Origin of the sequence: Paracoccus sp. (in: a-proteobacteria), assembly GCF_046289755.1 — a bacterium.
In the GTDB taxonomy this organism is placed as follows: Bacteria; Pseudomonadota; Alphaproteobacteria; order Rhodobacterales; family Rhodobacteraceae; genus Paracoccus.
On the sequence record NZ_JBKBVD010000022.1, the window covers coordinates 1 to 54,516 of the forward strand.

Sequence of the window (54,516 nt, forward strand, 5' to 3'; positions counted from 1 at the left end):
TGGGTCTCCTGACGGTAGAAAACCTGAACCTGGGGATCCCGACTTATGACCCATCGCAATACTACAACGCGGTCCGCAATGCGCCGCATACCAGCAAGCAGGGCGAAAGCCTCGACCGCGTCCTGCGCGCCATCGGCCGGGACAACTGATCCCGGCCTGAACGGCGGGGGGTACCATGTCTGACCCCCGCATTCGCTCTGTTCCCGCCCAGCCACGCCCCGGTGATGAGATCGGTGACGTGCTGCAGAATATCCGCCGCCTGATCGCCGAGGATGACGCGCTGTCCGCCGCCCGCGACAGATTGCAGAGCGTGCGCAGCCAGATCCAGCATGAGGACGCCGCCGATTTCCTGGCCCGCCGCTATGGCGGCAATGCAGCGCTGGCGCGTCAGCTTGCGGCGGTCGAAACGCCCGCCAAACCCGGCCCGGCTGCGAGGGACGCGGATGGGGTGGCGCCCGAGATCTGGCCGTTTGGCGGATCGGCCAATGCGCCCGAAGCGCTGCGCCCCGAACCTCAGGGCGAACCTCAGGGCCCGGCCATGCCGCGCAACGATCTGGCCCGACGTCTCGGCAGTCTCTTTGATGAGATGGACGAGGTGGACGGTGGCGATCTGCCGCTGCCCCGTCTGCGGATGACCGAGGCGCAGGCCACGGCCCCGATGCCCCGCTCCGACCACCGCCCCGACCACCGGCCCGAATTCGTGCCTTCGCCGCCGGACAGGGCCGCAGGCGTGCAGGCGCGCACGGCAGAGATCTGGCAGGGGCCGCCCGCGCCGGAACCGCGCCCCGAGCCGTCCGCGCCTCCCGAGGCCGCTGACGACGAAGAGGCCATTCTGGACCTTCTGCGCGAGATGGTCCGCGAACAGATGTCCGAGGCGCTGGTGACCATGCTGCCCGACCGGCTGCGTGGCGACATCCTGCCGGGGCTTCACGAGGATCTGCTGGCCGAGGTCAATACCAGCCTCGCACGGCTGATCGAGACCTCATTGCCCGAACGGCTTGATCCCGAAATCGCCGCGTTGCGGCTGGCGCTTCGTGCCGATCTTGACGCGGGATTGCCCGGCGCAATCCAGCGTGAATTCGAAGCCACGGTGCCTGTGCGGCTGCGCGCCGAGCTGACACGTCTGGCCCAGGCCATGCGCGACGAATTGCTGGCGGATCTGCGCCATACGCTGACCCCGGAACTGACAGCTGCCATCGGTCCGCAACTGCGCGGCGAGGTTCAGGGACTGGAATCTGCGCTGCAGGCTCAGGTTCTTGGCACCCTTCCCGCGGCAGTGCAGTCCGAACTGGACAGCAGCTTTCGTGACCGCCTGAATATCGAACTGCAAAGCGGCTTGCGCGACACGGTTCTGGGCGAGTTGCGCGAGACGGTTCAGACCGAGATCGAAACCGATCTGCCCGACCGGATCCGCGCGGAACTGCCCGCCGGTCTGTCCCGACTGCTGCAGGGCGATCTGCAGGGGCTGCTGCACGAGGCCATCCAGGGTGAGGTGCAGGGCCAGTTGCAGACGGCAATGGATGGCGGCATGCAGGATCAGCTTCGCGCCCGGATCCGTGAGGAAATGCACGGCGAACTGGCAGATGTGATCCGCGATCAGCTGCGCGGCACCCTGCGCGATGCGGTCGAGGAGGGGATTCAGGCCGAACTGCGCGACATGATCCGCGCCGAGTTGCTGGGCGAGTTGGGCGAGCGGTTTTCGCGCAACCTTCGGCTGGTCATCCGCCGCGAGGTGGCAACGGCAGTCGACGCTCAGGTCGACCGGCTGTGACCTCCGGGGGGCGGTCTGCCGCACCCCGGTCGCAGACCCGGACGGACGCCCGATAGGGGCGTCCGACGCCGCGCCGGTTCAGGCGGGACCCAGCGCTCTTCTATTGGCGCGACCGGGCGGGGCGGATGAACACGCCCGATTGCCTTCTCCTGCCGAGAAACGCCCGGTGTCATCGGGCGTTTCGTCCCCCGAACAGCGGGACTCAGCCGCCCGCGGGCAGAGTGGAACCGCCAGCCGGGGCCAGTCAGACAAGGTCCGCATCCGGCGCACGGCCGGGCCGGACAGCAGAACCCTATCCCGCCCCGCGCAGAAAGCGGCGCAGCACCTGCTCCAGCTTGGCCGCGCCCAGGGGGGCCATGGCCTTGGTGTGGTCGTGGCTGATCGCCTCGTCCGACAGCCCCGCGCCCATATTGGTGATGACCGAAACCGCAGCACAGCGCATCCCCAGGAAGCGGCCCAGAATGATCTCGGGCACGGTGGACATGCCCACCGCATCGGCGCCCAGAATGCGGGCTGCGCGGATCTCGGCCGGGGTCTCGAAACTGGGGCCCGAGAACCAGCAATAGACGCCTTCGGGCAGATCGACCCCTTCGGCCTGCGCCGCCGCCGCCAGCCCGGCGCGGATGCCCGCGTCATGGGCGTCGGTCAGCGGCACAAAGCGGGCATCGGTCGGCTCGCCGATCAGCGGGTTGGTGCCCGCGAATGCGATGTGATCGTTCAGCAGCATCAGCCCGCCCGGCGGAATATCGGCGCGCAGCGAGCCCGCCGCATTGGTCAGGATCAGACGGTCGCAGCCAAGGGCCGCCAGCACCTCCAGCGGCAGCCGCATCACATCGGCGCGCCCCTGTTCATAGTAATGCGACCGCCCGCCAAAGACCGCGACGCGGCGCCCCTCCAGCTGGCCGATGACCAGCTGCGGCACATGGCCCGACACGCCCGCATGCGGAAAGCCCGGCAGATCGGAATAGGGGATGGCCACGCCATCCACCTTGCCCGACAGATGGCCAAGGCCCGATCCCAGGATCAGACCATATTCGGGGGGTGCCTCGCCCGCGCGTGCGCGGATGAGGTCGGCCAGTTCAGCGCTCTTTGACATAGGGTTCTCCGCCCGCGCGCGGCGGGATGGCGCGGCCCGCGACACCTGCCAGAATAACGACGGTCAGGATATAGGGCAGCGCGTTCATGATGGCCGAGGGCAGGGCGGCCAGCCAGTTCGGCAGCGACCCGCCCGGCGGCACGGGATAGACATAGGCCATCAGGTCCACGAACAGCGGCATGTTCGGATACAGCGTCACGACCGCCTGCAGCAGCGCGAACAGGAAGGTCGCAAACAGCGCCTGCCACGGATGCCAGCGCGCAAAGATCAGCGCCGCCAGCGCGATAAAGCCGCGCCCCGCCGTCATGTCCCTGGAAAAGCCCGCCGACAGGGCGGTGGCCAGATAGGCGCCCGCCACCCCGGTCAGCAGACCGCAGATGATCACCGCCGAATAGCGCAGCCGCACGACCGAGATGCCCGCCGTATCGACCGAGGCCGGGTTCTCGCCCACCGCGCGCAGCCGCAGGCCAAAGCGGGTGCGGAACAGCACCCACCATGTGACCGGCACCGCCAGCAGCGCGATATAGACCAGGATCGAATGACCCGACAGAAGCTGCGAATACAGCGGCCCGATCAGCGGCACCTCGCGCAGTTCAGCGGCAAAGGGCAGGGTGATCGACTGGAACCGCCCGCTGCCGGTCAGCGGCGGCGTGCGCCCGCCCAGCCCGAAGATATACTGGCCCACCAGCACGGTCAGCCCGGCGGCCAGAAAGTTGATCGCCACGCCGGAAATCAGCTGATTGCCCCGGAAGGTGATCGAGGCCAGCCCGTGGATCAGCGACAGCGCCATCGCCCCCGCGATCCCCGCCATCAGCCCGATCCACGCGCTGCCGGTGGCAAAGGCGATCGCGCCCGAGGTGAAGGCGGCCATCAGCATCTTGCCCTCAAGCCCGATGTCGAAGATGCCCGCGCGTTCCGAATAAAGCCCGGCCAGACAGGCCAGCAGCAGCGGCGGCATCAGCCGCAGGGCGCTGTTGATGCCCTGCATGGCGGCGCGCTGATCGACGATCACCCAGATCAGGCAGATCGCAATGACGATGATGGCGGTCAGACTGTCGCGCAGCTTCATTTGGCGGCCCCTCTCATGCGGCGGGTCGACAGAAACAGCCGCTCAAGCGGCATCCGCACCATATTGTCCAGCGCGCCCGTGAACAGGATCACCAGCGCCTGAATGACCACGATCAGCTCGCGCGGGATCGAGGTCCACAGCGCCAGCTCGCCTCCGCCCTGATAGAGAAACCCGAACAGCAGCGCGGCCAGAAAGATGCCGAAGGGATGGTTGCGCCCCATCAGCGCCACGGCGATGCCGATAAAGCCCGCGCCCTCGACCGCGTTCAGGACCAGCCGTTCGGCCTCGCCCATGACATTGTTGATGGCCATCATCCCGGCCAGCCCGCCCGAGATCAGCATGGTGATCACGGTGATGCGGACCGGGTTGATCCCGGCATAGACGGCGCCGCGTTCCGACCGGCCAAAGGCGCGGATCTGATAGCCCAGCCGGGTGCGCCAGATCAGCGCCCAGATCAGGACACAGGCGGCCACCGCGACCAGAAAGGTGACATTGACCGGCGCATTGCGGCCCCAGACCACGCCGAACCCCGCCGCGATTTCGGACAGCGAGGGCAGGTTGGTGGGCGCAGGAAACCGCGCCGTGGCCGGGTCCATGCTGCCCACCGGGCGCAGCACATGGACCAGAACATGGTTCAGCACCACGGCGGCCAGAAAGTTGAACATGATCGTGGTGATGACGATATGGCTGCCGCGTTTGGCCTGCAAAATCGCCGGGATGAACGCCCATGCGGCACCAAAGACCGCGGCCCCCAGCATGGCGGCGGGCAAGGCCAGCCCCCAATGCGGCAGCGGCAGATAGAGCAGCACCAGCGCGACGCCCAGACCGCCCATCGCGGCCTGCCCCTCGCCGCCGATATTGAACAGGCTGGCGTGATAGGCGACCATCACCGCCAGCCCGGTAAAGATGAAATTGGTCGCGTAATACAGCGTGAAGCCCCAGCCATAGCTGGAGCCAAGCGCCCCCTCGACCATGACCGTCAGCGCCTCCCACGGGCTTTCCCCGATGGCGAGGATGACCAGCGCGGAAATCCCCATCGCCAGCAGCAGCGAGATCAGCGGCGTCAGGATCACATCCGCCCATTTCGGCATCTTTTCCATCAGGCCGATCCTTCCGGCAGTTCCTCGACATGCGCGGATCCCGGCGGGATGCCTGCATCTGCGGGCGTGTGTTCGGTGTCGGTGATGCCCGCCATCAGCAGGCCCAGCTCTCCGGTGGTGGTCTGGGCGGGCAGACGTTCGCCCATGATGCGGCCGTCGAACATCACCGCGACGCGGTCGGACAGCGCCAGAATCTCGTCCAGTTCAACGCTGACCAGCAGGATCGCCTTGCCCGCGTCGCGCAGCTCGATGATGCGCTTGTGGATGAACTCGATGGCGCCGATGTCGACGCCGCGCGTCGGCTGGCCGATCAGCAGCAGGTCGGGATTGCGCTCGATCTCGCGCGCGACGACGATTTTCTGCTGATTGCCGCCCGAGAAATTCCGCGCCGCCAGATCACAGTCGCGGGGGCGCACGTCGAAACGTTCCATCTTGGCCTGCGCGTCGCGGCGGATGGCGTGGTTGTCCATCAGCCAGCCCTTGTTGAATTCGGGCGCGTCCTGCCAGCCGAAGGCCACGTTTTCCCAGGCGGTGAAATCCATGATCAGCCCCTCGACCTGCCGGTCTTCGGGGATGTGGCCGACGCCGTCGCGGCGCCGCTGCCCCGCATCGCAGCCGCGCCCGGTCAGGGGCAGGGGGGCGCCGTTCATCCGCACCTCGCCCGAGATCCGCGCGCCCTTTTCGGGATAGCCGCCCAGAATTTCCAGCAACTGCGTCTGACCGTTGCCGCTGACCCCGGCGATGCCCAGAATCTCGCCCGCGCGGATGTCCAGGCTGATGCCGCGCAGGCGGTCGACGCCGTCGTCATCGCGCATGGTCAGGTCGCGCACCTCAAGCACCGGGGCCTGGGGCCGCGCCGGGGTCTTGTCGACATTCAGCAGCACCTTGCGACCGACCATCAGCTCGGCCAGGTGCTCGGGGCTGGTCTCGCTGGTTTTGACCGAGGCCACCATCTCGCCGCGCCGCATGACCGACACATTGTCGGTGATCTCCATGATTTCGCGCAGCTTGTGGGTGATCAGGATGATCGTCTTGCCCTCGTCGCGCAGCCCTTCCAGAATGCGGAACAGGTGATCGGCCTCGGCGGGGGTCAGCACGCCGGTCGGTTCGTCCAGGATCAGGATGTCGGCCTGCCGGTACAGCGCCTTGAGGATCTCGACCCGCTGCTGGTGGCCGACCGACAGGTCCTCGATCCGCTCGTCGGGATCGACATTCAGCTGATATTCGGCGGCCAGCTGCTTCAGCACGCCGCGCGCCTTGGCCAGCGAGGGGCGCAGAAGCGGCCCGTCCTCGACGCCCAGAATGATATTTTCCAGCACGGTGAAATTCTGCACCAGCTTGAAATGCTGGAACACCATGCCGATGCCCGCGCGGATCGCGGTCTGGCTGTCGGCGATGGTGATGGGCTGTCCGCCCACCAGAATCTGCCCGGCATCCGGCTTGTAAAAGCCATAGAGGATCGACATCAGCGTCGATTTCCCGGCGCCGTTTTCACCGATAATGCCGTGGATCGTGCCCTTGGGCACGCGCAGATTGATGTCGCGGTTCGCCTGAACCGCGCCGAACGCCTTCGAGATGCCGCGCAACTCGATGGCAGCGGGGGCGGCCTCGGCCGGCCGCCCCCCTGTCACACCGCCTGTCGCCGTCATTACGAGGCCGGGCAGGTGCTGTCGGTCATGTAGTTGTGGACCGCAACCTCGCCCGAGGCGATGGCGGCGCGCGCCTCGTCCACGGCGGCCTGCATCTCGGCATCGACCAGATCGGCGTTGTTTTCGTCGATGGCCACATCCACGCCCTCGGCGGCCAGATCCATGACCCGCAGCCCCGGCTCAAGATCGGCGCCCGCCGTGAAGGCGTCGAACACGGCATTGTCGACGCGCTTGATCATCGAGGTCAGCACCTGCCCCGGATGCAGCGCATTCTGGTTGCTGTCGACGCCGACCGACAGCACGCCCTCATCCGCCGCCGCCTGAAGGATGCCGATGCCGGTGCCGCCCGCCGCCGCAAAGATCACGTCCGCGCCTTGCGAGATCTGCGCCCGCGCCAGTTCGCCGCCGCGCACCGGGTCGTTCCAGGCATCCGCCGTGGTGCCGGTAAAGTTGATCAGCACGCTGCCCTCGGGCTGGACCGATTTGAACCCCTGGGCAAAGCCGCAATGGAATTTGTGGATCAGCGGAATGTCCATGCCGCCGATAAAGCCCACCGTCCCCGAATCCGAGGCCATCGCGGCCATCACACCGGCCAGATAGCTGCCCTCTTCCTCGGTAAAGACGATGGACTGGACGTTGGGCTGTTCGACCGCCATGTCGATGATGGCGAATTTCGTGTCCGGATAGTCGGGCGCCACCTGCGTCAGCACATCGCCAAAGGCAAAGCCGATCATGACGATCGGGTTCGATCCGCTTTCGGCCAGACGGCGCAGGGCCTGCTCGCGCTGCGCCTCGGACTGCATCTCCAGTTCGCGATAGGTGCCGCCGGTCTCTTCGACCCAGCGCTGCGCGCCCATATAGCCCGCTTCGTTGAAGGATTTGTCGAACTTGCCGCCCAGATCATAGATCAGCGCCGGGTCGGCCAGCGCCGCGCCCGCACCCATTGCCGTCAGGGCAACACCCGCCAGAAGCGTTTTTTTCAGGGACATGAAAGACCTCATCCTGTTATGTGCGGGCGATTCAGTCCGGCCCGCTGATGGTTGCGATTAGGGCGCATCGCCTTGGGGTGGTCAACTGCCTTCTTGGCGCCCGCCAAGGTCCAGCCGCATGACGATCGCGTCAATGCCCGCCCCGTAATACCCGCGCCGCCGCCCGGCCTCCAGCCAGCCCAGCCCGGCATACAGCGCACGTGCCGCAACGTTTTCCGCCGCGACCTCCAGAAACGCGGCCTCTGCCCCTGCCGCGCGGGCCGTGGCTGCGAATTCGGCGGTCAGCGCCCGGCCGGTGCCGTTTCTGCGGGCATCGGGGTCGACCGCCAGCGTCAGCAGCTCGGCCTCGCCCGCCAGCGCGCGGCCCAGCAGAAAGCCCGCCGGGCGCCGCAGCAGAAACGTGCCGCGCGCGCCGGTCAGGGCGGCGAATTCCGGGGCGCTCCAGGGGCGGGGGCGGGTAAAGCAGCGGGCATGCAGATGCGCCAGTGCCGCCGGATCAGGCAATTCGCTCATGGCTGGATCACGGCTGCAGGATCACGGGCGCCGGATCGCGGGCAGGCGCCGCATCGGCGGGGCGCAGATACAGCGGCGCCGGGCGCAGTGGCGGCGGGCCGGGGGCCTCCATGCGCAGGGCAGCAAGGCGCGCCACCGCCTCGGCCAGCGGGACCGCCGACATGGTCGGCGCGGGGCCGGGCGGCAGCGCGCCGGCTGCGGCTTGCCGTGGCCGGCTCCCCCCTTCCGGTCCGTCCGCCGGCCCCTGCTCCGGCCCATCCTCCGGCCCGAAATCCTGCCAGATCAGCTGCCCCCCGCGCCCCTCCAGCGCCACGCGGCACGGGCGCGGCAGGCCATATGCCGCAGCCTCGGTCGCGCTGATCCCCACCGCAGGCACCCCCAGCGCCAGCGCCAGCCCGCGCGCCGCCGCGACCGCGACCCGGATGCCGGTGAAATTGCCCGGCCCCACGCCGACACCGATCACGTCCAGATCGCTGAAACGCAGTCCCGCCCCGGCCAGCAGATCCGTCAGCATCGGCATCAGCCGCTCGGCCTGCCCCTTTGCCATCGGCTCATGGCACTGCGCCAGAACCCGGTCGCCGCGCAGCAAAGCGGCCGCGCAATGCGCGGCCGATGTGTCGAACCCTAACGTGACCCGCTCAGGCAACGGGCCGCACCTCGACCACCTCGGGGATATAGTGGCGCAGCAGGTTCTCGATCCCCATCTTCAGCGTCAGGGTCGAGGACGGGCAGCCCGCGCAGGCGCCCTGCATATGCAGATAGACGATGCCGCGATCAAAGCCGTGAAAGGTGATGTCGCCGCCATCCTGCGCCACCGCCGGGCGCACCCGCGTGTCCAGCAGTTCCTTGATCTGCACCACGATCTCGGCATCCGGCCCGTCATGGGCGGCATGCCCGCCCGCCTCGTCGCCCGACCCGTCCAGCGCCGGGGCGCCCGACTGGAAATGCTCCATGATGGCGCCCAGAACCGAGGGTTTCAGATGGTCCCACAGCGCCGCATCCGTCTTGGTGACGGTCACGAAATCGCGGCCCAGAAAGACGCCCGCCACGCCCGGAACCGCAAAGATGCGCCGCGCCAGGGCCGAGGTCGCGGCCGCCTCAAGGGTCGGGAAATCGGCGGTGCCGCTGCCCAGCACGGTCTCGCCGGGCAGGAATTTCAGCGTCGCGGGGTTGGGCGTGGTCTCGGTCTGGATGAACATGGGGGCGCTCCTTTGATGCCGATATGGCGATCAGGGGGGCAGGGGTCAAGTTCTGCCCGGCAGATGGCGCCGCGCAGGCGCGCATCAGGTGCCCGCATCAGGTAATCGCCTCAAGCCGTTCCTTGGACAGATCGCCGGGAACGATGGTGACCGGACAGGGCAGCGCGCCCGCATCGCGCAGCAGCCGGTTCAGCACCGGGTTCTGCGCGCCGCTGTCGCTGCTCAGCCCCAGCACGACGATGCCGATCTGGCCGTCTTCCTCGATCAGGGCCAGCAACTGCTCGGCCGGGTCGCCCTCGCGGATGATCAGCTCGGGCTCGACCTTGGGGCGCGAGCGCATCCATTTGGCAAAGACCTCGAAATGCGCCTCGATCCGCTCGCGGGCCTCGGCGCGCATGACCTCGGCCACGCCGAAACCGTGCTGGATGTCCTCGGTCGGGATCACCGACACGATGACCACGCCGCCCCCGGTATTGGCGGCGCGCATGGCGGCAAAGCGCATGGCGTTCAGGCATTCTCGGCTGTCGTCCAGCAGGACCAGGGATTTGCGCATGATGACCAGTCGCATGTTGATTATTTCAGCACTGTACCCGCCAGCAGCGGGTTCAGCGCGCACAGAGTGGCCGATGTGCCATGCACGCGCAAGTGATTGCATGGATTGTGGGCAGAGCAGTTTCCATTGGTGCGCCGATATGCTAGCGGCGGAAGGAAGCAGGCAGACAACGGACGGTTCCGTGACGATCCACCACGACTGGGACAAAACCGATTCCGCGCGACTCGCGGCCCTGACCTCGCCCCGCATGGCGTGGTTTCTGGGCGAGGCGGCCGCCCCCGGCGTCAATCCCATGCCCCGGTCCAAGCGCATCTTCGACATCTGCTTTGCGCTGCTGTTGCTGGTGCCGCTGTCGGTGGTGATGCTGATCGTGGCGCTGCTGCTGCTGGTCGCGCAAGGCCGTCCGGTCTTTTACGCGGCGCACCGGATGCGGGGCCCGAACGAGCCCTTCACCCATTTCAAGTTCCGCACCATGATCAGTCAGCAGCAGGATTCGGGTGTGACCGGCGGGCACAAGAAATGGCGCATCACGCCGCTGGGACGCTTCATGCGCCGTTCCCGCATTGACGAGCTGCCGCAGCTGTTCAACATCCTGCGCGGCGACATGAGCTTTGTCGGACCGCGCCCGACAATCCGTCAGTATGTCGAGCGTTATCCCACGGTGTACAGTCAGGTCCTGAAAAGCAGGCCCGGCGTCACCGGTCTTGCGACGCTGATTTACCATCGCCACGAGGACAGCATTCTCGCCGGCTGCAAAAGCGCCGAAGAGACCGAGCAGGCCTATGCGCGCCGTTGCCTGCCCACCAAGCTGAAGATCGACCTGATCTATCAGCGCAATCGCAGCTTCTGGCTTGACCTCTGGATCATGTGGCGGACCGTCGTGATCGTGGTGGGACGCGACCGCAGACTGGCCCGCAAGAAAAAGAGCAGATCCGACATGGGCGGATCGCCCTGCTCAGACTGATCGCCCTGCCCGGACTGAGAGTCCATCAGGATCGCATGCACCGGCAGTCGTCTTCCCCATGAAGCAGCCCTTTGATCCGATTGCAGAGATGAACAACAAGAAGCACTGCTATCTGGTCACCGGTGGGGCAGGGTTTATCGGCAGCAAGCTGGTCACCAGCCTGATGGCCGGGGGCGCACGGGTGATCGTGCTCGACGATCTGTCCTCGGGACGCCGCGACGCCCTGCCTGACGGGGCAGAGCTTGTTCCGGGCGATATTCGCGACCCGGATCTTGTCTCCGGTCTGATGGCACGGTGCGACGGGGTGTTTCACCTTGCCGCCTGCGTCTCGGTGACCGAATGTATCGACAGATGGGCCAATGCAAGTTCGATCAATCTGGCGGGCACCATCGCGGTCTTTCTGGCCGCGCAGACCAACGGCAATATCCCGGTCGTCTATGCGTCCTCGGCGGCGGTCTATGGCGGCGGGCAACCGCTGCCGGTCAGTGAACGATCTCTGCCCCGGCCGGTTTCGCCCTATGGTGCCGACAAGCTGGCATCCGAACATCACGCCGCGGCGATGTGGCAGGTCAAAGGTCTGCCGTCATTCGGACTGCGCTTTTTCAACGTCTTCGGTGACGGGCAGCAGGCCGATTCGCCCTATGCCGGTGTGATCTCGCGATTCATGGCCGACCGGCTGGCCGATGCGCCGTTCACGATCTTCGGGGACGGGCTGCAAAGCCGCGACTTCGTTCATGTCGATGACATTGTCCGGTCGCTGATGGTGTCGATGACCCGCCTGACCATGCAGCCGGGCTGCGAGGTGGTGAATGTCTGCACCGGCCATCAGACCAGCCTCAACGAACTGGCCGATCTGATTGATCAGGTGGCGCAGCGCCAGCCGGTCGCCCGGCGGTTTGCGGCACCAAGGGGCGGCGACATCCGGCATTCGCGCGGCTGCACTGCGCTGGCGCGGGAAACACTGGGCTTTTCCGCCCGGATCGGGCTGCGCGACGGCCTGCACCGGCTCTGGGCCAGTCTGGCGCAGCGCTAGGATCGCACCGGCCCGCCATCGGGGCTGTCAGATGAACGGATCATCCGGGTATCCCACGCCCCTCAGATACAGACCATGCGGCGGGCAGACCGGCCCGCAGGCCGCCCGGTCGCGCGCCGCCAGCGCCTGCGCCACCCGGTCAGGCGCCCATGATCCCGCGCCCACCCGCTCCAGCGTGCCGACAATGGATCGCACCTGATTGTGCAGAAACGACCGCGCCCGCAGGTGAAAGCGGTATTCGCGGCCATGGGGGGTGGCGGCCTCCTCGATCGTGATCTCGTCCAGCGTCTTCAGCGGGCTTTTCGCCTGACAGATCGACGACCGGAAGGTGGTGAAGTCATGCGCCCCGGTCAGATGCACAGCCCCCGCCCGCATCGCATCCAGGTCCAGCGGATTGCGGACCTGCCAGACCAGCCCCCGGTCATGGGTCATCGGCGCCCGCCTGCTGACCAGCCGGAACAGATAGCGCCGCTCGGTCGCGGAAAAGCGGGCGTGGAAGTCATCGGCCACCCGCGCGGCGGCCAGAATGGCGACCGGGGCGGGTTTCAGATGCCAGTTCAGCGCCTCGGCCAGCCGGAACGGGTCCCAGTCGCGGGTCAGATCGGCATGGGCCACCTGTCCGGTCGCATGCACGCCCGCATCCGTGCGCCCGGCCGCCGCGATCCGGGCGCCTGCCGCAAAACCCCCGTCCAGCCGCGCCAGCGCCGCCTCGATCGCGCCCTGAACCGAGGGCTGGTCGGCCTGCGCCTGCCAGCCTGCAAAGGGCGCACCGTCATATTCAACCCGCAGCGCGTATCGCGGCATCAGTCTGGCGTCTTTGTCGGGGTCTTCTGGCCAGACGGTTTCTGGCCGGGAAAGGACTGCGCCAGCAACTGCTCCAGCGTCTGCGCCTCCTGGCTTTGCAGGGCGGGGCGGTCCTCGGCCGTGACCGAGGTGGCCGCGCCGGTCAGCCCCTCGCGGGCCAGCCGTTCGCGCAGCACCGACATCTCGATGTCCAGCGCCTCGCGGTCGCCCTCCATCAGCTTGTCGGCGCGGGCCAGAAAGTCACGCTCCAGCTCGTCCAGAAAGGCCAGATATTCGGCGCGGACGGCCTGATCCTGCGTGCGCGCATACAGATCGGCAAAGCGCACCGTCGCATCGCGCGCGCCCATCAGATAGACGCCCAGATAGCGCCGGGCCGAGGACAGCCCGCCCGGATTTTCCCGCAGCCGGTCGAACAGGTGTTGCACGGCGGCGGCGAACATGGCCACGCGCGCCTCAAGCCTGCGGTCACCGGCGCGGGCGATGGCCTCGGACATCTGCGCCAGATGGCCCTCGGCCTCGTCGATCATGCGGGCGGCGCGGTCCTGCTGAAAGCTGTCGACCCCCTCGGGCGTCTTGTCGCGCATCGGGTCGGGGCCAAAGGCCAGCACATGCAGCGCCAGCCCGGCAGCCCCGATCAGCGCCGCATCCAGCCCCAGACCGGGCCCCGCCACCGCAAGCCCCAGCCCCGCGCCCGCCATCACGCCGCCGAACAGCTTGCGCGGGATCGCCGGGCGGCGGGCCACGCGCCGCGCCTCATAGACCGCCTGCGCGACCAGCCCCTCGCGCGTCATCCACATGCCGCTGGCGATCAGGCCAAAGGCGGCCAGGTCGGTGACCATGCCCGCCGCCCCCTGAAAGAAGGCGCCCAGCACGATGGGAAAGGCCGCGACCGTGACCCATTTGGGCCGCCCCTCATGGGGGTGGCGCGGCACGGGGGGCGGCGCGGGCGGCTGTCCACCGGGTTGCTTGCCGGGCAGATTGTTGCGCAACAGGTTTTCGGGCGAAAAGCGGCCGCCAAAGCGTTGTGACATGCCCCGCCCCTCAGCCCACGAAACCGGCATAGAGCGTCAGCAGCACCAACAGGTAGAAACTGAGCCTCTGGCGGGCGGTCGTGGACATGGGCAGGCTCCTTTTCGCGGGCATCGTGCCCCGTGACGCCTATATCGGGCATCGGCGCGCGGATTTCAAACCGCAGAGATGATGCAGTGATGATGCAGAGATGATGCAGTGATGATGCAGGCGCTATCCGGCGGGCGCAAACAGCCGGTCCAGTGCCGCATCCAGCGGCGCGGGGTCATGCAGATGCAGCCGCACCGGCAGCGCCATCACCTTGCGGCGAAAGGCGCGGGGCAGGCGGGCGGCGTCCTTTTCGGTGGTGACCAGTTGGGCGCCCAGCAGCCGCGATTCGGTTTCCAGCCGGGTCAGCAGGGCGGGGGTAAAGGGCTGGTGATCCTCCAGCGCCTCGGCCCGGACCAGATCGGCGCCAAGCGCGCGCAGGGTGGCAAAGAACTTCTCGGGATGCCCGATCCCTGCAAAGGCCAGCGCCCGGTGGCCGCGCCAGTCGAACCCCATCTGCAAGGGGCGCAGCTCGGCCCGCAGATGCGGCGGCCCATCCGGCGGCCCATCCGGTGGCGACGCGGATGGCGTGGCAAAGCCCGCCTGCGCCCCGTCCGGCCCGATCGAGAGCAGCAGATCCGCCCGCGCCAGCCCCTCGGCCACCGGCTCGCGCAGCGGGCCTGCGGGCAGGCACAGCCCGTTGCCAAAGCCCTTGGCCGCGTCGACCACGACCAGCGACAGGTCATGCGCCAGCGCCGGGTCCTGAAACCCGTCATCCAGCACGATCGCCTGCGCGCCTGCCGCCACCGCCGCCCGCGCCCCCGCCAGCCGGTCGCGCGCGACCCAGACCGGCCCGAAGGCCGCCATCAGCAACGGCTCATCCCCGGTCAGGGCGGCGTCATGGGCGCGCTCGTCCACGCGCAGCGGGCCGGTGGCGGTGCCCCCGTATCCGCGCGAGACGACATGCACGGCCACCCCTCGCGCCGCCAGCGCCATCTGCAGATGGATCACGGTCGGCGTCTTGCCGGTGCCGCCCGCGTTCAGGTTGCCGACGCAGATCACCGGCACGCCGACCCGCGCCCGCGCGCCCGCCGCCAGCCGCCGCGCCGTGGCACGGGCATAAAGCGCACCCAGAGGCGCCAGCAGACGCGCGCGCAAGGTCGGCGGGCGGATGAACCAGAAGGCGGGGGCTTTTCTCATGCGGGGCTGCCCGCGACGGCCTGCGACAGCGCCTCGAACACGCGGTCGGCGATGCGGATGGCGACATCGGCGCCGCCGGTGCTGACCGACCAGGCGTTGCGGGCGAGCGTGGCGATCATTTCGGAGGAGGTCAGTTCGATCATGACCTGCGCCAGCGCCTCGTCGCCGCTGACCGCCCGCGCCGCGTCCGCACGGTCAAGCTGCTGCCATTCGGTCGCGTGCCGCCCGGTCTGCGGCCCGTGCACGATGGCCGAGCCAAGGGCCGCAGGCTCGAACGGGTGGCGCGCGGCGGCGTCGTCGCCCGACAGCGTGCCGCCCATGAAGCTGACCGGCGCCAGCCGGTACCACAGGCCCATCTCGGTCAGCCCGTCGGTCAGCAGCACCTGAATATCGGGGGCCGGGTCCTCATCCGCCGCGCGGCGCGCGACGCTGAGACCCATCGCCTCGATCCTTTCGGCCAGGGCATCGGCGCGATGCGCCTCGCGCGGGGCAAGGATCAGCAGCGCGCGGTGCGACCGGCGCAGCACCGCCTCATGCGCGGCCAGAACGGCCTGTTCCTCGGCCGGGGGCAGGGCTGCGGCAAACCATGTGTGGCGCCCCTCCATCAGACCGGCCATGGCGGTCCGTTCGGCCTCGGCGCAGTTCAGCGGCTCGCGGATCTGGGTGACGGGGCCGGTCAGGTCCAGCCGCTCGCGCGCAACGCCCATGCGCAGGGCGGCGGTTTCGCTGGCATTGTCGGCCACCAGCACGGCGGCCATGGATTGCAGCAACTGCCGCCGCAGCAGCGATTGCAGCCCCCAGCCGCGGTTGCCCGCCCCCTGCGTGCCCTCCAGCCGCGCCTCGGCCAGCACCACGGGCAGGCCGCGCTCCTCGGCGGCGGCGATCAGCGCCACCGGCAGGGACGAGCCGATCAGCAGCAGCGCGCGGGGCCGGGCGCTGTCCAGCAACTGACGCATCAGCACCGGGTCGTCGCCGGGATCGGGGCCGGGATCGGTGCGGGGATCGGTCCGGGGATCGGTGGTGCCGGGACCGGTGCCGCGATCATCCCCCCTGCCCGGTGCGGCCGCCAGCCGGATCACCCGCAGATCGGGGCGCAGCGTCATCAGCCGCCGCAGCACCTGCTGTTCGGCATGCGGCGCATCGGGCGAGACATGCAGGACCAGCGCGGGGCCGGTGCCCGGCGGCACCCTGGGCAGGGCTGCGGCCAATGCTGCGGCCTGCGCGCCCCGGCTGCGCAGGTGCAGCCACAGCCCCAGTTGCCCCAGCCCCGCCGTGGCCATCAGCCGCCCAGTTCCTCGGTCGGGCTGACCTCGCGTTCCTCGTCGCGCAGCCGGTGCAGATGGGCGATGAAATAGCGGGTATGGGCGCTGTCGACGGTGCGCTGCGCCTCGGCCTTCCAGGCGGCAAAGGCGGTGGCATAGTCGGGGAAGATGCCGACCATATGGATGGCATTGGTGTCGCGGAACTGGGTGCCTTGGGGATCGGTCAGTTCTCCGCCAAAGACAAGATGCAGACGCTGGCTCATGGGGCCTCCTGAGGGTTGTCGGAAAGGGGCTTTCGGAACTGGGCCGACCCTAACGCGGCAGCGCAGCAAGATGAAGCGGATTTGAACGCGGCGCGCGTTCTTGACAGCCCGGCTGGCGGGGCGTAGGGGCCGGGCTGTCGAAAAGATTTCAGGCCGGTCAGGTTATTCCGGCCCCTGCCTCCCGCAGGATCCAGTCGTGCCCGTCACGAACCCACGGCGCCAACGTGAACGTATGGCGCTGTCTGGTCCGGGTCCTGCCGTGGTCATGTCAGCGCCCCTTGGGTGAAAAAGACATGAACAAGAAAACACTGATCATCGCGCAAATTCTGATGACCTTCCTGATGGCCCTGTCGATGTCGGGCATCATGTCCGCCATGGCGCTGGGGCTGACGCGCCACTGGCTGGCGGTCTGGCCGCAGCAATTCCTGATCGCCTGGCCGATCGCCTTTGCGCTGACACTGGTGGCCACGCGGATCGCCTTTCCGCTGGCAGCAAGGCTGGGCCGCCTGATCTGAGGCGCGCCCCGGCCCAGCCCCTCAGCCCAGCCTCACACCGGCCTCAGCCCTGATCGCCGGACAGTTCCATGATCACGGCCCATTCGGCCTCGGTCACGGGCTGGACCGACAGGCGGGTGTTGTTGACCAGCACCATCTCGCGCAGGCGCGGCTCGGCCTTGGCCTCGTCCAGACTGACGGCGCGGGGCAGCTTGCGCACGGCGCGCACATCGACGCAGTCCCAGCGGGGATCGTCGGTGGTGCTGTCGGGATGGGCCTCGGCGATCACCTCGCAGATGCCCACGGCCTCCTTGCCGATATTGCTGTGATAGAACAGGCCCAGATCGCCGACCTGCATCGCCCGCATCATGTTGCGGGCCTGATAGTTGCGCACCCCGTCCCACTGCTCGCCCGTCTCGCCACGGGCGACCAGATCGTCCCAGCCAAAGACATCGGGTTCGGATTTGAACAGCCAGTAGGCCATCAGCCGATCACCTTTTTCCATTCGGTGATCTCGACCCGCTCGAACAGGCCTGCGGTCTTGTAGGGATCGGCCTCGGCCCAGGCTTCGGCGGCGGCCAGATCGGCGGCCTCCAGCACGACCAGAGAGCCGCACATCCCGCCGTCCTCGATCAGCGGGCCGGCCATGGCGACGATGCCGCTGTCCCGGATATGGGCCAGATGGGCCTCGCGGGTGGCCATGCGGACGGGCAGGGCGCCGGGCTTGTCCCGGCAGATCACGGCAAACAGGGGCATCATTCCTCCTTCAAGGGGCGGGCCAGCAGATGGTCCATGGCCTTTTCCACCGAAATCGCGCCCTGGGCAAGCCGCGCGACCATGGCGCAGATCGGCAGGTCCAGCCCGTCACGATCCGCCATCAGCGCCAGCGCGCGCGCGGTCGCCGCACCCTCGACCGTGGTGGCGGTGTCGAACGCCTCGCCGCGCCCCAGCGCGCAGCCAAAGCGGAAGTTGCGCGACTGCCCCGAGGTGCAGGTCAGCGTCAGATCGCCCAGACCCGACAGGCCGGTCAGCGTCTCGGGGCGGGCGCCCAGATGGGTGGCCAGCCGCGTCATTTCGGCAAAGCCGCGCGTGATGATCGCGGCGCGCGCGCTGTCGCCCAGCCCCGCGCCGATCACCGCCCCCGCCGCGATCGCCATGACGTTTTTCAGCGCTCCGCCCAGTTCGGCGCCGGTCACATCGCTGGTGCGGTAGAGCCGCAGCACCGGCGTCGACAGCGCCTCTTGCAGCGCCTCGCCCGCCTGCGCGTCGGCGCAGGCCAGCGTCAGCGCGGTGGGCAGGCCCCGCGCAATATCGGCGGCAAAGGACGGCCCGGTCAGCACCGCCACCACCGCACCGGGGCAGCGCGCCGCGATCAGCGCCGAAGGCCCGGTCAGCGTCTCAAGATCAATCCCCTTGGCGGTGCTGACCAGCCGCTTGCCCGCCAGCGCCGGGCCATGCTGCGCCAGAAACCCGCCCATCGCCTGCGCGGGCAGGGCCAGCAGGATGGTGTTGGCGCGCAGGGCCGCGCCCGGATCATCGCTCACACGCACGGCGTCGGGCAGGCGCACGCCGGGCAGGCGCGGGTTCTCGCCGTGCCAGTCGATCCGTCGCCCCCAAAGGGTCACCGGCCCGTTGGCGGCCAGAGCCACCGCCAGCGCCGTGCCGAATGCGCCTGCACCCAGAACTGCGATCATGCCTTGGCCCCCTTCTTGCCGCTGCCCAGCATCGGCGCGGCCTTGCTGTCCAGCGGCCAGCGCGGGCGCGCGGCCAGATCCATCCCGTCGCGCTGGCCCGCGCGGTAAAGCTCGATCCCCGCCCATGCGATCATGGCGCCATTGTCGGTGCACAGCCGCAGCGGCGGCGCCAGAAACCGCGCGCCCGCCTGCGCCGCGACCCGTTCCAGCGCGGCCCGGATCTGGCCGTTGGCCGCCACGCCGCCCGCCACCGCCAGCACCGGCGCCGGGCTGAGGGCCAGCGCCCGGCGCGATTTCTCGGCCAGCACATCGGTCATGGCGCCCTGGAACGCGGCGCAGAGATCGCGCCGGTCGGCCTCAAGCAGCCCGCCCTGCGCGGCGATCAGCCCGTCGCGGGCGCGCAGGGCTGCGGTCTTCAGCCCCGAAAAGGACATGTCGCAGCCGGGCCGGTCCAGCAGCGGTCGGGGCAGGGGGAATCGCCCCGGATTGCCCTGCGCGGCGGCGGCCTCGACATGCGGGCCGCCGGGCTGGGGCAGGGCCAGCAGCTTGGCCAGCTTGTCAAAGGCCTCGCCCGGCGCGTCGTCGATGGTGCCGCCCAGCCGGGTAAAGGCGTCCGGCCCGCCGACCCGCAGGAACTGGCAATGCCCGCCCGAGACCAGCAGCATCAGATAGGGATAGTCCACCCCGTCGGTCAGGCGCGGCGTCAGCGCATGGCCCGCCAGATGGTTCACGCCCAGCAGCGGCAGGCCGGTGCCCGCCGCAATCCCCTTGGCGCACATCACGCCCGCCATCACGCCACCGATCAGCCCCGGCCCGGCGGTCACCGCAATCCCCGACAGCGCGCCCAGCCCGACGCCCGCCTGCGACAGCGCCTGCTCGATCACCAGATCCAGACGCTCGGCATGGGCGCGGGCGGCGATTTCCGGCACGACGCCGCCGAAATCGGCATGCAGATCGGTCTGGCTGCTGACCACGCTGGACAGAATGCGCCGGTCGCCCGTCACCACGGCGGCGGCAGTGTCGTCGCAACTGCTCTCGATGCCCAGAAAGATCAGATCCTGCATGCTCTTGCTCACATCCCGGGCGGCGGCTACCCCTGAGAGGGACTAGCACCGGCAGAGGAGCATGCCAATGCCAGCCGCGCCCCCACCTGTCCGGCCGCCGCCCCTGCTGCTGACCCGCCCCGAGCCCGATTCGCGGCGCTTTGCGGCGCTGCTGCCCGGCTGGCCGGTGGTGATCTCGCCCATTCTGCGGATCGTGCCGGTGGCCCATGATGCGGCGGCGCTGGCGCGGGCGCCGGGGCTGGTCTTTACCTCGGCCCATGCGGTGGCGGCAGCGGGGCCGGGGCAGGGGCGGCCCGCCATCTGCGTGGGCGGTCGCACGGCGCAGGTGGCGCAGGCGGCGGGGTTCCGGGTGACGGCGGGCAACGGCTTTGCCGACAGCCTGCTGCCGCTGATCGAGGCTGCCGACACGCCGCTGATCCATCCCCATGGCCGCCATCTGGCCCGCCGCCTGCCGGTGCCGGGCGTGGTCGTCTATGACCAGCAGGCGCTGCCGCTGTCTGCGCAGGCCCGCGCCCTGCTGGCGGGGTCAGAGCCGGTCATCCTGCCGGTATTCTCCCCGCGTTCGGCGCAGCTTCTGGCGCAGGCGGTGGCGCAGGCGCAGGCCCCGCTCTGGCTGGTGGCGATCAGCCCGGCGGCGCGGGCGGCATGGCCGGATCCCGCCCCGGCCAGACCGGCGCGGGTGATTGTCGCGCGCACGCCCGATGCTCAGGCGATGGGCGCGGCGGTCAGACAAATTGCCCGCGCGGAACAAAGCTGACCGCGCGCGGGTTGAGCAGGCGGCATCCGCCGACTAGGCTGTCGGCGACGCGCGCTGTCGCGGGCCTGCGGGCATGCCATCGAAACGGGGACTGACGTGACGACATCACAGGATAACGGGGCCGACCGGCCCGAGACCGGCACCACAGAGGCGCCCACAGCCACCGCGCGGCCCCAGCCCGCCGAGCCCGGCGTGATTGCCAGCACCGATATTGGTGCAGGCAAACCCGCGCAGGCCGGCCAGCCGGGCGAGATCGGGCCGATTGATTCGACCCTCGTGGGCGATCAGGCGGGCGGCCTGCCCGCGGCGGCACCCAAATCCGCCGCGCCCCAATCGACCACGCCCAAATCGACCACGCCCCCCTGGGACAGCCTGCCCCCAACACCATCCGACCCGAAATCCCCCGACCCGAAATCATCCGATTCGACCGCAGTCCCCAAGGCGGCACCCGTGCCCGCCCCGGTTCCGGCCCCGCGCCGGTCAGGCGGCTTCTGGCCGCTGGCCCTTGGCGGTGCGGTTGCCGCAGGGATCGGTGCCGCGGCGGCGATCTATGCGCTGCCGCAGCTGCCGCCCGAATGGCAGCCCGCAACCGCGCCGCAGGACAGCACACAGGCCGCCGCACCCGTCGATGAGGCCGCGATCCTTGCTGCCGCTGAAAATGCCGCCGAAGAGGCCACCCGCCGCTTCCTGGCCGAGGAACTGGCGGCCCTGCCCCAGACCGAAGCCTTCCAGCCGCCGCAGGACCTGCTCGACGGCATCGAACAGCAGGCCATGCGCATCGACGCGCTGGAAGAACAGCTGGCCGCGCAACCTGACGCGCCCGAGGCCCCCGACCTCGCGCCGCAGCTGGCCGAGTTGCAGCAGCGTCTGGACGCCCAGCAGACCGCGCTGGACGAGCTGTCCGCCCGCCCCGCCTTTGACCCCGAAGCCGCGCAGGCTCTGCAACAGCAGATCGAAACCGCCGCAGCCGAGGCCGAAGAACGCCTTGCCGCCGCACAGGCCGAGGCGCAGACCCTGCAGGATGCCGCCGCCGCCAGCACCCGCCGCGCCGAGGCGGTGGCCGCCATCGCCGCGCTGCAATCGGCGCTGGATCAGGGCGTGACCCCCGATGAGGCGCGCGAGGCGCTGGCCGCCGCCGGGCTGGACGCCCCCGAGGCGCTGGCCACCCCGGTCCCCAGCCTGACCGAGCTGCAGGCCGGGTTCCCCGAGGCCGCGCGTGCCGCGTTGCGCGCCGGGCTGCGCGCCGAAAGCGCGGGCGGGCAGGGCAATCTGGTGACGAATTTCCTGCGCGCCCAGACCGGCGCCCGCTCGGTCGCGCCGCGCGAGGGGGATGACCCCGACGCCGTCCTGTCGCGCGCCAATGCGCAGGTCGAGGGGGGCGCGATCGCCCCCGCGCTGGAGGAACTGGCGGCGCTGCCCGAGGCAGCCCGCACCGCCCCCGCCATGGCCGCATGGCTGGCGCGGGCCGATGCATATGCGAGCGCGCAGGCGGCCTTGTCCGACCTGTCCTCGGACCAGAACTGAGGGCCGCAAAATGTTGTTATCGCTTCTGAAAGTCCTGTTCTTCTTTGCCGTCGTGCTGGCGCTTGCGCTGGGCGCCACCTGGCTGTCGGAAACCGGCCAGATGCTGCGCATCGAATATGGCGGCGTCGAATATGCGCTGACCCCGGTCAAGGCCGTGGTGGCTTTGGGCGTGCTGGCGCTGCTGATCTGGCTGGTGATCAGGCTGCTGGGCCTGCTCTGGGCCTCGCTGCGCTTCCTTGCCGGCGATGAGACGGCGATCAACCGCTATTTCGCCCGCTCGCGCGAGCGCAAGGGCTATGCCGCCTTTGCCGATGGAATGCTGGCCGTCGCCTCGGGCGAGGGCAAGCTGGCGCAGGACAAGGCCGCCAAGGCCGCGCGCTATCTGAACCAGCCGCATCTGACCAATCTGCTGGCCGCGCAGGCCGCCGAGACGGCAGGCGACCGGCAGAAAGCCATCGCCGTCTATCGCGAACTGCTCGACGACGACCGCACCCGCTTTGTCGGCATCCGCGGCCTCATGCGCCAGAAACTGGCCGAGGGCGACACCCACAAGGCGCTGTTGCTGGCGCAAAAGGCCTATGCGCTGAAGCCCCGCCACAAAGAGGTTCAGGACACGCTGCTGGATCTGCAGACCCGCGAACACGACTGGAAAGGCGCCCGCCAGACGCTGAAGGACAAGCGCGTGCAGGGCGATCTGCCCAAGGATGTGGCCCTGCGCCGCGAGGCGGTGCTGGCCCTGCAAGAGGCCAGCGACGTTCTGGCCAAGGGCAACTCGATCAGCGCGCGCGAGGCGGCGATTTCGGCGGCCAAGGCCTCGCCCGACCTGATCCCGGCGGCGGTGCTGGCCGCGCGCAGCTATGTCGCGCAAAAGGATTTCCGCAACGCCTCGCGCATTCTGGAGAAAACCTGGTCGGTGCGCCCGCATCCCGACATCGCGGCGGCCTATGCCGAAATCGCGCCCGACGAATCCTCGGCCGCGCGTCTGCGCCGCTTTGACAACCTGATCCGCAAGAACCCCACGCATGAGGAAACGCGCCTGTTGCAGGCCGAACTGCTGCTGAGCGCCGAGGATTTCCCCGCCGCCCGCCGCGCGCTTGGCGATCTGGCCGAAACGCATCCGACCGTGCGCACCCTGTCGATCATGGCCGCGATCGAACGCGGCGAGGGCTCTGATGACAGCGTCGTGCGCGGCTGGCTGACCCGCGCCCTGACCGCCTCGCGCGGATCGCAATGGGTCTGCGACAAGTGCCACAATGTCATGCACGCATGGTCGCCGGTCTGCGACAGCTGCGGTGGCTTTGACACGCTGACCTGGCGCGAACCCGATGGCCCGCGCGGCACCGCCCCCACCTCGTCCACCGGGGCCGAGATGCTGCCGCTGCTGGTCGGCGCCCCGAAACAGGCCCCGAAACAAGCGGCGCAATCCGGGTCGGGCGATCAGGCCGTGCCCGATCTGGCCGATCCGGTCCAGCCGCATCCGCCCGGCCCTGCCGCGCCCCATTCACCCGACGCCGCGGCGCCAAAGCCGCGCCGTGACATTCCCAATGTCGCCCCCGGCTTTGTGCCGCGCGAATCGGATTATGATGACATGGAGCCCGCCCGCACCGTCACCACCCCCGAACCGCGCCGGACCCCGCAACCGGCCCCCGCCCCCCAGCCCGCAATGGCCCCCGCGCCCGTCCCGGCAGAGGTGCCCGACCTGACCGGCAAGGCCGAAGAGGCCCCCGCCGAGGCCAGCCCCGCCCTCGTCCTGCCCGCGGATGCCCCGGCAGAGGTGCAGGTGACCCCCCCGGTGGATCAGCCCGCCGCCTCGCACCCGTCTTCTGCGCGCCCATCGTCGGTGAGCCCGTCTCAGGACGAGCCGCGCATGGTGCGCCCCGATGTCGAGCCCCCGGAAGAGGCCGACTGGACCGAGGGAAAATCGCGCCCCTGACGGGTGTGACCGCAGGGCCGGGCAACGAACCGGCAGCCAAACCGTGCGGGCGGCGAAAAAATCCGCCCGCGCCCTCTTCCCCCCCGCGACCGGACCTGCTATCCGGCGCGGCATCACCCGGATGCGGCACCTGCCATGGCATGCGCGGCAAAAGGGGATAGGGTCGGCCCGTCCAACGGGTCAGGTACGCCGCTGTAGCTCAGCTGGTAGAGCACGTCATTCGTAATGATGGGGTCGGGGGTTCGAGTCCCTTCAGCGGCACCACCTCCCGGACCGGGACACCCAAAGCGCCCCGGACCGGAAAGCGCGCCGGACCGGACGGTCCCGCAGCGCCGGAAATCTCGGGCGCCTGAAATCACCGGCAATCTGTCAGTCGTCAGAGGATGACCCGACGGCGGCCCCGCCGCCGCCGCTGATCCCCCGCCGCTGATCCCCCACCGATGAACCTGGTCATCAGCTCCGTGGGACGGCCCGCGCCTGCGCGGCCAGTTCGCCCTCGGCGGCGCCATGGATGCCTGCCGCATTGGCCTCATCGGTGTCGATATGCATCTCGGTCACCACATCGGGCGACACACGGACCAGCGTGCCGGAAAAGACCAGCCCGCGCGCGCCCTCGCCCTGAACCTCGACATCGACCACATCGCCATCGGCCAGACCCATTGCCGCCGCATCCGTGGGGTTGGTGTGGATATGGCGCGCCGCCACGATCAGCCCGTCGCTTTCGATTGACCCATGCGGACCCGTCAGCCGCACTTTCGGCGTCCCGTCCAGCTGGCCGCTGTGGCGCAACGGCGCATCGAGGCCAAGCGCGAAACTGTCGGTGCGCGACACCTCGATCTGCACGCGCGCCCGCAGCGGCCCCAGAATCGCCACCCGCTCCAGCCGCCCCTTCGGCCCCTCCAGCGTGATGCGCTGGGTCGCGACCCAGTTGCCGGGCTGGCGCAGGGCCGCGCCCTCGGTCAGCCGGTCACCGGGGCCGAACAGCGCCGCGACCGCATCCGCCGTCAGATGCACATGCCGCCCCGACACGGCGACCGGGATCGGGCGCGCCACCACGGCGGGCGCCACGCGCCTGCGCTCCAGCAGCACGGCCACCTCGCGCGCGATCATCAGCTGTTCGGCGGTCTCCGTGACGATCACCGCCACGCGGCTGCCCTGCGCGTGGATCTGCGGCGCGGCCCGGTCCGACAGGTCGGGCGCGCGGTTCAGGTCGTCGTCCAGCATCAGCCCCATGAACTGCAGCCCGTCACAGATCCGCCGCCGCATCGAGGCCGAATTCTCGCCCACCCCGCCGGTGAACACCACCGCATCCAGCCCCGCCATCGCCGCCGCATAGGCGCCGATATATTTGCGCGCGCGATAGGCATAGAGGTTGATCGCCAGCTGCGCCTCGGCATCGCCCGCCGCCGCCCGGTCCTCGACATCGCGCATGTCGGAACTGCCGGTCAGCGCGCGCAGCCCGCTGTCGGCATACAGCGCGGCCTCGATGGCGGGAATCTCCAGCCCCAGCCGCCGCTGCAGAAAGCCAAAGGCGCCGGGGTCGATGTCGCCCGAGCGTGTGCCCATCACCAGCCCCTCCAGCGGCGTCATGCCCATGGAACTGTCCATGCTGGCGCCGAACTGCACCGCGCAGGCACTGGCGCCATTGCCCAGATGCACGCTGATGATGCGCAGATCGGTGACGGGCCGCCCCAGCGCCTCGGCCGCGCGATGCGCCACGTATTTATGCGAGGTGCCGTGAAACCCATAGCGCCGCAGCCCCGCCTGCCGCCATGCGGCGGGCACGGCATAGGTGGTGGCGCGGGCCGGGTTGGTCAGGTGAAAGCTGGTGTCGAACACGGCCACCTGCGGCAGATCCGGCCACAATTCGCGCGCCAGATGCATGGCCTGCAGCATCGCCGGATTGTGCAGCGGCGCCAGCGGCGTCTGCGCCTCGATGGCCGCGATCACGGCCGCGTCGATCAGCGCCGGGCCGGTGAATTCCGGGCCGCCATGGGCAAAGCGGTGGCCCACCGCCTCGATCCCGCCCAGCCCGGCATCCGCCAGCACCTGCGGCACGGCGGCGATCGCCGCGCCCAGATCCGTATGGGGCGCACGGCCCCGCACCCCGCCAAAGGCATAGTCGCAACCGCCCTCGCGGAAGCGGTCGAAACTGCCCTTGAAGATCTGGCGATCCCCGTCGAACAGCCCGAATTTCAGGCTGGAACTGCCCGCGTTGAAGACCAGAACCCTCATGCACCTACCTCATCCGGTTTGCGTTGACCCATGGCCGCGCCTCAGGGCGCGGTATAGCCGCCATCCACCAGATGATAGCTGCCGGTGATGAAGCTTGCGCGATCCGACAGCAGAAACAGCGTCAGCGCCGAGACCTCTTCGGGCGTGCCGATCCGCCCCATCGGGTGCAGCCCCGCCAGCCCGGCCAGAACCTCGTCCGACAGGTTCGCCGTCAGCAGCGGCGTGCTGATAAAGGCAGGCCCGACCGCATTCACCCGCACCCCTTGCGGTGCATATTCCATCGCTGCCGTTTTCGTCAGCCCCAGCAGCGCGTGCTTGGCGGCGACATAGGGCGCGGCATTCGCGAACCCGACCGAGCCCAGGATCGACGACATATTGACGATCGCGCCGCCGCCCGCGCGCAGCATCGCCGGGATCTGCCAGCGCATGCCGTAAAAGACACCGTTCAGATTGATGTCGATGACGCGGCGCCAGTCCTCGGGCGGATAGTCCCCGGTGGGCAGGCTGGGCCCGCCGATGCCCGCATTGTTGACCGCCAGATGCAGCCCGCCGCAATCGCGTTCCGCGAATTCCGCCAGCGCGCGCATCGCGCCCTCGTCGCTGACATCGGCGGCAAAGGCATGGGCCGTGCCCCCGGCGCCCGCGATCTCATCCACGACCGCCGCGCAGGCGGCCGCGTCCAGATCGCTGACGATCACGCAGGCGCCCGATGCCGCCAGTTCCAGCGCGATGACGCGCCCGATCCCCGAAGCGGCGCCGGTGACAAGCGCGGTCCTGCCGGAAAAGTCAAAGCGAATATCGGTCATGGTGATTCTCCTGTGATCGCCGGGGCGCAGTGCCCGGCCCTCTTGCAGGCTCTGTCGCATGGCCGCTGCGGGCCATCCTTGATCCACGTCAACGCCATCAGGATCATTGATCCTCAAAGCCTTGCGCGACAGAATGCCAACAGAAACGTGTCAGACAGCAAAGGGGGGCCGTCACTCCCGCGCGATCATGCCAGTCCCCCGGACCGGGCCGCGCCGGGGCGGGGCGTGTTGCGGGCGGGCTGTGGATTAGTTTGACTTCGCCCCCCAAGGCGATCAGTGACATTGATAAAGACAAAAGGGCACAGACCGCCATGAGTGCTGCCGATGCCACCTCCCCGGATCTGTCTGTCACCGTGACCGGCGACCGGCTGATCCTGTCGGGCGATCTGGTGGTCTGGGCGCTTGGCCGCCTGCCGCGCGCCCATGACGCCGCCCGGATCGACCTGTCCGCCGTCACCCGCATGGACACCGCAGGCGCGTGGGAGATGGCGCAGCGCCGCGCGGCGGGCGCCACGCTGACCGGCCTGTCGGACCATCACGACCGCCTCATCGCCACCGTGACCGGGGCGATGCCCAGCCCCGAACCCGCCCCGCAGACACCGCCCCGCTGGCGCCGCTGGCTGGAGGGCACCGGGCAGCAGGTCGCGGGCGTGCTGACCTATCTGGGCGAGCTGGCCGAATATCTGGGCCGCACCCTTGCGGCGCTGCTGCGCGGGCTGCGCCACCCGTCGCAATTCCCCGCCACCTCGCTGGTCCATCACTGTCAGGAAACCGGCCTGCGCGCCGTGCCCATCGTCGCGGTCATGTCCTTTCTGATCGGCGTCGTGCTGGCCTTTCAGGGCTCGGACCAGCTGCGCCAGTTCGGGGCCGAGGTGTTTGTCGTCGACCTCATCGCCATTTCCATCCTGCGCGAGCTGGGCATCCTGCTGACCGCGATCATCGTGGCGGGGCGCACGGCCTCGGCGCTGACGGCCTCGATCGGCTCGATGAAGATGCGGCAAGAGATCGACGCCATGCGCACGCTGGGGATGGACCCCGACATGGTGCTGATCCTGCCCCGCGTGCTGGCGCTGGTGCTGATGCTGCCGATTCTGGGGCTGGTCTCGGCGCTGACCGGGCTGTTTGGCGGCGCGGTCATGTCATGGGTCGAGCTGGGCATCTCGCCCGCCGTCTTCCTCGCGCGCCTGTCCGAGATCAGCGTCACCCACACCATCGTCGGCCTCAGCAAGGCGCCGGTCTTTGCGCTGATCATCGGCGTGATCGGCTGCCATGCCGGGATGCGCGTGGGCAATGACGCCGAATCCCTTGGCCGGATGACCTCATCCGCCGTGGTCAGCGCCATCTTCGCCGTCATCATCGCCGATGCGGCCTTTTCCATCTTCTTCGCGCAGGTGGGGCTATGAGCGGCGATCCCGTCATCCGCGTGCGCGGGTTGCGCACCCAGTTCGGCACCCATGTCGTGCATGACGACCTCGATCTGGACCTGCGGCGGGGCGAGATTCTGGGCGTCGTCGGCGGCTCGGGCACCGGCAAATCGGTGCTGTTGCGCGCCATTGTCGGGCTGGAGGCCGCGCAGGCGGGCACGATCGAGGTGCTGGGCCGCCAGATCGGCACCCTGTCGGGGGCTGAGCGCCGCGCGCTGGAACAGCGCTGGGGCGTGATGTTTCAGGACGGCGCGCTGTTTTCCTCCCTGACCGTGCGCGAGAATGTCGAGGTGCCGCTGAAGGCCGTGCCGGGTCTCAGCGACGATCAGCGGCGCGGTCTGGCCGAACTCAAGGTCTCGATGGCGGGGCTGCCGTGGAAGGCCAATGACAATTACCCCTCGGATCTGTCGGGGGGGATGCGCAAGCGCGCCGGTCTGGCCCGCGCTCTGGCGCTGGACCCGGAAATCGTGTTTCTGGACGAGCCCACCGCCGGGCTGGACCCGATCGGCGCCGCCGCCTTTGACGAGCTGATCGTGACGTTGCGCGATGCGCTGAACCTTTCGGTCTTTCTGGTCACCCATGATCTGGATACGCTGCACGCCTGCTGCGACCGGATCGCGGTGCTGGCCGAACAGCGCGTGCTGACCACCGGCACCATGGCCGACATGCTCGATGTCGATCACCCATGGGTGCACGAATATTTCCACGGCCCACGGGCGCGCGCTGCGACCGCTGGCATCACGACCACCCGCAACACGACCACCCGCACCACGGCCCCCGATACGATTGGCAAGGACTGACCGCATGGAAACCAAAGCCAATTACACGCTGATCGGCGCCTTCACCCTGGCCGGGTTTCTGGGCATTCTGGGTTTCGTGCTGTGGTTTGCGAAACTGGAACTGGACCGCCAGTTTGCCTATTACGACGTGTATTTCCCCGAAGTCTCGGGCCTCGGGCCCTCGTCCGAGGTGCGCTTTGCCGGTCTGCCGGTGGGCCGCGTCGTGACCATGCAGCTGGCACCCGGCAACCCGCTGCCCGTCCGCGTCCGGCTGGAAGTGACCGAGGATACGCCCGTGCGCAGCGACAGCACCGCCGCGCTGGAGATTCAGGGCGTGACCGGCGTGGCGCTGGTGGCGATCAGCGCCGGGACCGCGCGCGCGCCGCTGCTGCGCGATGCCGACAGCGCCGTGGTGCCGGTCATCCCCTCCAGCCGTTCCGCGCTCCAGACCCTCAGCGATGAGGGGCCGCAGATCATCAACCGCCTCAGTCTGGTGGCCGAACAACTGTCCGAAATCCTCGGGCCGGAAAACCAGTCCCGCGTGACCACGATTCTGGACAATGTCGAACGCTCCAGCGGCAATCTGGATCAGGCGCTGGACGATGTCGCCACCGCCACCGCCGCCGTGGCCGAGGCCGCGACCGGCATCGCCGCCTTCGGTGCGCAGATGGAGGGTCTCAGCCGCAGCGCGGGCGTGACGCTGGACCGTTTCGCCGATGCCGCCACGCAGGCCGAGGCGACGCTGGCCGCCGCCACCGCCACGCTGGACGGCGTCGACAGCTATGTCGCGGGCGATCTGACCACGCTGACACAACAGCTGGAACGCAGCGCCGCCGGGCTGACCACCCTGACCGAACGGGGCGAGGCCAGCCTCGACAATCTCGACACCGCCCTGTCCTCGGGCACCCGCGCCTTTGACGCCGCCGAAGGGGTGATCAGCCGCGATCTGGCCCCGGTCGCGGGCGATCTGCGCACCACGCTGGCCGCGGTCAACGAGGCGCTGTCCAGCCTGCCCGACGATCTGCCCCAGATCAGCGCCAGCCTGCGCGAGGCCGCTGATTCCGCCGCCGCCGCCTTCCGCTCGTTGCAGGTGGTGATGGACGATGCGCGCAGCCCCGTCGGCGCCTTCACGCGCGAGACGCTGCCGCAGGTCGCGCGCCTGTCACAGGACATGCGCGGGCTGGTCGAGAACATGAACCAGCTTGTCTCGACCCTGCGCCGCAACCCGGCGCAGCTTCTGTCCGGTCCCCGCAGCCCCGAATTCCGCCGATAATGAGGTTCCCCATGCGCCTGCACACCGCCCTCCTGATCCTCGGACTTGGCACCCTGCCGGGATGCGCCGCCCTGTCGGCCCTGCAAGGCGAGCCCGACCGCGACCTTTACGAGCTGCGCACCCCCCCGCAGGCCCCCACCGGCTGCGGCCGCGCCCGCATCGACCAGCTGGTCGTCGAACTGCCCAAGACGCGCGGCACGCTGGACCGCGACCGCATCATGATCCGCCCCTCGGTGCTGCAGACGCAATACCTGCCGGATGCGCAATGGGGCGACACCGTGCCCGCCATGCTGCAACGCCTGCTGGTGCAGAGTTTCGGCGCCACCGACAGCTTCGATCATGTCGGGCGCGCGCCTCTGGGCGTCTCGGGCGATTACGCCCTCATCAGCGAGATCGAGGATTTCAACGCCGAACTGACCCCCGAAACCCCGGACAGCCCCGGCGGCGTTCTGGTCCGCCTGTCGGTCGAGGCGCAGATGGTGCGCGAGATGGATGCCAGCGTCGTGTCGCGCGGGCGCTTTGCCGCCACCGTTCCGGCGGCCAGCACCCGCACTGCCGACCTGATCCCGGCCTTCGACGCCGCCACCCGCCAACTGGTCACGCAGATGACCAGCTGGGGCTTGCAGGCGTCAGGCGTCAACCCGGCGCAATGTCGCTAGGGTCGTGTCGCTGACGTAGGGCCGCCAAGGGCAGGGCAGGCCGGTCTCAGACCAGCCGCCCCTCGTCCATGGCCGCGCGGACAAAGCCCGCAAACAGCGGCGCCGGCGCAAAGGGCTTGGATTTCAGCTCGGGATGCGCCTGCACGCCGATGAACCACGGGTGGTCGGCATATTCCACCACCTCGGGCAGCTTGCCATCGGGCGACATGCCCGAAAAGTTCAGCCCCGCCGCCTCCAGCTTGTCGCGATAGGCGCCGTCGACCTCATAGCGGTGGCGGTGCCGGTCCTCGATCTCGGTGGCGCCGTCATAGACCTGCGAAATGCGCGAGCCCTCGGACAGCACCGCCGTATAGGCGCCCAGCCGCATCGTGCCGCCCTTGTCGTCACCGACCTTGCGCCGCACCATGTAATTGCCCTGCACCCATTCCTTGAGGTGATAGACGACCGGCGTGAACCGGCTTTCCCCGGCCTCGTGGTCGAACTCCTCGGACCCGGCATCGGGCATGCCCGCCAGATTGCGCGCCGCCTCGATCACCGCCATCTGCATGCCCAGACAGATCCCCAGATAGGGCACCTTCTTTTCACGGGCATAGCGCGCGGCGGTCACCATCCCCTCGGTCCCGCGCTCGCCAAAGCCGCCGGGCACGATGATGCCGTGATAGCCGTCCAGCAGATGCGCGCCGTCGCCCTGCAACTGCTCGCTGTCGACCCAGTCGGCCTTGACGCGCACCCGGTTGGCCATGCCGCCATGGGTCAGCGCCTCCGAGATCGACTTATACGCATCCTCAAGCTGGGTGTATTTGCCGACGATGGCGATGTTCACCTGACCCTCGGCATTCTCCAGCCGGTCGATCACATCCTCCCATTTCGACAGGTCGGGCCGGGGCGCGGGGCTGATCGCAAAGGCATCCAGCACAGCGCGGTCCAGACCCGCACGGTGATAGGCCAGGGGCGCCTCATAGATCGACTTCAGGTCATAGGCCGGGATCACCGCATCCGGGCGCACATTGCAGAACAGCGCGATCTTGGCGCGTTCCTTTTCCGGGATCGGATGTTCCGACCGGCAGACCAGCACATCCGGCGCCAGCCCGATCGACTGCAATTCCTTGACGCTGTGCTGCGTCGGCTTGGTCTTCAGCTCGCGCGAGGCGGCCAGATAGGGCAGCAAGGTCAGATGCATCAGAATGCACTCGCCGCGCGGACGCTCGTGGGTGAACTGGCGGATCGCCTCGAAGAAGGGCAGCCCTTCGATGTCGCCCACCGTGCCGCCGATCTCGCACAGCATGAAATCGACCTCATCATCGCCAATCGCAATGAAGTCCTTGATTTCATTGGTCACATGCGGAATGACCTGAATCGTCTTGCCCAGATATTCGCCCCGGCGTTCCTTTTCCAGCACATTGGAATAGATCCGCCCCGAGGACACGCTGTCGGTCCGCCGCGCACTGACGCCGGTGAACCGCTCGTAATGGCCCAGATCCAGATCGGTCTCGGCGCCGTCATCGGTGACGAACACCTCGCCATGCTCGAACGGGCTCATCGTGCCGGGATCGACGTTCAGATAGGGGTCCAGCTTGCGCAGCCGCACGGTGAAACCCCGCGCCTGCAGCAACGCGCCCAACGCCGCCGAGGCCAGCCCCTTGCCAAGGGACGAGACCACGCCGCCGGTGATAAAGATGTAACGCGCCATGAGGCCCCCGTGATCTGCATTTCGGTGTCTTTGCGGGCCCTGAAAACGACCGGCATCACGGGATTTGGACAATAGCCGATTCGCCCCGTGGCCGCAACGGACCCCAAGCTGATGTGGGGCGGATCAGACCCGCCCCAAATGATTGTGTCGTCTTTCAGTTCGCCGGCGGCGGGGCCAGTGCGTCGCCCGTTTCTGCGGGCGCCTCAGCTGCCGGGGCCTCCACTGCGGGCGCCTCCACTGCGGGCGCCACCGCTGCGGGTGCCTCCGCTGCCGGGGCCTCCGCTGCGGGTGCCTCCGCTGCGGGCGGGGTCACCACGGCAGGCGCGGGGGCCGCGGCAGGCGCCTCAGCCGCCGGGGCCTGGACCGCAGGCGGGGTCGCATCCGGCGCGGGCGGCGTCAGCGGATTGCCGCCGGTTGCGGGCGGGGGCGTATACAGCGGGGCTGCGGGCAGGCCCGGCGTCGCGGGCTGGTCGCCCCCGGTCACGCCGATCTGATCCATGATCGAGCCCGTGGTGGCCTGCCGCGCGGCCAGAACCGTCAGCGTCAGCGAGGTGCAGAAGATCGCCACCCCCAGAATCCAGGTCAGCCGGGTCAGCGCGTTCGCGGCCTGACGGCCCGACATCACGCCGCCAGCGCCACCACCACCACCACCACCACCCATGCCCAGACCGCCGCCTTCCGACCGTTGCAGCAGGACAACCCCCGTCAACAGCGCAGCGAGGATCAGATGGACGGTCAGAATGACGTTTTCCACGGCTTTCGGCCTTTCATTTGCGGACGGGCCTATCTAGTCACCCCCGCAGGTGATGGCAAGCAAGAGTGTCCCATGGTTGCGCTGATGATTCAGGGGACCGGCTCGAATGTCGGCAAGTCGCTTCTGGTGGCGGGTCTGTGCCGGGCCGCGCGGCGTCGCGGCCTGTCCGTCGCGCCGTTCAAGCCGCAGAACATGTCCAACAATGCCGCCGTCACCGCCGACGGGTCCGAGATCGGCCGCGCCCAGGCATTGCAGGCCCGCGCCTGCGGTCTGGCGCCGCTGGCCGACATGAACCCGGTGCTGCTGAAACCCGAAACCGACACCGGATCGCAGGTGATCGTGCAGGGCCGCGCGATCGGGCGCGCGCAGGCCCGCGATTATCAGACGCTCAAGCCGCGCCTGCTGGCGGCGGTGCTGGACAGTTTCGCGCGCCTCTCTGCCGCCCATGACCTGATCATCGTCGAAGGCGCGGGCAGCCCCGCCGAGGTCAATCTGCGCCCCCGCGACATCGCCAATATGGGATTCGCGCGGGCGGCGGGCGTGCCGGTGGTGCTGGCGGGCGACATCGACCGGGGCGGCGTGATCGCCCAGATCGTCGGCACGCAGGCGGTGATCGACCCCGAGGATGCCGCCATGATCCGCGGCTTTCTGGTCAACAAGTTCCGCGGCGATCCGCGCCTGTTCGATGACGGCTACCGGATGATCGGGGCGCGCACCGGCTGGCGCGGTTTCGGTGTGGTGCCGTGGTTTGCGGGCGCCCACCGCCTGCCCGCCGAGGATGCCGTCGATCTGCGCCATGGCGCGGGCGCCGCGTCGGACGGGGGGCTGCATGTCGTCTGCCTGACCCTGTCGCGCATCGCCAATTTCGACGATCTGGACCCGCTGGCCGCTGAACCGGGCGTGCGGCTGACCATGCTGGCGCCGGGGCAGGCGATCCCCGGCGATGCCGCGCTGGTGATCGTGCCGGGCACCAAGTCCACGCTTGGCGATCTGGCATTCCTGCGCGCGCAGGGCTGGGACATCGACCTGCTGGCCCATCACCGGCGCGGCGGCCATGTGCTGGGCCTTTGCGGCGGCTATCAGATGCTGGGCCGGGTGATCAGCGATCCCACCGGCGCCGACGGGCAGGCCGGGCAGGTGCCCGGTCTGGGCCTGCTGGATGTCGTGACCGAAATGTCACCGACCAAGCGGCTGGTGCAGGTGCGCGGCCATGCGCTTGGCCAGCCGGTCTCGGGCTACGAGATTCATATGGGCCGCAGCCATGGCCCCGACTGCGCGCGCCCCTTTGCCCATGTGCCCGGCCCTGACGGCGCGGTCAGCCCCGATGGCCGGGTGATGGGCAGCTACCTGCACGGGCTGTTCTCGGATGATGCGTTCCGCGCGGCCTGTCTGGCGCGGCTGGGGGCGGCCTCGCAACCCGGATTCGAGGCCGGGGTCGAGGCCGCGCTGGACGATCTGGCCGATCATCTTGAGACGCATCTGGACGTGGCCGCCCTGCTGGCTGTTGCGCGCTGAGTGGTTAACGATGCGTGCGTTGTCGGTGTACAGCCTGTGCCTGCGCGGTGCACAGGCTGTGCATCGCCGGTGCCGGGCGTTTTGCGGCCCGTCAGTCGAATTCAGTGCGGATCATCGGATAGGCCCAGTCGTCATTTGTCTTGTCGCGCACCCCCTCGACCACGCCGGAAAAGACGACGCCCAGAATCCCGCCATTGGCCTGCGCGGTCTGGCGGTTGTTGCTGGCCGTGCGCGAGAAGGGCTGCACCACAACCGTGCGCACCGCCTCATCCTTGCGGCAGGTCGCGGTGACCGGCTGGCTCTGCGCGCGCTGGTCGGGCAGGTTCACCAGCCCCGGCGTCACGACCTTGGCCGTATAGCCCACGCCCGCAATGTCACAGGCCACGCCCGCCAGTTCGGCCCGGTCCTGATAGGCCCGCACCTCGGTCGGCTCGAACCCGATAACCCCTTGAAGAACAGGGTTTCCTGTGGGCGTGACCGAGACCGGGGCCGAGGTGATGGGCGCCGGTCCATCACAGGCGGCCAGCGCCAGAACAGCGAGGCCCGCGACGGCGGCGGGGCGGATCCTGCCGGTGCCGGCACGGGTGGGGCGAAAAAAAGCCACGGGATTTACACTCCTACATACAATAACTTACGGGGTTTTCGCCCGCGCGCCCCATCTGACCCGGTGATGCCCTCCGGACCAGTCCCGACATCGCGCGCGTGGCCCATTCCAGCCTGACCTGTGATGCCCAGGGCACAGTCACGGTCCGCGCGGCCGCGCCATATCAGCGCCTGGTGCGGCGCTTTTCTGCGCGGTGATATGGACGAGACGGGCATTGCGCGCTACCTCAGGGCTATGGAACACGCAAAGCCGCCCCTGACCCTGTATCTCGCCGCGCCGCGCGGTTTCTGCGCGGGCGTGGACCGCGCCATCAAGATCGTCGAGATGGCGCTGAGCAAATGGGGCGCGCCGGTCTATGTCCGCCACGAGATCGTCCACAATAAATATGTCGTTGATTCACTTCGGGAAAAAGGCGCGGTCTTTGTCGAGGAACTGGAGGATTGCCCGGCTGACCGGCCGGTGATCTTCTCGGCCCATGGCGTGCCGAAATCGGTTCCCGCCGAGGCGCAGCGCCGCCAGATGGTCTATGTCGACGCGACCTGCCCGCTGGTCAGCAAGGTCCATATCGAGGCCGAACGCCACCATGCCGCCGGTTTGCAGATGGTGATGATCGGCCATGCCGGGCACCCCGAAGTCATTGGGACAATGGGGCAATTGCCGCCGGGTGAGGTGCTGCTGGTCGAGACGGTCGCCGATGTGGTGCATGTCGCGCCCCGCGATCCCGCGGCGCTGGCCTTCATCACCCAGACCACCCTGTCGGTGGATGACACCGCCGCCATCGTCGCAGCCCTTCAGGCCCGATTTCCCACCATCATCGGCCCGGCGAAAGAGGACATCTGCTATGCCACCACCAACCGTCAGGCGGCGGTCAAGGAGGTGGCACCCAAGGTCGATGCGCTGCTGGTGATCGGGGCCGAGAATTCCAGCAACTCCAAGCGCTTGGTCGAGGTGGCCCGGACGGCAGGCTGCGGCTATTCGCAGCTGGTGATGCGGGCCGGGGACATTGACTGGCGGGCGCTGGAGGGCATCCGCAGCGTCGGTGTGACCGCCGGTGCCAGCGCGCCCGAGGTGCTGGTCAACGAGGTGGTGGATGCGTTCCGCGACCGCTATGCCGTCGAGGTCGAGATGGTCGAGACGGCGATCGAGCGGGTCGAGTTCAAGGTGCCGCGCGTGCTGCGCGAGCCTGCGGGCTGAGGCGGCGGGCTGAGGGCGCCGGGGCTCTGCCCCGGACCCCGGGATATTTTCACCAAGGCAAAGGGTTGATCATGCGGCTTTATTCCATGCCCTCATCCGGGAACAGCTATAAGGTCCGGTTGCTGGCGGCGCTGGCGGGCCTGTCGCTGGAGCTGGTCGATTGCGAATACGGGTCCGAGACGCTGGCGGCGGCCAAGGCGGCGGGGGCGCTGCCTTTCGGCAAGCTGCCCGCCCTGCGGCTGGCGGGTGGCGAGACGCTGGCGGAATCGAATGCGATCCTGTGCTATCTGGGCGAGGGGACGCGGTTCTGGCCCGCCGATCCGGTCGCCCGCGCGCAGATGCTGGGCTGGATGTTCTGGGAGCAGTACAATCACGAGCCGGTCATCGCCGTGCGTCAGGCGCTGGTCAGCTATCCGCATCGTGCGGCGGATGCCACGCCGGAGCGGCTGGCCGATCTGCTGGAGCGCGGGCATGGGCTGCTGGCCGTGATGGAGGCGCATCTGGCGCGGCAGGGCTGGCTGGCGGGGGAGGCGGTCAGTCTGGCCGATCTGTGCCTCTATGCCTATACGCACACGGCGGGCCGCCGGGGCGGTTTTGACATGGCGCGGTTTCCGGCACTCGGGGACTGGCTGGGCCGGGTCGCGGATCTGCCGGGATATGTGGGGCTGAATGGCTGAGTTGTTTGCCTGGACCGACGGCGCGTGCAGCGGCAATCCCGGCCCCGGTGGCTGGGGGGTGCTGATGCGGGCGCTGGAGGGTGAGACGGTTCTGAAGGAGCGCGAACTGGCGGGCGGCGAGGCGGCCACCACCAATAACCGCATGGAGCTGATGGCCGCGATCAGCGCGCTGGAGGTGTTGACCCGTCCGACCGACATCGTGATCGTCACCGACAGCGCCTATGTCAAGAACGGCGTGACCCAGTGGATTCACGGCTGGAAGCGCAATGGCTGGAAGACCGCTGACAGGAAACCGGTCAAGAATGTCGAGCTGTGGCAGCGACTGGACGCGGCGCAGCGCAGCCACAAGGTCGAGTGGCGCTGGATCAAGGGCCATGCCGGACATGCCGAGAACGAGCGCGCCGACGAGCTGGCGCGCGCCGGAATGGCGCCGTTCAAATGACCCCCGAGGCGCTGGTCGCGGCGCTGGATTACGGCTCGGTGCTGGTTTTTGCGCTGACCGGGGCGCTGGTGGCCAGCCGGGCGCAGCTGGACCCTGTGGGCTTCGTCTTCATGGCCGCGCTGACGGCGGTGGGGGGCGGCACGCTGCGCGATCTGGTGCTGGGGCGCGAGGTGGTGTTCTGGGTCGCCCAGCCCGCCTATGTGCTGATCGCTGCCGGGGCCGCGCTGGTCGTGTTCTGGGCCGCGCATCTGATCGAGAGCCGCTATGTCTGGCTGGTCTGGCTGGACAGTGTGGCGCTGTCGGTGGCGGTGGCCGCCGGGGCCGGGGTGGCGATGGAGGCGGGCTTTGGCCCGGTGATCGTGGTCATCATGGGGATCGTGACCGGCACCTTTGGCGGGCTGATGCGTGATGTCGTGGGCAATGAGGTGCCGCTGGTGCTGAAACAGGGCGAGCTGTATCTGACGGCGGCCTTTGGCGGTGCCATGACCGCCGTGGCGCTGTCATGGCTGGGGGTCGCGGATACCGAGGCGCTGATCGCCTGCGCGGTGGCGGTCTGGGTGCTGCGGGCGGGCAGTCTGGTGCTGGGCTGGAAGCTGCCGCTGTACCGGCCCCGGCCGCCGCGGCGCTAGCGGTCGGTACCAGACCGCCATCTGGGTGCCGCCTTTCCGGCGGCGATGCCGCCCGACAGGCCGGCATTGGCCAGGTCCTGATAGTCCGGCCCGTCGTCATTGAAATTCCGGCCGAAAGCGCGTGTGACGAAGGCTGTGGTCGCGGCCATGTCGGGCGAGGTGAACGCGACATCGTCGATCTTCAGGGTGACGTGCCTTTCGGGCTTGATCCGGTGGCGGCGTGCTTTGGTCCCTGCGTCAGCGCAAAACAGGAGGGGCGCTGCGGCCCGCATCGGTGTTCTGGACCCCGGCGCGCAGGCCCTGCCCGATGCGATGGGCCAGTTGCGACCATGCGCGCGCGCTCCATGGGGGGAGGGTGCGGCGGAGGGATTCGTCGAAGAGCGCCAGCCAGAGGGTGAAATGCTCGGGGCGGACATTGCCCGCCGACAGATGGGCGCGCATCGGGCTGCCGTTATAGCCCGCGCGGTGCAGGATCGCCCCGGCCCAGAAGGCGGCGATGCGGTCCTCGTGCGCGGGCCAGTCGCCGATATGTTCGGCAAAGACCGGGGCCAGCACCTCGTGGCGGCGCACGGCGGCGTAGAAGGTGGCGACGACCTTGCGGATCTCGGCCTCGGTGATGTCGAAGCGGGGGGGGATGGCGCTGTCCATCTGTCGCATTTGGGCGGTGGCGGGGGTGGTTGCAAGGGGTTTTGCGCGGGTGCTAAGGGGCAGGCTCCGGTCGCAGCCCACCCGGTCAAAACAGGAGCAGATGATGAGCCATTACACCGACGCGCTGACCCAGCTGGGCGCCAGCGCCCCTCTGCCGCAATCGCCCGAAGAGGCCGTGCTGGAGCGGGTGCCCAATCCGCAGCCCGGCACCGCCTATCTGGTGCGCTTTACCCAGCCCGAATTCACCAGCCTGTGCCCGCTGACGGGTCAGCCGGATTTCGCGCATCTGGTGATGGATTACGTGCCGGGCGACTGGCTGGTCGAGTCGAAGTCGCTGAAGCTGTTTCTGGGCAGTTTCCGCAATCACGGCGCCTTTCACGAGGATTGCACCATCGGGATTGCGAAACGGCTGGTGGATCTGCTGGCGCCGCAATGGCTGCGGATCGGCGGCTATTGGTATCCGCGCGGGGGGATGCCGATTGATGTGTTCTGGCAGACCGGGGCGGTGCCTGCCGGGGTCTGGGTGCCCGATCAGGGGGTGCCCGGTTATCGCGGGCGGGGATAGGGGCGCGGGCGGGGTGGGGGGGGGGGGGGCCCCCCGCCCGGGGGGGGGCGCGCGGGGCGCGCGACTCCCCCGGGATATTTGGGTGAAGAAGAAGCGGGCAGGGGGTGCTTGCGGGGGGGCGTGGCGCTTTCTATAGAGGGCGCATGAGATTGCAGGCGCCCGTCCGTCGAATTAGCAGCCCGGTGGCGTGAGGTTTCACGCCGCCGGGTTTTCTGCTGCCTGCCGTGACCGACCGACAAAGGACCGCCCCCATGAGCGACGTGACCCCCGACTATCGCGACACCGTTTTTCTGCCGCAGACCGATTTCCCCATGCGCGCGGGCCTGCCTGCCCGCGAGCCCGACTGGCTGGCGCGGTGGGCGCGGATCGGCATCTATGACCGGCTGCGCGAGAAGGTAGCCGAGGGGGATCGGGCGCCGTTCATTCTGCATGACGGCCCGCCCTATGCGAACGGGCATCTGCATATCGGCCACGCGCTGAACAAGACCATCAAGGACATCATCGTGCGCAGCCATCAGATGATGGGTCGCGATGCGCGCTATGTGCCGGGCTGGGACTGTCACGGCCTGCCGATCGAATGGAAGATCGAGGAAAAATACCGCTCCGAGGGCCGCGACAAGGACGCCGTCGATCTGGTCGAGTTCCGGCAGGAATGCCGCCGCTTTGCCGATGAATGGGTCGCCATCCAGCGCGACGAGTTCCAGCGGCTGGGCATCACCGGCGCCTGGGACCGGCCCTATCTGACGATGGACCACCATGCCGAGGCGGTGATTGCCGCCGAGTTCATGAAGCTGGTGATGAACGGGGCGCTGTATCAGGGGTCCAAGCCGGTGATGTGGTCGGCGGTCGAGAAGACCGCGCTGGCCGAGGCTGAGGTCGAGTATAAGGATCATACCAGCCATACGATCTGGGTGCGGTTTAGGGTGGTAGTCGGGGGCGCATACGACATTAAGCCATCAGTGAGAGTTCCGGACAGTCTAGTGGACGCGTGCATTGTCATCTGGACTACGACGCCTTGGACTATTCCGCAGAACCGAGCGGTCGCGTTCAATCCAGAAATTTCCTATGGGCTATACGAGGTGAATGCTGTTGCAGAAAGCGCGACGGCGCAGGCGGGCGAGCGTCTGGTTCTGGCCGATGCGCTGGCGGGCAGCGTCATGGCATCCGCGAAGGTCACCGAGTTTACGCGTGTCGCCGATGTGACCGCCGCCGATCTGGAAGCGCTGGTGCTGGCCCACCCGTTCCGAGGCGTCGAGGGTGCAGACGGCGAATGGGATTACGACGTCCCCATGCTGCCCGGCGATCATGTCACCGACGAGGCGGGCACGGGCTTTGTCCATACCGCCCCCAGCCATGGCGATGACGACTATCAGCTGGGTCTGCGCTTCAAGCTGCCGATGACCTATAATGTCGAGCCGGATGGCAGCTATCGCAAGGATCTGCCGCTGTTTGGCGGGCAGGCGATCATTGCGCCCGATGGCAAGGACGGCCCGGCAAATGTCAGCGTCATCAAGCAGCTGGCATGGGCCGGCGCGCTGCTGGCCAAGGGCAAGATCAAGCACAGCTATCCGCATAGCTGGCGATCCAAAGCGCCGCTGATCTATCGCAACACACCGCAATGGTTTGCCGCGATTGATGCGCCGCTGGAGGACGGGATGGGGGAGTATGGCGCCTCGATCCGGGCGCGGGCGCTGACCTCGATCGACAAGCTGGTGAAGTGGTGGCCGCAATCGGGGCGCAACCGCATTCACAGCATGGTCGAGAACCGCCCCGACTGGGTGCTGTCGCGCCAGCGGGCCTGGGGGGTGCCGCTGACCTGTTTCGTCAAGAAGGGCGCGCGGCCGACCGATGCCGATTTCCTGCTGCGCAATGACGCCGTGAACGACCGCATCATCGCCGCCTTCGAGGCCGAGGGCGCCGATGTCTGGTATCGCACCGATTTCAAGGCGCAGATGCTGGACGGGATCGCGGACCCGGAGGCCTATGAGCAGGTCATGGACGTGCTGGATGTGTGGTTCGATTCAGGCTCGACCCATGCCTTCGTGCTGCGCGACCGCGAGGACGGCACCCCCGACGGCATCGCCGATGTCTATATGGAGGGGACCGACCAGCATCGCGGCTGGTTTCAGTCCTCGCTGCTGCAGGCCTGCGCCACGCGGGGCCGGGCGCCCTATCGCAATGTGGTGACGCATGGGTTCACGCTGGACGAAAAGGGCATGAAAATGTCCAAATCGCTTGGCAACACCATCGTCCCCGAAAAGGTGATCGCGCAATATGGCGCCGATATCCTGCGCCTGTGGGTGGCGCAGGCGGATTACACCGCCGACCAGCGCATCGGCCCCGAGATCCTGAAAGGCACCGCCGACAGCTATCGCCGGTTGCGCAACACGCTGCGGTTCCTGCTGGGCGCGCTGCATGGGTTCGATGAGGCCGAGCGGGTCGAGCCCGCCGAGATGCCCGAGCTGGAGCAGTGGGTGCTGCACCGGCTGGCGCAATTGGATCATCAGGTCCGCACCGGCTATGACCAGTTCGATTTTCAGGGCGTGTTCCAGACCCTGTTCCAGTTCTGCACAGTCGATCTGTCGGCCTATTATTTCGATGTGCGCAAGGATGCGCTGTATTGCGACGCCCCCGACAGCATCCGCAGGCGGGCCGCACGGACGGTGCTGGACATTCTGTATCACCGGCTGGTGACCTGGCTGGCGCCGATCCTGCCGTTCACCATGGAGGATGTGTGGCTGTCGCGCTTCCCGTCCGGGGATGACAGCGTGCATCTGCACGACTTCCCGGTGACGCCTGCCGACTGGCTGAACGAACCCCTGGCCGCGAAATGGGACCATGTGCGCCGCGCGCGCCGGGTGGTGACGGCGGCGCTGGAGATCAGGCGCAGCGACAAGACCATCGGCGCCAGCCTCGAGGCCGCGCCGGTCGTCCATGTCGAGGATCCCGAGATGCTGACGGCGCTGAAATCGGTGGCCTTTGCGGATGTCTGCATCACCTCGGATCTGGTGCTGACCGCCGATCCTGCACCGGCCGAGGCGTTCCGCATGGCCGAGGCGCCGGGTCTGGGCGTGGTGTTCGAACTGGCCGAGGGCTGCAAATGCCAGCGCTGCTGGAAGATCCTGCCCGATGTCGGCACGCATAAGAACCCCGGAGTCTGCGCGCGCTGCGATGCGGTGCTGGGATGACCGATGCCGGCCTGCGCGGGGGTGATCCCTGCGCAGGCCGGGCGGGCGTCTGATGCCCGCTTGACCCGGCGGGTGGGGCCGGTCATCGTGTCTTGCACAATGTGAAGGCAGGACCGCATGTATCAGCCCCATCCCGACCGCTATGACCGGATGACCTATCGCCGCTGTGGCCGCTCGGGGCTGAAGCTGCCGGCGATCAGTCTGGGTCTGTGGCACAATTTCGGCGAGGACACGCCGCATCAGACCAAACGCGACATCTGCCGCACGGCCTTTGATCTGGGCATCACGCATTTCGATCTGGCGAACAATTACGGCCCCCCGCCGGGCAGCGCCGAAGAGGCGTTCGGGCAGATTCTGCGCAGCGATTTCAAGGGGCTGCGCGATGAGATCCTCATCAGCAGCAAGGCGGGCTATGACATGTGGCCGGGGCCCTATGGGGTCTGGGGCAGCCGCAAGTCGCTGATTGCCTCCTGCGACCAGTCGCTGCGGCGGCTGGGCGTCGATTACGTCGACATCTTCTATTCGCACCGCTTCGATCCCGACACGCCGCTGGAGGAAACCATGGGGGCGCTGGATCATATCGTGCGCTCGGGGCGGGCGCTCTATGTCGGGATCAGCAGCTATAACAGCGCCCGCACGCGCGAGGCGGCGGCGATTCTGCGCGATCTGGGCACGCCCTGCCTGATCCACCAGCCCAGCTATAACATGCTGAACCGCTGGGTCGAGAATGACGGGCTGCTGGATGCGCTGGACGATCTGGGCATGGGCAGCATCGTGTTCACGCCGCTGGCACAGGGAATGCTGACGAACACGTATCTGCGCGGCATCCCCGAGGGCAGCCGCGCGGCACAGGGCAAGTCACTGGCGCCCGACTGGCTGAGTGACGAGATGATCGAACGGCTGCGGGGGCTGAACGATCTGGCCGCCGCGCGCGGCCAGAGCCTTGCGCAGATGGCGGTGGCATGGGTGCTGCGCGGCGGTCGGGTGACCAGCGCGCTGATCGGTGCCTCGCGCCCCGGACAGGTCGAGGATTGCGTGGGTGCGCTGGCCAACACGGATTTCAGCGCCGACGAGCTGGCGCAGATCGACGCGCTGTCAGCGGGCGGTGAGGTCAATATCTGGGTGCGCTCCTCCGAGGGTGCGGGGCAGTAGGCAGCAGGGCGGGCGTGCCGGGGGCCGCTCAGACCAGCCACCAGCCGTTGCTCTTGATCTGATTGCGGATCGCGCGTTCGTGCCGGGGCAGGGGGCGGCCCTCGAACAGGGCGCGGACCTTGTCGCGCCCCTTGTCCTGATAGATCAGCTTTCGCGCCGGTTCCCATTCCCGCAGGTGCGTTTTGATCGCCTTGTCGGCCACCGACGCCTCAAGGTGGGCAACCTGCGCCTCGCTGCCAAGCGCATAGAGCAGCGGCAGCTTGCGATAGTGAAAGGTGGTGCCGCCATCCAGCCCGTCCAGCTCGGGGCCGGGGCGTCCGCCGCCAAAGCTGTGGATCACCAGCGGCAGCACGACCTGATCCAGCCACGGGTCCATCACCTGACAGGCCAGCTCGTCATGCGGCGCGTCGCGCAGCTGCTGCGCCCAGTCCAGATAGCGGCGTCCGAATTCGACCGGATCGTTGCCCAGAAACCAGCCCGCGTTGAAATAGAGGTATTTTTCCCAATGCTCGTCCGGCTGGTCCGGATCGAGGCTGCTGGCGAAATCCAGTCCGAACCGGTCGTAAAGCGATTTCCAGATCGCGCCATAGCCCGGCCCGTAGAGCGGCGGCAACGGCCATGTCCCCTGCCTGCGCATCGAGGCCGCAGGGCGCGCAAAATCCGTGCGGATCGCGTCGATCGGGCCGGTGACCAGCGTGTCGCTGTCGAAAAAGAGGAACGGCTCGTCCGGGGGCAGCAGCGGCAGGGCTTCGATCTTGTTGCCTTGCGGGTAGGCGGCGCCAAAGACCTCTGCGCTGAAGGGCACGATGTCGGCGCCCAGTTCGGTCAGGATGCCGCGCGCACCCTCGGACATGGCGGTGTCGTGGCCGGTCCAGCCGCCATCGGGTTGTGGTTCGGCGATGATGACACGCCCGCGCCAGTCAGGCGACCCATGGCGCAGGCTGGCGAGGAAAATGATCGCCTCGAACTCAAGCCGTCCGGCTTGTCCGATGATCAGAAGATTGGCGGCACCGGTCTCTTGCATGGACAAAATACTCTGTAAATACCAGCGATACCGACAGGTTAGTCATCGCAGCCCGCCTGCGAAACCCTTCAGTTGCCCGATCGGACAAAAACGGCGGGCGCCGCGTTTGCAGCGCCCGCCGGGGGTCGGTTTCCCTGCATTCCGCAGGCAGAACATGCGCGACTGAGGCGTCTCTGTCCGGTTACGGCTTCAGCATGACCTTGCCCGCACGGCCCGGCGTCAGGCTGGCCTCCATCGCCTGCCGGACCTGATCCAGCGGGTAGGTGCCGCCGGTGTCCAGCGCCAGCGTGCCCTGAACCGCCAGCGTGACCAGTTCGGTGAGCAGACCGATGCGCTTGTCCGCTGCCATCTCGGCGCTGACACGCGACCCCCAGAAGCCCTTGATCGTGATCTGCTTCAGGATCAGCGCGCCCGAGGACAGCGGCATCGGGGCGCCGGTCGCGGTGCCGAACACCACCAGTTCGCCATCCGAGGCCAGCAGATCGACCAGATCGGCCGAAATCTCGCCGCCGACTGAATCGATGGCCGAAATGGCGCGACCGTCACCGATCATTGCGCGGGCCTGATCCTTCCAGTCCGGGGCCGAGGTTGACAGCACGTTGTCGATGCCCGCCGCGCGCAGTTCGGCGGCGGCCTCGTCGCGGCGCACGAGGTTCAGCAGGTGGATGCCGCGCGCCTTGGCCAGAATGGCCATGACGCGGCCGACGGCGCCATTGGCGGCGGTCTGGATGATCCAGTCGCCCTTGTCGGCCTTGAGCATGTCCAGCATCGAAATGGCGGAAAACGGCATCGAGATCAGCTGCGCGCCCATCTCATCCGAAATCTGGTCGGGCAGGGGCAGAACCCCTGCGGCGGGGGCGATGAAATACTCGGCCCAGGTGCCGTGGACGCCCGCGACCGCGACCCGCTGCCCGATCAGAGCGGCATCGACGCCCGCGCCCGTGGCATCAACGATGCCTGTGGCTTCGGACCCGCCGATGGCGCCGGGCAGGTCGGGTTTGTAGCCATACTGGCCCCGGACCGTCCAGATGTCGTGGTTGTGGATCGGCGACAGGGTCATCCTGACGCGCAGCTCGCCCGCGCCGGGTTCGGGCAGGGCGACGTCGCGCGCTTCGAGGATGTCTTTGGGTTCGCCAAACGTGTCGTGGACTGCGGCTTTCATTGCATTTCTCCGGTATGTGCGCCCGCTATCAGGCGCGATTTGGTATCCGCCAGCGCCCGCTCCAGCGGGATCTGATCATGGGACAGTTTCGACAGGATCGCGGCGCCCAGCCATTGCGCATAGAGCGACAGGGCGACGGCGTCGGGATCGGTCTGCGCGACCAGTGAGCCATCCGCCGCGCCGTCGCGCAGCAGCGCGGCCAGCGTCGCGGTCAGCGATTTGACGCCATCGTCCAGCACCCGGCGCATGGCCTCCGACAGGTCGGCCACCTCGGCGCCCAGCTTGACGACAAGGCAGGTGCTGACCAGCCCCGCCTGACGTTCCTGATCCAGCCATGCGCCGCAAAACGCCATCAGCTTGTCGGCGGCGGTGCCGTTCAGGGCCATCAGCGCATCCAGACGCGCCTGATAGTCGGCCACGTAATCCTCCAGCAGGGCCTGGCCGAACGCCTCTTTCGAGGGGAAGTAATAGTAGAACGACCCCTTGGGCACGCCGCTTTCCCTGAGCAGCACCGACAGGCCGACCGCGCTGAACCCGCCGGTCGTCACCAGACGGCGTCCGGTGGCAAGAATCCTCTGGCGGGTCTGATCCGATTTGCTTGGCTGTTCCATGGAGGGGGATATAGGCAGGAATAGACCAGTCGTCTAGTAGTCGATCGGTCTATTTTTTGCATGGCCGGTCAGAACGGGCCTTTTGCGGCCCCGGCGGTCCGGCGCGGGGGCGCCGGGAGGGGCGCACAGCAGGTGCACAGGGCGTACACAGCAGGTGCACAGGGTGTACACAGGGCGCGGACCTTGGGATTTCGGGTTGCAGGACCGGGGCGGGCCTCGGCATAAGGGCCGGACATGCGGTGCTGCGGTGCCTTTCGTGCGCTGCCTGTCATGCGGTGCGCGCGTGGCCTTGAGACCGCAGGCCCGACCAAGCAGGTGGAGACCATGACCAAGACCCCGAAGATCGCGATTGTCACCGGCGGGCTGTCCGGGATCGGCCGCGCCATCGCGCGCCGGTTCGTGGCGGACGGAATGACGGTTCATGTGGGCGCCCGGCGCGGCGACGACCCCGGCTTTGAACGCGACCTGCGCGCGGCCTTTGGTGCCCCGGTCACGGTCGGCGCGCTGGACGTGCGGGATACGGGCAGCGTCGCCGCCTTCGTGACTGCCGTCGTCGAACGCCACGGGCGGGTCGATGTGCTGGTGAACGCGGCGGGGATCTATGAAGAGGCGGCGGTGGACGGCCATTCCGACGGGCTGTGGGATGACACGATCGACACCAACCTGACCGGCACGTTCAAGATGATCCGGGCCGTCATGCCGCTGATGCTGGCGCAGAAAGGGGGGCGGATCATCAATATGGCCTCGGTCGCGGCGCATCAGGGCATGGCCGGGAACGCGGCCTACTGCGCCTCAAAGGCGGGGCTGCTGGGGCTGGGGCGCTGCGTCGCTCTGGAAGGCGCGGCTCATGGGGTCACCTGCAACAGCATCAGCCCGACATGGGTCGAGACGGAAATGCTGCAGCAGTTCATCGCCAACGACATGGCGCAATCGGGCAAGTCGCTGGCCGAGGTGCGGGCGACCTATGAAGCCTCGAACCCGCAGGGCAAGCTGGTCCAGCCCGATGAGATTGCGGGGCTTGCGGCCTATCTTGCCAGCGATGCAGCCCGCGCCGTGACCATGGCCGATTATCAGGTCAACGCCGGATCGCTGTGGTAGCTTCGGCCTGCGGGGCCTGCCGGAAGCGGTGGGCCAGCAGGGCCTTTACATCTGATATAGCCGCGAACGGCCCCTGCCCAGGCTGATCCCAGATCCGTTTCGCGGATGCGTTTTCAAAGCGGGCATCCGCGCGCAGGATGGTCGGGTTCTCGGCCAGCAGCCGGCGCTCGGCCTCGGTCAGGGGGGCGGTGGCCAGCCATGCCGCAATGGGCAGTCCGGTATCGACGGGCGCGCGCACCATGTCATCGGCGATCAGGTTGCAATAGCGCAGGCCGTCGGGCCGGAGCTGGCGCACAAGGACCTGCGCCGCCGCCCGCACATCGGTCATGTGAAAGCACATCCCGCGCGGTGTCTGGCCCGCGCGCTGGCAGGCCGACAGGATCGTCTCGTAAATATCCTTGGGGTTGGGCGCGTCCAGATCATAGAGCGAGGGCAACCGCACGATACTGGCCGCGATGCCCGAGGCGGCGATGGCCTGTTCGGCGGCGATCTTGGCCGCGCCATAGCCCGAGATGCCGTCAAAGGGCGTCGTCGGGCCTTCGGGGAAGGGGCCGCCCGTGTCGGGAAAGGCCGAGGTCGAGCTGGAGAACGCCAGCGACGCGCCTGCATCGCGGCAGAACTGCAGGACGGTCGAGATGCCCGCCAGCGACCATGCCTCCATCAGGGTGCGGTCCAGCGCGAGGTTCACCATCGCAGCGCAATGGATCACGCCCGAGACCTTGTCCGCCAGTTGCGCGTAGCTGTCCGGGTCCAGCCCGAAACGCGCATCCTCGACCGAGCCTGTCACGGCGACAAAGCGGTCTTCGGGGACGCCAAGCGCGCGGGCGCGGTTGGCCAGCCGGGTGACCGGGTCGTTGTTGCGCGGGCGCACGAGGCAATAGATCACCTGATCGGCGGGCAGTTCGCGGGCGGCGCAGGCCAGCACATGTCCGCCCAGAAAGCCGGTGGCGCCGGTCAGCAGGATGCCCTTGCGCTCAAACGCGCCCGGCTGCGGCGCGGGGGTGGCGGTTTCGGTCAGCAAGGCGTGCAGGCGCAGCAGGGGCAGGTTCAGCGCCCAGTCGAAATCCACCCGCTGCGCATAGGCGCGTTCCAGCGACAGCAGCAGATCGACGCACATCAGCGAATCGCCGCCCTGATCGTGAAAGGACAGCGCCGGGTCGATGCTGCTGACCGGGCAGCCCAGAATCCGCGCGGCGAATTGCGTCACCGGCAGCGCGTCGGTCTGGGTGTCGGGGGTGGGCTGTGCGGGGGCTGTCGGCAGCGCCTTGAAGTCGCATTTGCCGGAGACCGGATGGATCGGGATCTCGTCCAGATGCACCAGCCATGCCGGCACGCAATAGCGCGGCAGGCCCTGCCCCAAGGCCTCGGCCAGCGGCTGCGGCATGCGCTGCCAGCCTGCGCTGATCCCCCACCGGTCCGCGTTCTGCGCCAGTTGCGCGGCATCGGCGGTGTAGTAGAAGACCAGCACCTGCCCCTGACCCTCGATCTGCTGCACCCATGGGATCGCCTGCGCAAAGCCCAGCCGCGCGCCAAGCGTCTCGGTCAGTTCGCGGGTCTGGATGCTGTGGCCGCGCAATTTCAGCATATGTGCGACCCGGCCCAGCACATGGATATGGCCGTCCGCCGTCACATAGCCCTGATCGCCGGTGTCATAGAGCCGCTGGTCCTGCCCGTCGATGACCAGCCTGCGGAAGCGTTGCGCGGTTTCCTCGGGGCGGTTGATATAGCCCGGCCCCAGCATGCGCGGCCCCTCGAAATGCAGCAGGCCGGGCTGGCCGGGCGGGCAGGGCCGGTCGGCCTCGTCCAGCACCACGGCGCGCAGATGGGGCATGGCGGTGCCGACCGAGCCGCCCTGCGCGGGATCCGGGGCGCCGGTCAGGCGGGTGATGCTGATGTCATGGGTCTCGCAGATGCTGTAGAGGTTCCACAGCTCGGTCTGCGGCAGGCGGTTGCGGGCCTCGGCCACGAGGCTGTCGCGGACCACCTCGCCGTTCAGCACCACGCGGCGCAGCGGCAGGGCGGCGCCGGTGGCGGGGTCGATCGCGCCGAGGGTCTTTTCGAAGAAGGACGGCGTGAACAGCATCTCGTCAATGCCGCGCGAGGACAGGAAGGTGACCAGCGCCTGCGGCGACATCAGGTCGTTCAGGCCGGGAAAGACCAGCTCGGCGCCGTGGCGCAGGGGGCGGAACATCTCCCAGATGGCAAAGATGTAGATGCCGACCTTCATGCCGGGGGCATAGGGCGTGTAGGCGTCGCGCCAGCGATAGGACAGGAACGCCGCGTCATGGGTGACTGGGATGCATTTGGGGCGGCCCGTGGTGCCGGAGGTGGCGACCAGATAGATGCTGTCGGTGGGGGCGATGTCGGCGGCGCGCAGTTCCGCGCCTGCGGGCGGGTCGCGGTCGAGGCAGCTTTGGGCCGTGAGGATGCGGCAATGGCCGGGCAGCTGCCCCGGCTTGGGGTTCTGGCAGGTGACGATGGTGCCGACGCCCAGCTCGGCCAGGATATTGGTCAGCACCGCCTGCGGCATGGCCGGGTCCAGATGCACGAAGGGGCGCCCGCTGATGACGCAGGCCGACGCCGCCGCCGCAAGCAGCGTGCCCGGCATGCCAAAGAGGGCGACGGGGCCGTCATCGGTCAGCTGGCTTTGGAACACCAGCACGAAGCGGGCCAGATCGGCGTAGCTCAGGCGGTGGTCGCGGTCGGTCAGCGCGGGCCGGTCGTGATGCGCGGCAAGGGCGCGGACCAGTTCGGCGGGCACGGTCTGGCCCATGGATGCTGTCGTCGTGACCGGGCTGGGCATGTCGCAAAAGCTCTCTGAAACGTCGCGTCTGAGGCCCCCATAGGAGGGTCGCCGGGACTTGTCCACCACCGGCGCCGGTCGCTGCCTTTTGTCAGTTCAGAAAGCCCTCGGGGTCGAGGCTTTCAAAGCCGCGCCGCACCTCGAAATGCACAAAGCCGCCGCTGCCTGCGGTGCCAAGGCTCTGCCCGCCCGACAGGCTGTCGCCGCGCGCGACGGCCACATCGTCCAGCCCGGCATAGACGGTCATCAGGTCGCCGTCATGGCGCACCACCACGATGGGCGAGCCCGAGGTGTCGCGGGTGATCGCGGCCACGGTGCCGGTTCCGGCGGCGTTGACCTGCGTGCCTGCGGGGGCGGCAATGTCGATGCCGTCATTGCGGCCCTTTTCATAGACGCGGATGATCGAGCCTGCGACCGGCATCCGGAACCGGCTGCCGCTGGCCGCCGTGCGCGTGGCGCCCAGATCGGTGGTGGGCGCCGCCGGGCCGGGGGCTGAGGCCGGGGCGGTCGTCTCGGCGGGCAGGGGCTGGGCGGCCGAGGGCGGGCGCGGGGTCGCGCTGCCCTGTCCGGGGGCGGTGGTGGTGGTGGCTGCGGCCTCGCGGCGCTGGCCGGGCTGGGGGATCAGCAGGCGCTGGCCCACGCGCAGGTTCATATCGGCGGGCAGGCCGTTCCACGAGGCCAGATCCTGCACCGAGATGCCATAGCGGCGCGCCACCGACCATGCGGTTTCGCCGGCGGCGACGACATGTTCGCGCGGGGTGGCGGCTGCGGCGGCTGCGGGGGCCGCTGCCGGGGCAGGGGTGGCCGCCGGGGAGGCCGCCCGCGCCGCGCCTGTGGCGGGCGCGTTTGCAAACGGGTCGGTGACGGCTGCTGTGCTGCCTGCGGCAGGCGCGCCTGCCGCGCCGCTGACCGGGCGGGGCAGCACCAGAACCGTGCCCGCGCCCAGCTGGGTGTCGGCGGGCAGGGCGTTGTGGCGGGCCAGCTCATCGGCGCCAAGCCCGAGGCGCGCGGCGATGGTGGTGGGCGTGTCCCCCGCCTGCGCGACGACGACCTGTCCGTTGGCAAAGCTGATGATGCCGCGCGCGTCAGGCTGGGGGCGTGGGGGGGCGCTGGCGGCGGCGCTGTCGGTCGCCAGCCCGCCCGGCATCCAGCCGCGCAGATCCGGGTCGAACGCGCCGTTCGGCCCGCACGAGGCCAGCATGGCCAGCGCGGCGCCTGTCGCAGCGAACTGCGTGAAAACTCTGCTCATTATATACTGCCCTCAGCCTGCCATGTGCCGGGCGGGGGTCATGTCTGGCCCAACCCCTCGACCAGCGGAACGAATCTTACTTGCCGCAATTCGTCGTAATCGAACCCGGTGTCGGACCTTGTGACGCGGATCAGGGTCTGAACCGCGTCCGACTGGCCGACCGGAACGACCATGATACCGCCGATCTTGAGCTGTGCCAACAGCGGTCCGGGCGGATCTTCGGCGGCGGCGGTCACAAGAATGCGGTCGAACGGCGCCTGATCGGGCAGCCCGCGCGAGCCGTCGGCCACCTGTGCGGTGATGTTGTACAGCCCCAGCGTGCGAAAGATCGCCTCGGCCTCGTGGACCAGCCTGCGGTGGCGGTCGACGGTATAGACCCGGCGGCACAGGCCCGACAGGACCGAGGCCTGATAGCCCGAGCCGGTGCCGATCTCCAGCACGGTGTCGCGGGGGCCGGGCGCCAGAGCCTGCGTCATCAGCCCCACGACCGAGGGCTGGCTGATCGTCTGGCCGCAGGGAATGGGCAGCGGCGTGTCCTCATAGGCGCGGTCGGCGAACTGACCGCGCACGAACAGGCCCCGGTCGATCCGCTCCATCGCGTCCAGCACGCGGGGATCGGTCACCCCGCGCGAGCGCAGCTGGAACAGAAAGCGCATCTTGCGCTCGGCCAGACTGTCCTCGGGGTGGGGCCCGTTGCGGGGATCGTCGCGGGGATCGTCTTGGGGATCGTCCTGGGGGTCGTCCTCTGGCCCGTCCTGCTCCATCCCGTTCAGTCCTCTGCGCTGGCGCAGGCCAGCTGTAACGGCTTGTCGTCCAGCGCGGCGGCCAGTCCCTGCAACGAGGCGTGGCAGGTCAGATCCGCGCGCATCGGCGTGACCGAGACATAGCCGTCAAGGTTCACCGCCACATCGCTGCCCGGCTGCGCATTGGCCTGCTGCGAGCCGCCCGCGATCCACATGAAGCGCCGCCCGTTGGGCGCCACATAAGGCACCACGCCAAAGCTGCTGCCATGCCGTTTGCCCTGCGGCGCCACGCGGATGCCGCGCACGCGGGCGGCGGGCAGGGGCGGGAAGTTCACGTTGTAGAACAGCCGGAAATCGGCATCCGAGGTCCAGTCGCCGTGATCCAGCAGCTGCCGGATGACGGTGGCGCCATGCGCGCGGGCGCCCTCGAACGGGTCGGCCAGATCGGCGGTTCCGGCGCCCAGATATTGCGACAGGGCGATGGCGGGCAGGCCCTGCAGCGCCGCCTCCATCGCGCCGCCGATGGTGCCGGAATACATCGCGTTCTCGCCCGAATTGTTGCCGCGATTGACGCCCGACAGCACCAGATCGGGCAGCGCGTCGGACATCAGGTCGCCCACGGCGGCCAGCACGCAATCGGCGGGGCTGCCCTCGGCGGCATAGCGACGCTCGGACAGGCGGGCGACCATGGTGGGGTGGGAATAGCTGATGCAATGGGCGACGCCCGATTGTTCAAAGGCGGGGGCGACGGTCCAGACCTCGCCGCGCGGCCCGGCAAGCTGGGTGGCGATCTGGTGCAGCACCTCCAGCCCCGGCGCGTTGATGCCGTCGTCATTGGTGATGAGGATGCGCATCCCGTGGTTCCCCCTGCTGGCCCGCGGCCCGCGCCATGCGCGCACGCCATCGTGACCAGTCCTGATTAGCCGCCGCCCGCGCCTGCTTCAACCCGTTGCGGCAGGGGCGAAAGCGGTTTGACCTCAGGAGGGCAACGAGGCATCCTTGGCCCGGGGCAACCGGCGCGGCAGCATGCAGATCTATCTTCCCATCGCCGAGGTTTCGGTGAACGCCTTCACGTTGATCGGGCTTGGCGGGCTTGTCGGCGTCATGAGCGGGCTGTTCGGCGTCGGCGGCGGCTTTCTGATCACGCCGCTGCTGTTCTTCATCGGCATTCCCCCGGCGATTGCCGTGGCCACCGGCGCCAATCAGGTCGTCGCCTCGTCCGTGTCGGGCGTGCTGGCGCATATGAAGCGGCGCACGGTCGATTTCCGCATGGGCGGCGTGCTGCTGGCGGGGGGCATGGTCGGATCGGCGCTGGGGGTGCTGGTCTTCAACGTGCTGCAAAGGCTGGGTCAGGTCGAGCTGGTCGTGCAGCTGTGCTATGTGGTGTTTCTGGGCCTGATCGGCGGGATGATGCTGCAGGAGAGCATCCGCGCCATCCGCCGCGCCCGCAACCCGACAGCGCCGCGCCGCAGGCTGCATCAGCATATGTGGGTGCATCGCCTGCCGCTGAAGGCCAAGTTCCGGTCCTCGGGCCTTTATATCAGCATCATCCCGCCGCTGCTGGTCGGGCTGGCGGTGGGGGTGCTGGCCGCGATCATGGGCGTG

53 protein-coding genes, 1 tRNA gene and 1 pseudogene (1 of these 55 only partly in view) are annotated in these 54,516 nt (G+C 68.6%); 23 read left to right on the top strand and 32 right to left on the bottom strand.

What is annotated here, in order from left to right:
* Together ACK41U_RS09935 and ACK41U_RS09940 are read left to right on the top strand one after the other, a co-directional pair.
* Nucleotides 1–149 (top strand): annotated as a pseudogene (locus ACK41U_RS09935) (transporter); the annotation flags it as partial.
* Between the two features lie 26 nt (nt 150–175).
* Nucleotides 176–1,771 (top strand): hypothetical protein, encoded by a 1,596-nt coding sequence (locus ACK41U_RS09940; protein ID WP_409679169.1) that lies wholly within the window; start codon nt 176–178, stop codon nt 1,769–1,771.
* 292 nt (nt 1,772–2,063) lie between these two features.
* On the opposite strand, the gene ACK41U_RS09945 is transcribed toward ACK41U_RS09940, so the two are convergent.
* The 9 genes from ACK41U_RS09945 to ACK41U_RS09985 all read right to left on the bottom strand — a co-directional run bounded on the left by ACK41U_RS09945 (nt 2,064) and on the right by ACK41U_RS09985 (nt 9,939).
* Complete coding sequence (locus ACK41U_RS09945; RefSeq protein ID WP_409679172.1) at nt 2,064–2,867, bottom strand: purine-nucleoside phosphorylase; 804 nt, start codon at nt 2,865–2,867, stop codon at nt 2,064–2,066.
* Nucleotides 2,851–3,855, bottom strand: a complete 1,005-nt coding sequence (locus tag ACK41U_RS09950; RefSeq protein ID WP_409679322.1) for an ABC transporter permease — start codon at nt 3,853–3,855, stop codon at nt 2,851–2,853. Before ACK41U_RS09950 ends, ACK41U_RS09945 begins: the two co-directional genes overlap by 17 nt.
* 77 nt (nt 3,856–3,932) lie before the next feature.
* Entirely contained in the window at nt 3,933–5,036 is a 1,104-nt protein-coding gene (locus ACK41U_RS09955) for an ABC transporter permease (protein WP_409679174.1), read from the bottom strand.
* A complete protein-coding gene (locus ACK41U_RS09960; protein WP_409679177.1) occupies nt 5,036–6,685 on the bottom strand; it encodes an ABC transporter ATP-binding protein in 1,650 nt (549 codons plus the stop codon). Before ACK41U_RS09960 ends, ACK41U_RS09955 begins: the two co-directional genes overlap by 1 nt.
* On the bottom strand, nt 6,685–7,674 hold the full coding sequence (locus ACK41U_RS09965; protein ID WP_409679180.1) for a BMP family protein: 990 nt from the start codon (nt 7,672–7,674) through the stop codon (nt 6,685–6,687). The genes ACK41U_RS09960 and ACK41U_RS09965 overlap by 1 nt, the downstream gene beginning before the upstream one ends.
* A gap of 81 nt (nt 7,675–7,755) precedes the next feature.
* Complete coding sequence (locus ACK41U_RS09970; RefSeq protein ID WP_409679184.1) at nt 7,756–8,187, bottom strand: GNAT family N-acetyltransferase; 432 nt, start codon at nt 8,185–8,187, stop codon at nt 7,756–7,758.
* 7 nt (nt 8,188–8,194) lie between these two features.
* Nucleotides 8,195–8,833 carry a tRNA (adenosine(37)-N6)-threonylcarbamoyltransferase complex dimerization subunit type 1 TsaB gene (gene tsaB, locus ACK41U_RS09975; protein ID WP_409679186.1) on the bottom strand — a complete coding sequence of 213 codons (639 nt, stop codon included), beginning with the start codon at nt 8,831–8,833 and terminating at the stop codon, nt 8,195–8,197.
* A complete protein-coding gene (locus tag ACK41U_RS09980; RefSeq protein WP_409679189.1) occupies nt 8,826–9,386 on the bottom strand; it encodes a NifU family protein in 561 nt (186 codons plus the stop codon). Before ACK41U_RS09980 ends, tsaB begins: the two co-directional genes overlap by 8 nt.
* 97 nt (nt 9,387–9,483) lie before the next feature.
* On the bottom strand, nt 9,484–9,939 hold the full coding sequence (locus tag ACK41U_RS09985) for a universal stress protein (RefSeq protein WP_409679324.1): 456 nt from the start codon (nt 9,937–9,939) through the stop codon (nt 9,484–9,486).
* On the opposite strand from ACK41U_RS09985, the gene ACK41U_RS09990 reads away from it, so the two are divergent.
* Together ACK41U_RS09990 and ACK41U_RS09995 are read left to right on the top strand one after the other, a co-directional pair.
* On the top strand, nt 9,938–10,903 hold the full coding sequence (locus ACK41U_RS09990) for a sugar transferase (protein WP_409679192.1): 966 nt from the start codon (nt 9,938–9,940) through the stop codon (nt 10,901–10,903). The genes ACK41U_RS09985 and ACK41U_RS09990 overlap by 2 nt on opposite strands.
* A gap of 88 nt (nt 10,904–10,991) precedes the next feature.
* Nucleotides 10,992–11,936, top strand: a complete 945-nt coding sequence (locus ACK41U_RS09995; protein WP_409679194.1) for an NAD-dependent epimerase/dehydratase family protein — start codon at nt 10,992–10,994, stop codon at nt 11,934–11,936.
* 27 nt (nt 11,937–11,963) lie between these two features.
* On the opposite strand, the gene truA is transcribed toward ACK41U_RS09995, so the two are convergent.
* From truA to ACK41U_RS10020, 5 genes are all read right to left on the bottom strand, one after another.
* A complete protein-coding gene (gene truA, locus ACK41U_RS10000; protein ID WP_409679196.1) occupies nt 11,964–12,740 on the bottom strand; it encodes a tRNA pseudouridine(38-40) synthase TruA in 777 nt (258 codons plus the stop codon).
* Entirely contained in the window at nt 12,740–13,771 is a 1,032-nt protein-coding gene (locus ACK41U_RS10005; RefSeq protein ID WP_409679199.1) for a 5-bromo-4-chloroindolyl phosphate hydrolysis family protein, read from the bottom strand. The genes truA and ACK41U_RS10005 overlap by 1 nt, the downstream gene beginning before the upstream one ends.
* Before the next feature lie 211 nt (nt 13,772–13,982).
* Entirely contained in the window at nt 13,983–14,996 is a 1,014-nt protein-coding gene (lpxK, locus tag ACK41U_RS10010) for a tetraacyldisaccharide 4'-kinase (protein ID WP_409679202.1), read from the bottom strand.
* The gene (locus ACK41U_RS10015) at nt 14,993–16,276 is read right to left on the bottom strand and encodes a 3-deoxy-D-manno-octulosonic acid transferase (protein WP_409679205.1); all 1,284 of its coding nucleotides are present in this window, start codon (nt 16,274–16,276) and stop codon (nt 14,993–14,995) included. The genes lpxK and ACK41U_RS10015 overlap by 4 nt, the downstream gene beginning before the upstream one ends.
* Nucleotides 16,276–16,521, bottom strand: coding sequence for a DUF4170 domain-containing protein (locus ACK41U_RS10020; protein WP_409679207.1), 246 nt, complete (start codon nt 16,519–16,521; stop codon nt 16,276–16,278). Before ACK41U_RS10020 ends, ACK41U_RS10015 begins: the two co-directional genes overlap by 1 nt.
* A gap of 293 nt (nt 16,522–16,814) precedes the next feature.
* On the opposite strand from ACK41U_RS10020, the gene ACK41U_RS10025 reads away from it, so the two are divergent.
* Nucleotides 16,815–17,036: a DUF2798 domain-containing protein gene (locus tag ACK41U_RS10025; RefSeq protein WP_409679210.1), complete on the top strand. Its 222-nt coding sequence runs from the start codon at nt 16,815–16,817 to the stop codon at nt 17,034–17,036.
* Nucleotides 17,037–17,079: 43 nt separating this feature from the next.
* On the opposite strand, the gene ACK41U_RS10030 is transcribed toward ACK41U_RS10025, so the two are convergent.
* The 4 genes from ACK41U_RS10030 to tsaD are packed head-to-tail and all read right to left on the bottom strand — an operon-like array spanning nt 17,080 to nt 19,773.
* On the bottom strand, nt 17,080–17,499 hold the full coding sequence (locus tag ACK41U_RS10030) for an EVE domain-containing protein (protein ID WP_409679327.1): 420 nt from the start codon (nt 17,497–17,499) through the stop codon (nt 17,080–17,082).
* Nucleotides 17,499–17,774 (bottom strand): YciI family protein, encoded by a 276-nt coding sequence (locus tag ACK41U_RS10035; RefSeq protein WP_409679212.1) that lies wholly within the window; start codon nt 17,772–17,774, stop codon nt 17,499–17,501. The genes ACK41U_RS10030 and ACK41U_RS10035 overlap by 1 nt, the downstream gene beginning before the upstream one ends.
* Nucleotides 17,771–18,709: an NAD(P)H-dependent glycerol-3-phosphate dehydrogenase gene (locus ACK41U_RS10040; RefSeq protein WP_409679215.1), complete on the bottom strand. Its 939-nt coding sequence runs from the start codon at nt 18,707–18,709 to the stop codon at nt 17,771–17,773. Before ACK41U_RS10040 ends, ACK41U_RS10035 begins: the two co-directional genes overlap by 4 nt.
* Nucleotides 18,706–19,773 (bottom strand): tRNA (adenosine(37)-N6)-threonylcarbamoyltransferase complex transferase subunit TsaD, encoded by a 1,068-nt coding sequence (gene tsaD, locus ACK41U_RS10045; RefSeq protein WP_409679218.1) that lies wholly within the window; start codon nt 19,771–19,773, stop codon nt 18,706–18,708. Before tsaD ends, ACK41U_RS10040 begins: the two co-directional genes overlap by 4 nt.
* Nucleotides 19,774–19,840: 67 nt before the next feature.
* Here tsaD and ACK41U_RS10050 point away from each other — a divergent pair, with 67 nt between their 5' ends.
* The 4 genes from ACK41U_RS10050 to ACK41U_RS10065 all read left to right on the top strand — a co-directional run bounded on the left by ACK41U_RS10050 (nt 19,841) and on the right by ACK41U_RS10065 (nt 24,251).
* Nucleotides 19,841–20,530, top strand: coding sequence for a uroporphyrinogen-III synthase (locus ACK41U_RS10050; protein ID WP_409679220.1), 690 nt, complete (start codon nt 19,841–19,843; stop codon nt 20,528–20,530).
* Nucleotides 20,531–20,626: 96 nt separating this feature from the next.
* Nucleotides 20,627–22,054, top strand: a complete 1,428-nt coding sequence (locus ACK41U_RS10055; protein WP_409679223.1) for a COG4223 family protein — start codon at nt 20,627–20,629, stop codon at nt 22,052–22,054.
* Between the two features lie 10 nt (nt 22,055–22,064).
* Nucleotides 22,065–23,987: a heme biosynthesis HemY N-terminal domain-containing protein gene (locus ACK41U_RS10060; RefSeq protein ID WP_409679225.1), complete on the top strand. Its 1,923-nt coding sequence runs from the start codon at nt 22,065–22,067 to the stop codon at nt 23,985–23,987.
* Nucleotides 23,988–24,175: 188 nt separating this feature from the next.
* Nucleotides 24,176–24,251: transfer RNA gene (locus ACK41U_RS10065), tRNA-Thr, on the top strand.
* Between the two features lie 189 nt (nt 24,252–24,440).
* On the opposite strand, the gene ACK41U_RS10070 is transcribed toward ACK41U_RS10065, so the two are convergent.
* Nucleotides 24,441–26,222 (bottom strand): acetate/propionate family kinase, encoded by a 1,782-nt coding sequence (locus ACK41U_RS10070; protein WP_409679228.1) that lies wholly within the window; start codon nt 26,220–26,222, stop codon nt 24,441–24,443.
* A gap of 41 nt (nt 26,223–26,263) precedes the next feature.
* A complete protein-coding gene (locus ACK41U_RS10075) occupies nt 26,264–27,019 on the bottom strand; it encodes an SDR family NAD(P)-dependent oxidoreductase (RefSeq protein WP_409679330.1) in 756 nt (251 codons plus the stop codon).
* Nucleotides 27,020–27,339: 320 nt separating this feature from the next.
* Between ACK41U_RS10075 and ACK41U_RS10080 the strand changes: the two genes are divergently transcribed.
* The 4 genes from ACK41U_RS10080 to ACK41U_RS10095 are packed head-to-tail and all read left to right on the top strand — an operon-like array spanning nt 27,340 to nt 31,163.
* Nucleotides 27,340–28,431, top strand: coding sequence for an MlaE family lipid ABC transporter permease subunit (locus tag ACK41U_RS10080; RefSeq protein ID WP_409679231.1), 1,092 nt, complete (start codon nt 27,340–27,342; stop codon nt 28,429–28,431).
* The gene (locus tag ACK41U_RS10085; protein ID WP_409679234.1) at nt 28,428–29,252 is read left to right on the top strand and encodes an ABC transporter ATP-binding protein; all 825 of its coding nucleotides are present in this window, start codon (nt 28,428–28,430) and stop codon (nt 29,250–29,252) included. The genes ACK41U_RS10080 and ACK41U_RS10085 overlap by 4 nt, the downstream gene beginning before the upstream one ends.
* A gap of 4 nt (nt 29,253–29,256) precedes the next feature.
* Nucleotides 29,257–30,504 (top strand): MlaD family protein, encoded by a 1,248-nt coding sequence (locus tag ACK41U_RS10090; RefSeq protein ID WP_409679237.1) that lies wholly within the window; start codon nt 29,257–29,259, stop codon nt 30,502–30,504.
* An 11-nt stretch (nt 30,505–30,515) separates the two neighbouring features.
* Nucleotides 30,516–31,163: an ABC-type transport auxiliary lipoprotein family protein gene (locus tag ACK41U_RS10095; protein WP_409679240.1), complete on the top strand. Its 648-nt coding sequence runs from the start codon at nt 30,516–30,518 to the stop codon at nt 31,161–31,163.
* Nucleotides 31,164–31,209: 46 nt separating this feature from the next.
* Here ACK41U_RS10095 and ACK41U_RS10100 read toward each other — a convergent pair whose 3' ends face one another.
* Complete coding sequence (locus tag ACK41U_RS10100) at nt 31,210–32,853, bottom strand: CTP synthase (RefSeq protein WP_409679243.1); 1,644 nt, start codon at nt 32,851–32,853, stop codon at nt 31,210–31,212.
* Nucleotides 32,854–33,007: 154 nt separating this feature from the next.
* The gene (secG, locus tag ACK41U_RS10105; RefSeq protein WP_409679246.1) at nt 33,008–33,607 is read right to left on the bottom strand and encodes a preprotein translocase subunit SecG; all 600 of its coding nucleotides are present in this window, start codon (nt 33,605–33,607) and stop codon (nt 33,008–33,010) included.
* Nucleotides 33,608–33,679: 72 nt separating this feature from the next.
* Between secG and ACK41U_RS10110 the strand changes: the two genes are divergently transcribed.
* Nucleotides 33,680–35,122 carry a cobyric acid synthase gene (locus ACK41U_RS10110; protein ID WP_409679249.1) on the top strand — a complete coding sequence of 481 codons (1,443 nt, stop codon included), beginning with the start codon at nt 33,680–33,682 and terminating at the stop codon, nt 35,120–35,122.
* Between the two features lie 91 nt (nt 35,123–35,213).
* Here ACK41U_RS10110 and ACK41U_RS10115 read toward each other — a convergent pair whose 3' ends face one another.
* Entirely contained in the window at nt 35,214–35,726 is a 513-nt protein-coding gene (locus ACK41U_RS10115; RefSeq protein ID WP_409679252.1) for a hypothetical protein, read from the bottom strand.
* Between the two features lie 234 nt (nt 35,727–35,960).
* On the opposite strand from ACK41U_RS10115, the gene ispH reads away from it, so the two are divergent.
* The 4 genes from ispH (at nt 35,961) to ACK41U_RS10135 (ending at nt 38,668) form a co-directional block, all read left to right on the top strand.
* A complete protein-coding gene (ispH, locus tag ACK41U_RS10120; protein ID WP_409679255.1) occupies nt 35,961–36,920 on the top strand; it encodes a 4-hydroxy-3-methylbut-2-enyl diphosphate reductase in 960 nt (319 codons plus the stop codon).
* Between the two features lie 71 nt (nt 36,921–36,991).
* Complete coding sequence (locus ACK41U_RS10125) at nt 36,992–37,597, top strand: glutathione S-transferase family protein (protein WP_409679257.1); 606 nt, start codon at nt 36,992–36,994, stop codon at nt 37,595–37,597.
* A complete protein-coding gene (gene rnhA, locus ACK41U_RS10130; RefSeq protein WP_409679260.1) occupies nt 37,590–38,039 on the top strand; it encodes a ribonuclease HI in 450 nt (149 codons plus the stop codon). Before ACK41U_RS10125 ends, rnhA begins: the two co-directional genes overlap by 8 nt.
* The gene (locus ACK41U_RS10135; RefSeq protein WP_409679263.1) at nt 38,036–38,668 is read left to right on the top strand and encodes a trimeric intracellular cation channel family protein; all 633 of its coding nucleotides are present in this window, start codon (nt 38,036–38,038) and stop codon (nt 38,666–38,668) included. The genes rnhA and ACK41U_RS10135 overlap by 4 nt, the downstream gene beginning before the upstream one ends.
* Here ACK41U_RS10135 and ACK41U_RS10140 read toward each other — a convergent pair.
* Together ACK41U_RS10140 and ACK41U_RS10145 are read right to left on the bottom strand one after the other, a co-directional pair.
* A complete protein-coding gene (locus tag ACK41U_RS10140; protein WP_409679266.1) occupies nt 38,665–38,940 on the bottom strand; it encodes a hypothetical protein in 276 nt (91 codons plus the stop codon). The genes ACK41U_RS10135 and ACK41U_RS10140 overlap by 4 nt on opposite strands.
* The gene (locus ACK41U_RS10145; protein WP_409679269.1) at nt 38,906–39,316 is read right to left on the bottom strand and encodes a group III truncated hemoglobin; all 411 of its coding nucleotides are present in this window, start codon (nt 39,314–39,316) and stop codon (nt 38,906–38,908) included. Before ACK41U_RS10145 ends, ACK41U_RS10140 begins: the two co-directional genes overlap by 35 nt.
* 103 nt (nt 39,317–39,419) lie before the next feature.
* Here ACK41U_RS10145 and queF point away from each other — a divergent pair, with 103 nt between their 5' ends.
* The 3 genes from queF to mgrA all read left to right on the top strand — a co-directional run bounded on the left by queF (nt 39,420) and on the right by mgrA (nt 44,221).
* Complete coding sequence (queF, locus tag ACK41U_RS10150) at nt 39,420–39,881, top strand: preQ(1) synthase (protein ID WP_409679272.1); 462 nt, start codon at nt 39,420–39,422, stop codon at nt 39,879–39,881.
* Between the two features lie 251 nt (nt 39,882–40,132).
* Entirely contained in the window at nt 40,133–43,069 is a 2,937-nt protein-coding gene (ileS, locus tag ACK41U_RS10155; RefSeq protein ID WP_409679275.1) for an isoleucine--tRNA ligase, read from the top strand.
* Between the two features lie 117 nt (nt 43,070–43,186).
* Nucleotides 43,187–44,221, top strand: coding sequence for an L-glyceraldehyde 3-phosphate reductase (mgrA, locus tag ACK41U_RS10160; RefSeq protein ID WP_409679278.1), 1,035 nt, complete (start codon nt 43,187–43,189; stop codon nt 44,219–44,221).
* 28 nt (nt 44,222–44,249) lie between these two features.
* Here the strand turns inward: mgrA and ACK41U_RS10165 are convergent, their stop codons facing one another.
* The 3 genes from ACK41U_RS10165 to ACK41U_RS10175 all read right to left on the bottom strand — a co-directional run bounded on the left by ACK41U_RS10165 (nt 44,250) and on the right by ACK41U_RS10175 (nt 47,018).
* Nucleotides 44,250–45,245, bottom strand: coding sequence for a hypothetical protein (locus ACK41U_RS10165; RefSeq protein WP_409679281.1), 996 nt, complete (start codon nt 45,243–45,245; stop codon nt 44,250–44,252).
* Between the two features lie 181 nt (nt 45,246–45,426).
* Complete coding sequence (locus ACK41U_RS10170) at nt 45,427–46,407, bottom strand: zinc-binding dehydrogenase (protein WP_409679284.1); 981 nt, start codon at nt 46,405–46,407, stop codon at nt 45,427–45,429.
* Complete coding sequence (locus tag ACK41U_RS10175; RefSeq protein WP_409679287.1) at nt 46,404–47,018, bottom strand: TetR/AcrR family transcriptional regulator; 615 nt, start codon at nt 47,016–47,018, stop codon at nt 46,404–46,406. The genes ACK41U_RS10170 and ACK41U_RS10175 overlap by 4 nt, the downstream gene beginning before the upstream one ends.
* Before the next feature lie 324 nt (nt 47,019–47,342).
* Here ACK41U_RS10175 and ACK41U_RS10180 point away from each other — a divergent pair, with 324 nt between their 5' ends.
* Nucleotides 47,343–48,116, top strand: a complete 774-nt coding sequence (locus ACK41U_RS10180; protein WP_409679289.1) for an SDR family NAD(P)-dependent oxidoreductase — start codon at nt 47,343–47,345, stop codon at nt 48,114–48,116.
* Here ACK41U_RS10180 and ACK41U_RS10185 read toward each other — a convergent pair.
* The 4 genes from ACK41U_RS10185 to surE form a co-directional block, all read right to left on the bottom strand.
* Nucleotides 48,094–50,919, bottom strand: coding sequence for an AMP-binding protein (locus ACK41U_RS10185; RefSeq protein WP_409679291.1), 2,826 nt, complete (start codon nt 50,917–50,919; stop codon nt 48,094–48,096). The genes ACK41U_RS10180 and ACK41U_RS10185 overlap by 23 nt on opposite strands.
* Before the next feature lie 91 nt (nt 50,920–51,010).
* Nucleotides 51,011–52,168, bottom strand: coding sequence for a LysM peptidoglycan-binding domain-containing protein (locus tag ACK41U_RS10190; protein ID WP_409679294.1), 1,158 nt, complete (start codon nt 52,166–52,168; stop codon nt 51,011–51,013).
* Nucleotides 52,169–52,206: 38 nt separating this feature from the next.
* Complete coding sequence (locus ACK41U_RS10195; RefSeq protein ID WP_409679296.1) at nt 52,207–52,932, bottom strand: protein-L-isoaspartate(D-aspartate) O-methyltransferase; 726 nt, start codon at nt 52,930–52,932, stop codon at nt 52,207–52,209.
* Between the two features lie 5 nt (nt 52,933–52,937).
* Entirely contained in the window at nt 52,938–53,765 is an 828-nt protein-coding gene (surE, locus tag ACK41U_RS10200) for a 5'/3'-nucleotidase SurE (protein WP_409679299.1), read from the bottom strand.
* A 172-nt stretch (nt 53,766–53,937) separates the two neighbouring features.
* On the opposite strand from surE, the gene ACK41U_RS10205 reads away from it, so the two are divergent.
* Nucleotides 53,938–54,516: the 5' portion of a sulfite exporter TauE/SafE family protein gene (locus tag ACK41U_RS10205; protein WP_409679302.1), read on the top strand. The gene runs 339 nt beyond the window's last position; the window shows 579 of its 918 coding nt (coding positions 1–579); the start codon lies at nt 53,938–53,940; the stop codon falls past the right edge of the window.

Excerpts from the sequence above, each read along its gene's own strand:
- ACK41U_RS09940 (WP_409679169.1), top strand. The coding sequence starts at position 176 with ATGTCTGACCCCCGCATTCGCTCTGTTCCCGCCCAGCCACGCCCCGGT.
- ACK41U_RS09945 (WP_409679172.1), bottom strand. The coding sequence starts at position 2,867 with ATGTCAAAGAGCGCTGAACTGGCCGACCTCATCCGCGCACGCGCGGGC.
- ACK41U_RS09950 (WP_409679322.1), bottom strand. The coding sequence starts at position 3,855 with ATGCAGGGCATCAACAGCGCCCTGCGGCTGATGCCGCCGCTGCTGCTG.
- ACK41U_RS09955 (WP_409679174.1), bottom strand. The coding sequence starts at position 5,036 with ATGGAAAAGATGCCGAAATGGGCGGATGTGATCCTGACGCCGCTGATC.
- ACK41U_RS09960 (WP_409679177.1), bottom strand. The coding sequence starts at position 6,685 with ATGACGGCGACAGGCGGTGTGACAGGGGGGCGGCCGGCCGAGGCCGCC.
- ACK41U_RS09965 (WP_409679180.1), bottom strand. The coding sequence starts at position 7,674 with ATGTCCCTGAAAAAAACGCTTCTGGCGGGTGTTGCCCTGACGGCAATG.
- ACK41U_RS09970 (WP_409679184.1), bottom strand. The coding sequence starts at position 8,187 with ATGAGCGAATTGCCTGATCCGGCGGCACTGGCGCATCTGCATGCCCGC.
- ACK41U_RS09980 (WP_409679189.1), bottom strand. The coding sequence starts at position 9,386 with ATGTTCATCCAGACCGAGACCACGCCCAACCCCGCGACGCTGAAATTC.
- ACK41U_RS09990 (WP_409679192.1), top strand. The coding sequence starts at position 9,938 with ATGATGACCAGTCGCATGTTGATTATTTCAGCACTGTACCCGCCAGCA.
- ACK41U_RS09985 (WP_409679324.1), bottom strand. The coding sequence starts at position 9,939 with ATGCGCAAATCCCTGGTCCTGCTGGACGACAGCCGAGAATGCCTGAAC.
- ACK41U_RS09995 (WP_409679194.1), top strand. The coding sequence starts at position 10,992 with ATGAACAACAAGAAGCACTGCTATCTGGTCACCGGTGGGGCAGGGTTT.
- truA (WP_409679196.1), bottom strand. The coding sequence starts at position 12,740 with ATGCCGCGATACGCGCTGCGGGTTGAATATGACGGTGCGCCCTTTGCA.
- ACK41U_RS10005 (WP_409679199.1), bottom strand. The coding sequence starts at position 13,771 with ATGTCACAACGCTTTGGCGGCCGCTTTTCGCCCGAAAACCTGTTGCGC.
- lpxK (WP_409679202.1), bottom strand. The coding sequence starts at position 14,996 with ATGAGAAAAGCCCCCGCCTTCTGGTTCATCCGCCCGCCGACCTTGCGC.
- ACK41U_RS10015 (WP_409679205.1), bottom strand. The coding sequence starts at position 16,276 with ATGGCCACGGCGGGGCTGGGGCAACTGGGGCTGTGGCTGCACCTGCGC.
- ACK41U_RS10020 (WP_409679207.1), bottom strand. The coding sequence starts at position 16,521 with ATGAGCCAGCGTCTGCATCTTGTCTTTGGCGGAGAACTGACCGATCCC.
- ACK41U_RS10025 (WP_409679210.1), top strand. The coding sequence starts at position 16,815 with ATGAACAAGAAAACACTGATCATCGCGCAAATTCTGATGACCTTCCTG.
- ACK41U_RS10030 (WP_409679327.1), bottom strand. The coding sequence starts at position 17,499 with ATGGCCTACTGGCTGTTCAAATCCGAACCCGATGTCTTTGGCTGGGAC.
- ACK41U_RS10035 (WP_409679212.1), bottom strand. The coding sequence starts at position 17,774 with ATGATGCCCCTGTTTGCCGTGATCTGCCGGGACAAGCCCGGCGCCCTG.
- ACK41U_RS10040 (WP_409679215.1), bottom strand. The coding sequence starts at position 18,709 with ATGATCGCAGTTCTGGGTGCAGGCGCATTCGGCACGGCGCTGGCGGTG.
- tsaD (WP_409679218.1), bottom strand. The coding sequence starts at position 19,773 with ATGCAGGATCTGATCTTTCTGGGCATCGAGAGCAGTTGCGACGACACT.
- ACK41U_RS10050 (WP_409679220.1), top strand. The coding sequence starts at position 19,841 with ATGCCAGCCGCGCCCCCACCTGTCCGGCCGCCGCCCCTGCTGCTGACC.
- ACK41U_RS10060 (WP_409679225.1), top strand. The coding sequence starts at position 22,065 with ATGTTGTTATCGCTTCTGAAAGTCCTGTTCTTCTTTGCCGTCGTGCTG.
- ACK41U_RS10070 (WP_409679228.1), bottom strand. The coding sequence starts at position 26,222 with ATGAGGGTTCTGGTCTTCAACGCGGGCAGTTCCAGCCTGAAATTCGGG.
- ACK41U_RS10080 (WP_409679231.1), top strand. The coding sequence starts at position 27,340 with ATGAGTGCTGCCGATGCCACCTCCCCGGATCTGTCTGTCACCGTGACC.
- ACK41U_RS10085 (WP_409679234.1), top strand. The coding sequence starts at position 28,428 with ATGAGCGGCGATCCCGTCATCCGCGTGCGCGGGTTGCGCACCCAGTTC.
- ACK41U_RS10090 (WP_409679237.1), top strand. The coding sequence starts at position 29,257 with ATGGAAACCAAAGCCAATTACACGCTGATCGGCGCCTTCACCCTGGCC.
- ACK41U_RS10095 (WP_409679240.1), top strand. The coding sequence starts at position 30,516 with ATGCGCCTGCACACCGCCCTCCTGATCCTCGGACTTGGCACCCTGCCG.
- ACK41U_RS10100 (WP_409679243.1), bottom strand. The coding sequence starts at position 32,853 with ATGGCGCGTTACATCTTTATCACCGGCGGCGTGGTCTCGTCCCTTGGC.
- ACK41U_RS10110 (WP_409679249.1), top strand. The coding sequence starts at position 33,680 with ATGGTTGCGCTGATGATTCAGGGGACCGGCTCGAATGTCGGCAAGTCG.
- ispH (WP_409679255.1), top strand. The coding sequence starts at position 35,961 with ATGGAACACGCAAAGCCGCCCCTGACCCTGTATCTCGCCGCGCCGCGC.
- ACK41U_RS10125 (WP_409679257.1), top strand. The coding sequence starts at position 36,992 with ATGCGGCTTTATTCCATGCCCTCATCCGGGAACAGCTATAAGGTCCGG.
- rnhA (WP_409679260.1), top strand. The coding sequence starts at position 37,590 with ATGGCTGAGTTGTTTGCCTGGACCGACGGCGCGTGCAGCGGCAATCCC.
- ACK41U_RS10135 (WP_409679263.1), top strand. The coding sequence starts at position 38,036 with ATGACCCCCGAGGCGCTGGTCGCGGCGCTGGATTACGGCTCGGTGCTG.
- ACK41U_RS10140 (WP_409679266.1), bottom strand. The coding sequence starts at position 38,940 with ATGCGGGCCGCAGCGCCCCTCCTGTTTTGCGCTGACGCAGGGACCAAA.
- ACK41U_RS10145 (WP_409679269.1), bottom strand. The coding sequence starts at position 39,316 with ATGGACAGCGCCATCCCCCCCCGCTTCGACATCACCGAGGCCGAGATC.
- queF (WP_409679272.1), top strand. The coding sequence starts at position 39,420 with ATGAGCCATTACACCGACGCGCTGACCCAGCTGGGCGCCAGCGCCCCT.
- ileS (WP_409679275.1), top strand. The coding sequence starts at position 40,133 with ATGAGCGACGTGACCCCCGACTATCGCGACACCGTTTTTCTGCCGCAG.
- mgrA (WP_409679278.1), top strand. The coding sequence starts at position 43,187 with ATGTATCAGCCCCATCCCGACCGCTATGACCGGATGACCTATCGCCGC.
- ACK41U_RS10165 (WP_409679281.1), bottom strand. The coding sequence starts at position 45,245 with ATGCAAGAGACCGGTGCCGCCAATCTTCTGATCATCGGACAAGCCGGA.
- ACK41U_RS10170 (WP_409679284.1), bottom strand. The coding sequence starts at position 46,407 with ATGAAAGCCGCAGTCCACGACACGTTTGGCGAACCCAAAGACATCCTC.
- ACK41U_RS10175 (WP_409679287.1), bottom strand. The coding sequence starts at position 47,018 with ATGGAACAGCCAAGCAAATCGGATCAGACCCGCCAGAGGATTCTTGCC.
- ACK41U_RS10180 (WP_409679289.1), top strand. The coding sequence starts at position 47,343 with ATGACCAAGACCCCGAAGATCGCGATTGTCACCGGCGGGCTGTCCGGG.
- ACK41U_RS10185 (WP_409679291.1), bottom strand. The coding sequence starts at position 50,919 with ATGCCCAGCCCGGTCACGACGACAGCATCCATGGGCCAGACCGTGCCC.
- ACK41U_RS10190 (WP_409679294.1), bottom strand. The coding sequence starts at position 52,168 with ATGAGCAGAGTTTTCACGCAGTTCGCTGCGACAGGCGCCGCGCTGGCC.
- ACK41U_RS10195 (WP_409679296.1), bottom strand. The coding sequence starts at position 52,932 with ATGGAGCAGGACGGGCCAGAGGACGACCCCCAGGACGATCCCCAAGAC.
- surE (WP_409679299.1), bottom strand. The coding sequence starts at position 53,765 with ATGCGCATCCTCATCACCAATGACGACGGCATCAACGCGCCGGGGCTG.